Genomic DNA, 49,228 nt, shown 5'->3' with positions numbered 1-49,228 from the left:
CGCACCGCTGGTGTACCAGTTGTTCTGCCAAGGGCATCGCTGGGTAGCTATGTGCGGACGGGATAAGTGCTGAAAGCATCTAAGCATGAAGCCCCCCTCAAGATGAGATTTCCCATTCCGCAAGGAAGTAAGATCCCTGAAAGATGATCAGGTTGATAGGTCTGAGGTGGAAGTGTGGCGACACATGGAGCTGACAGATACTAATCGATCGAGGACTTAACCACATTTTGAATGATGTCATACCTGTTATCTAGTTTTGAGAGAACACTCTCAATTTGTTTGGTGGCGATAGCGAAGAGGTCACACCCGTTCCCATACCGAACACGGAAGTTAAGCTCTTCAGCGCCGATGGTAGTCGGGGGTTTCCCCCTGTGAGAGTAGGACGACGCCAAGCAAGCTTAAACCCAGCTCATCGAGCTGGGTTTTTTGTTTTATATCTGTACCGGTTTGTTTTCGTCGGTATCCATTTTATTGAGCTTTCTGCTTTTTAAGTTCTCTAACATTTTTAATACCAATACAATCCCAAGCATGATCAACATGAGCGTTGTAAATAACCAAAATGCAGTTTGTACGGGAAACTCATCTAGACTCCATCCGACTGCGATTGGCAGGATAGAGCCGCCTAATCCATTGGCAGCGAGCAGCATGCTTGTCGTTTGTTCGGTTTTTCCAGGGTAAAATTGATTAGTGATAATTAAAGCAATGGCGAACATGCCGGCCATAAATAATCCTAAGAAGAAACAAAGAACAAACCCAGCAAAAGCTGTTTTGCTGATTGCCAAAATACAGAGTGAAATGAGGCCGCCGATATTTATCAGCCTAAGATAACGATGATAGGTTAATTTTTCGGAAACCGGCCCGGTCAGTAAACGGCCGATGATCATACCTATCCAATATATTGTTACCGTAATGGTCGCTAAGGAGTTTGAAATATCCCATTTCTCAGCAAAGATAGAAGGGATAAAGTGAACAATTGATACTTCACTGCCTCCATAAAAAAAGAAGTAAGCAGCTGCTAAACAAATAAACAGTAAGCCATGCTTTCGAAAACTTGTAGGTGCTTGGTGCTTTCCATCGGCCGAGGTGTCTGTTTGACGAATGAGTAAATCGTCTAAACTGCCAAAACTCATCCGGCTCCAAACAACCATTAAAAGAAATGAACTTACCCCTAATACAAGAAAAGCCAATGCCCATACATGATTGCTGATTAAAAAACCAGACAGCAATGGCATGAAAAGTGCCCCTAAACCGTATGCTACTTCCATCTTACTCATGGCGATTGCTTGTTTTTCTTTAATTGCTGTTAGGATGATTGTTCCTACACAGGATTCTACCAGCCCTGCTCCAAGTCCAGCCATACTGACAAGAAGAAAGAGCAGCGGCCATGGAGGAAGGAAATAAATAAACAACTCGCAGCTGATCATGGCTAGCCCAATTACAACGACTTTTCTGCGTCCCATTCTTTTTACAGCATAAGGCATCCCTAATACGCCGATTAAAAACCCCATAAATTGTGAAAAAACTAATACACCGCCATTACTGTAGCTTTGGGCGTAATGGGAAAGTAATTCCGGCAGGACGGCTCCAAGTATAACGAGAGTAAAGGCGATCGATCCATAAGATAAACATCCAATCCACAGTAAACGAGTTTTCATTCATTAATCTCCTTTGATAAAAATAATACTCTCTACAATTTTTATGATAGGACTGGCAGCAAAATAAGCGTTTATGTAGTTTATATTTAGTTTTTTACAATAAATCCATTTATTTCTATCATAACATAAGCTATTTAAATAGGAACCCCCTATGCAAACGTTAACAAATAATTAACAATTTTTACTATTTATCTAGTTGACATTAATTTCTAGAATTTATACGATGATTAACGAGTTTTACATATTTTATTAAATAGGGGTGTTGATAGTGGGGACTAAAGAAATTACGAATCCAGACAGTTTGTATTACAAAGTGGATGATGTTGTCATGGAAAGAGGAGAAGGCATTTATTTATACGACTCAGAGGGCAATGAGTATATTGATTGTGCTTCTGCTACTTTCAACTTGAATTTGGGTTATACCAATAAAGAAGTTATTGATACAGTCAAAGAACAGGCTGACCAGCTGATACATGTCACTTCATCCTACCAAACCAACGCCGTTAATAAACTAGCTGAAAAACTTGTAGAAATCTCCCCCGACAATCTCACGAAAGTTCACCCCAAAGTCAGCAGCGGTTCTGCCGCGAATGAAGGAGCTATCAAAATGGCTCAAAACTATTCAGGGAAAACAGATGTCATTTCTTTATTCCGAAGCCATCTTGGCCAAACGTATATGATGTCTGCGTTATCCGGAAATTCGTTTCGAAGAGAGCCGTTTCCCCCTCAGTTTTCTTTTGGCTTGCAGGTGCCTGACCCCTATTGCAACCGGTGTTTTTACAATCAGAAACCAGATTCATGCGGAATGCTTTGTGTAGAAAGAATTAATGACTTTATCGAATATGCGAGCAACGGAAAAATTGCCGCGATGATTATTGAACCGATCTCCGGTAATGGAGGAAACATCGTTCCGCCTAAGGAATACTTTAAGCAATTAAGAAAGCTCTGTGATGAGCATGATATCGCGCTTATTTTTGATGAAATTCAAACTGGATTCGGCCGTACAGGCAAGATGTTTGCCGCTGATTACTTTGATGTGAAACCGAATATGATGACGGTCGCAAAAGGTTTGGGCGGCACGGGGTTCCAGGTTGCCGCTACACTTACAGAGGATAAGTACATGGGATTAGCCGGCCATAATCACTCATTTACTTATGGTTCAAATGTGATGGCCTCGGCAGCGGCTTGTAAGACCATCGAAATCATGCAGCGTCCTGGCTTCTTAGAAAATGTAACAATTGTCGGGAATTACATTATGGATTCTTTAGAGCACATGAAGAAAGAATTTACCTTTATTGCTGACGTCAGAGGCGTAGGTTTGATGATCGGCGTTGAAATTGTAAAAGAGAATAATGAGCCTGATGTAGAACTGACCAATTATATTGCAAAACGGGCTATGGATTATGGGTTAATTTTACGTACTTCCCGTTACGGATTCGGAAATGTATTTAAAATCCGTCCGCCTCTCACGATTACGCTTAGTGAGGCTGAGGTGCTTTGTTTCAAACTTCGTAAGCTATTGGAGGATATCAAGTGAAAGAATATATTATAGAGCTTGGAAAATTTGTTTATGAGGAAGTAAAGGGACAGAAAGGGACACTGAAAAACCGGTTAGTTAACGGGTATTCCCCAGGCGGAGATGCACAGTTTAACATTGATGCGGCTGCTGAGAATGCAGTGCTGGATTATGTGCAAAGCAAAAAGGAGTCAGTCGCGTTTTATACGGAAGATGGGGGATTGAAGATATTTGGAGACAATCCTCAATATATTTTGATTGTTGATCCGATTGACGGTACGCGTCCGGCAGCTGCAGGTCTTGAAATGTCTTGTATCTCTATCGCATTAGCTGCGTACAAGCCTGCCGCAAAAATTAAGGATATTGAATTTGCTTTTCTGCTAGAGCTGAAAACAGGAGCCTATATGTACGCGGATGTTTATTCTGAGGGGATCTATTATGAAGGCTATCGTGGCACCCTGCCAAATCTGAGCAAGGTGGAAGACATTAAACATATGTTTTGGAGCCTTGAGTTTAATGGGCATCCCTCGCATCTGATGATTGATGCGTACGGTCATTTGATAGATCAGTCAGCGAATAATGGAGGCGTTTTTGTTTTCAATAGCGCTTCATATTCTATCTCCAGAATTATCACAGGGCAGATGGATGCCTATGTGGATATCGGCAATCGTTTATTAAAGGACGATCCTGCGCTGCTAAAAGATTTTCAGGCTGTAGGAAATGGGCAGGTTTTGCATCTGTTTCCTTATGATATTGCCGCAAGTGTGTTTTTGGCGAAAAAAGCGGGTGTTGTCATTACTGACGCGTATGGAAAGTCCTTGGATGACACACTTCTGACGGATCTTAGCTACAATAACCAGCAGTCATGCATCGCCGCGTCAACGAAGGAGCTGCATCAGAAGCTGCTGGATCAAATTCGCTGGGACAGAAAGGAAGAGACATATGAAAGCGTTGGTCTGGACTCCTAATGAACGGCTGGAATTGCAAGAAGTAGAAGAACCTCAAATTAAAAAAATGAACGATGTAAAAGTAAGAATATACGGGACAGGCATCTGCGGAACGGATCTAAATGTTCTAAAAGGGAAGATGCGTGCGACTCACGGTATGATCCTTGGTCATGAATCCGTGGGCGTGGTGACAGAAACAGGACCTGAGGTTAAAAACGTTAAGCCTGGTGATCGTGTTGTGATCGATCCGACTCAGTTTTGCGGGAAGTGTTATTATTGCAGAAAAGGTTTAACTTGTTATTGTGAAACATTTGAAGACTGGCAGCTGGGATTAGGGGCACATGGCACATTTGCCGATTATTATGTGGGCGAGGACCGATTTATGTATAAAATCCCGGACGCTATGGAATGGGAACGAGCCACTTTAATTGAGCCGCTTTCTTGTGTGTTAAATGTGATTGAGCGGGCTGCTATCAAACCTGACGATTCTGTACTGGTATTAGGTTCAGGGCCGATTGGACTACTTGTTCAAATCATGGTAAAAAAACTCGCTAGGCTGACAGTTGCGACGGAGGTTGGTGAGTACCGTTCAGAAGCGGCGCGCCGAATATCTGACTATGTTTATCAGCCTCAAGATTTAACGGTAGATGAGGTCAAACGGATTAACCAAGGGAGAACATTTGACGTGATCTTTGACGCGATCGGTAATCAGCTTGAATGGGCATATCCATTAATTAACAAGGGCGGAAGACTTGTGCCTATGGGATTTGATGATACGTATGAGATGAAAATCAGGCCTTTCCAGCTGCTTTCTAACGGTGTGACGATTGTTGGAACCGGAGAGGCGCGCCAAATTATGGAGGATGCGGTATCATGTGCTGCGGACATGCCTCAGCTTTCTGAATTAATTACGGAGAAAACTCCGCTTGAGAACTACGAGGCTGCCATCCAGGAATTGATGGGTATAGGTGCGTTGCCAAATGAGAGAAAAGATATTACTGCCATTAAAACGATTCTTGTGTCTCATCCGGATATGATATAATCCAGCGAAATGGCTCAGACTATGTTTGAGCCATTTTTTTCTTCAGCATTCATCTTGCGTAATTGATGAAAATTTATTATGATACTTTGTATGACAACTCCTTGCCTCAATACAATATACTCAACGTTTCCCCGTTTTCCCCGGTCGTTTTTCTTTCATTTTTCTCCCGTAAAATAAAAAAAGCTCCCAATACAATAGATATGGTGCGGATTTATTTTTTTATAAGAAGGAGTCGTTATATTTGAATAATAGTTTTACATTACAACAGCAATGGTTCGGGAATATCCGAAAAGACATTCTTGCTGGCATTTTAGTTGCGTTAGCATTAATTCCTGAGGCGATCGGCTTTTCTATTATAGCCGGTGTGGATCCGATGGTCGGTCTATATGCGTCATTTTGTATAGCCATTATTATTTCTATTTTTGGCGGAAGACCTGGCATGATTTCAGCTGCGACTGGTTCAATGGCAGTCGTTATGGTGTCGCTCGTTGCTGATCATGGGCTTCAGTATTTATTTGCGGCAACGATTTTGACAGGCATTATTCAGGTGATTTTAGGTATCAGTAAAATAGCGAGATTAATGAAATTCATCCCGCGTTCTGTCATGATCGGGTTTGTAAATGCGCTGGCGATCCTTATCTTCTCTGCGCAGCTTCCTCAGTTTGAAGGTGCTTCTTGGAGTATGTATGCGATGCTTGCCGGGTCGCTGGTTATTATTTATGTGCTTCCGAGGTTTACGACTGCTGTTCCGTCCCCGCTTGTTGCGATCATTGTGATGACAATTATTGCGGTCACTTTCCATGTGGATGTGCGGACGGTTGGTGATATGGGCAATATTTCTAGTTCATTGCCGCATTTCTTAATTCCCGATGTTCCGTTAACCTTTGACACACTGCAAATTATTTTTCCTTATTCGATTGCTTTAGCGTTTGTAGGGTTGCTTGAATCGTTGCTGACAGCACAGATTATTGATGAAATGACGGATACGGACAGTGATAAAAATAAAGAGAGCCGAGGACAGGGAATTGCGAATATCGTGACCGGATTCTTTGGCGGCATGGCAGGCTGTGCTATGATCGGACAATCTGTCATTAACACAAAAGCGGGCGGGCGCGGACGTTTGTCAGCATTTGTGGCTGGTGCTTTTCTGATGTTTTTAATTGCGGTGTTAAGTCATGTCGTGGTGAAAATCCCAATGGCTGCGTTAGTGGCTGTAATGGTTATGGTGTCTGTCGGCACATTTGATTGGTCTTCTTTGAAAGGACTCAAAAAAGCGCCGCTCACGGACTCGATTGTCATGGTTGTGACTGTGATAACGGTTGTTGTGACGGATGACCTATCTAAGGGTGTATTTGTCGGCGTTCTTTTAAGTGCCGTGTTCTTTGTGGCAAAAATCTCGAAGCTGAAAATCGTTTCTCATGCAGAGGATCAAAAGCTTAGAACCTATCAAGTGAAGGGGCAAATCTTTTTTGCGTCAGTGACGGATCTTGCAAATGCGTTTATTTATCAAGAGGATATTGAGCGGGTCGTGATTGACTTAACTGAAGCTCATGTATGGGATGATTCTGGAGCGGCAGCACTTGATAAGATTGTTGCGAAGTTTAAAGAACAAGGCATTGAAGCCGAGTTAAAAGGTTTGAATAAAGCGAGTAAGTCTCTAATGAAACAGATGGCATAAAATAGGGAAGCCCAGATTAACGAGATCTGGGCTTTTTTATATAACATACGGTTAAGCAGCATTGATATAATAGAGAGAAGAGAAATTTAAAATAGGGGACTTGCATATGATGCTTCAGAAGCTGAACCGTGTATTGGGGAGGGTGATGCCGCTTTTAACCCCGACTAGTGTGGTGTTGGGCGTGCTGCTGTCTCAATTTTTAAATGGATATGAAAGCGCAGTGCCTTGGATCTTTGCTTTTATTACGTTTACAGGCAGTTTAAGCGCGAACTTTCAATCTTTGAGACATGCATTATCTCATCCTCTCCCTATGATTCTTGCACTATTTGTTCTTCATATTTTTATGCCGCTTTTTGCTTGGGGCAGCGGCCATCTTATCTTTAAAGGCGACCCTTTAACGATCACTGGTTTAACGTTGGCTGTCGTAATTCCTACTGGGATTACAAGCTTGATTTGGGCAGCGATGTACAAAGGGAATGTCGGTTTGACGCTTTCGATTATTTTAGTTGATACTGTGCTGTCACCGCTAATCGTACCGCTGAGCCTTTCATTGCTGGTCGGCGCTCAGGTTCATATGGACGTGTGGGGAATGATGAAAGGCCTGATTGTAATGGTCGTGATTCCTTCTTTTCTGGGCATGCTGTTTAATCAGCTGTCATCTCCTGAACGAACTGCATCTGTGAGCAGCGCGCTGTCGCCTTTTTCAAAGCTTTGCTTGATGGCAGTGATTGCGATTAACAGTTCAGCGATTGCTCCTTATTTCAAAGCCATTGATTTGAGATTTGCAGGAATAGCTGTAACGGTCTTCTTTATCGCGTTAACAGGCTATGCCGCTGCTTGGCTGATCGGAAAAATGATGAAAAGGCGCCAAGAGGAAATAGTCTCTCTTATATTTACGGGAGGCATGAGGAATATCAGTGCCGGCGCAGTTCTTGCCGTTACGTTCTTCCCGTCTCAGGTTGCCGTTCCTGTTGTGATCGGCATGCTGTTCCAGCAGATATTGGCTGCTTTGTTTGGCTATATGCTGAATCGTTTTGAATTAAAACCAGTGTTGCAGAAAGCATAAAAAACCGCTCATAGGATTGAGCGGTTTTTTCCATATAGCCATTCAAGCGCGGTAATGAACTGTTTGCAAAAATACTTGCGGTGGTGCACCGCCCCTTTTTCAATTGAAAGACAAAGCTGGTCTTCAGTGAAGCCTTTTTCTTTTAAACTTTGGTGAACTTGCTTTGTTTTTTTCAGCATATGCCGCTGAATGGATTGTTTTCCACGGCCTTCTTCACTGCCGACAGACATGAAAATACGCGCAGTGCCGGGTGTTAAAGAAGAAATATGAATGGTTTCCGCTGCGTTCTCGTACCAGTATGAACCTGAGATAGAACCTATTTTCCCAAACACTGACGGATACTTTAATAAGGCGAACATTGAGATGAGGCCGCCTAATGAGGCACCGATCATTCCTCTTGTTTGCGGTTTCCTGGCGACGTTCCAGTTTTCTTCGATAAACGGAATGAACCGGTTTGTCATGTCAGACAGATAGTCATACCCCATGCCTCCGAAGTCCGGGAATCGATCACTGAGTGATGCAGCCGGCCATGGCGTGTATTCGTCAAGCCGATTTTCAGGTTCGATACCAATTAGTACAAGTTGAGGGAGCCTTTGCTGTTGAAATATGCTTTCTAATAATTCAATTTGGCCGTGAAACAAAGAATGGCCATCTTGCACATAAACAGCAGGGAATTCCCCGCTATCTGCGCTGTAGGAAGGAGGGAGGTACAGCGTGAACCTCCTGTTGCCGGCTTTGTGTTCTGAAAGAGATCCTTTCAAGCATTCTCCCCCTTTTTTTGCTTAAAAAGCAAATATAAGAAATAAGGAACACCGAGGATCGCCAAAATGATGCCTGCGGGCACTTCCGCGGGCTGAAAAAACAGTTTTCCTGCAAAGTCTGCGCTTATCACAAGCAGCATCCCGATTAAACCGCTCAGTGGCAGGATATAGCGATGTTCGACGCCGGACAGCCTCCGTGAAATATGGGGAGCAATTAAGCCGACAAACGCCATGCTGCCCGCTACGGAGACACAGGCACTGATGATTGCGACACAGGCGACGAGCAGAATGGTTTTTTCTTTATTTGATGAAATGCCAAGGCTTCTGACTGTGTCTTCATCAAAACGAATGGTGTCGAGCAAGCGGGATTTGGCAATAAGAATCGGTATAAACAGCAGCATCCACGGAAGAACGGCTGTGATATACGTCCAGTTGGCAGACCAGATGCTTCCGTTTTTCCACACCATGGCCATTTGATAGTCTTGCGGGTCCATTTTTAATGATAAAAACAAAGAAAGGGCGCTGAATCCTGAATTGATCGCGATTCCTACCAGAATAATTCTTCCTGAATCTAAATTGCCTCTGTGCCATGCAAATATGTAAATCAGGAGCGCCGCGATGAGCCCGCCTATCAATCCAAAGAGCGGCATCCCCATCGCTGCAGCTATGGATGTCACTTCCTTCTGGCCTTGGAACCAGAGCATAAACGCCACAATACCGGCTCCTGCCCCTGCGTTGATTCCGAGAATTCCCGGGTCAGCAAGCCCGTTTCTTGTGATGGCCTGGATGACAGCGCCTGCAATGCCAAGACCGAGTCCGATTATAGCAGCCATGACAACCCTCGGAAGTCTTAGATCGAACAGCAAAATTTCATACTGCGGATTCGGATCGATTTGAAAAAGAGTGGAGAGCAGCTCAGCCGGACGAACAGAAAATGATCCGCTCGTTAAGCTGAAATAGCTGACAACGAGAATCAAAACGATGAACAATGCATATTTTTTAGCCATTTTGCTCCCCTCCTTTTCGTTTAATCAAATAAAGGAAGAAAGGTACGCCGATAATGGATGTTACGACCTCAATCGGTGTTTCAAACGGATAGTTGATAAATCGGCTTGCGAGATCACACAGGGTTAAAAAGATTCCGCCCAAAATACAGGAACACGGAATCAGCCTGCTGTAATCAGAGCCGACGAGAAATCTCGTGATATGAGGAACAACCAAACCAACAAACGCAATTTTTCCGGCCAGCGCTACGGCACTGCCGGTTAAAATAATGACGGAAAGCATCGCCATGATTTTTATTGTTTTTTTCTTTTGGCCCAGACTTTTAGAAATGTCATCGCCTAAGGATACGGCAGTCACCTTTTTGCTGAGAGACATGGCCATTATGATGCCAATCAGGAAAAACGGAGCGGCAAGCTTCAGGAAATCCGGACTCATTTGATGAAGTCTGGCACTGTACCAGAAACTGAGATCCTGAGAAATTTGAAAATAAATCGACATGGCCGCTGATAAACTGCTGAGCAGCATGCTTGTGACTGTGCCGATGATGGCGAGCTGCACGGGGGTAAATCCGTTCGGCATCATGGCGGCAAGGCCGAATACTAACACAGCCCCTAACGCTGAGCCGATAAAAGAATAAATGATCATTTCAATCGACGATGATTGCGGGAGCAGAACCATACAGAGCGTGATGATAAACGCGGAACCATCTGAAACGCCCATAATGGAGGGCGAAGCTAAATAATTGCGCGTAATGCCTTGCATAAGCGCTCCAGAAACAGCAAGGGCTGCCCCTATGAGCAGAGCGCCGGCAGCCCTTGGAATCCGAGAATGCCATATAATTTGATGGTCTGTGTTTCCCGGATCGAAATGAATAAGAGATGTAAAAACAATATCTGTGCTAAGATGCTTTGCCCCATAAAGGATTGAAAGCAAAAGCGACAGTGCTATAGCAAATGGAGAAGTAATCAATATGATACGTGTCCACTGTTTTGAATACATACAAAAACCTACTCTGAATTAGTTTTGTGTCAATTTTTCAGCAGCCGCTTTCAGGAAACGGACTTTGCTCCAAGCTGTGCCGCCTTGTGCGAGAGGGTCCACTGAGTTGACATACACATGATCTTCTTTGACTGCTTTCAGGCTTTTCCAGATTGGATTTTTCTCCAGATCTTTTAAGGCATCAGGTTTGTCTGCATTTTCATCATCAGAAAATTGGACGAAGATATGATCTGGGTTCATTTCACTTAATTTTTCTAATGAAATCAGCTCTTGCGCTTTTGCAGCTTTTACTTCGCTCGGCGCCTTAAGGCCTAAATCACCGTATAGCGTGGAGTTGAAATACACCTGTTCAGGGTAAATGTAAATGTTGCCTTGTCTGATTCTGATGACAAGCGCTTTTGAATCTTTCGCTTTATTATTGATTTTAGTTTTTGTTTCTTTTAGATCCTGTTCATAATCTGCAATGATTTTTTTCGCTTTTTTCTCTTTTCCAGTCAGCTGGGCAAGCAGCATCATGTTTTCTTTCCAGTTTGAAGAGATATGAGAAACTGGGATCGTTGTGCCGGCTGTGCTTATTTTTTGCAGTGTTTTTTCTGGGAATTTTGTTGAAGCAAGGATGACGTCTGGCTTCATTTCTAAAATCTTTTCAATGTTTGGCTCCATTTTTTCTCCGGTTGATTGGGCTTTATCAGTAATATCTTTGAACATATCAGGGAATTTGCCTGAGAATGAAATCGCGCCTTGCGGGTGAACATCAAGCAGTTTGGCATCTTCCATTGATTCAACGCTTCCCGTAATGGCAATTTTGTCTGTCGGTACAGTTACTTCATATGTTTTATCCAGGTATTCAATTTTCTTCTTCTCCGATGCTGTGCCGCTTGCCTTGCTGTCGGTCGATTCGTTTTTGCTGCCGCAGGCTGCTGCCGTCAGCGCGAGAAGCAAGATTAATAAGGTTAGAGATATTTTTTTCATCTATAGGGCCTCCTGTCAATTGATAACTATTATCAATTAGAATTATAGAGAATGAATAGATATAACACCATGGACAAATTTCTGATTTATCATGGACAATCTCCGGATAGTAAAGAAATAGTTTGCTGAACGATGCGTTCGTGCCCGCAAGCTGAGTATTCATTCCATGGGTCAAGGGATAGAAGATAAACACGGTTATTCTTTACGGCGCTTAGGTTCTGCCATGCTTCTGTCAGCTGTAATTGCTGATAATAGGCTATGGTCTCTGGTTCTTTAAAAAGAAAAAGCATCATGCAGTCAGCTTGGTAATTTGCGATATTTTCTAACGGAATCGCTTGCTCTGAAGGTGTGTCAGCTGTTTTTGCCGAGCTGAATCCTAAATCTCCAAAGAAAACTTCGCGGACGCTTCGGTTATGTGCCAGATAGAAGTTTTGCTTATGCAGCCTCAAAAAGAGAAAACGCAGCCCTTGAACGTGCTGAAGTGTTTTTTTGGCGGCTGTTGTCTGCCGGTCATAAGCCGCGAGCCACTTTTCTGCTTCGGATTCTTCCTTTAAAAATGAGGCCGTTTGCAGAAAGTGGGTTCTCCAGCTTTCTTCTGAAGGAAGGTACATGACTTCTGCGATGCGATTCAGGTGATATTGTTCTTCCGGAGAAATAGAATCCATGCTGACAATCACATCTGGTTCTGCCTGCGATAATGTGTACAGGTTTTCTTCCCACTTTTCATTAAAGCGGTATGCACTGAGCTGGACGGGTATATCTGTCGAATAATGCTGATAGTAGTAAGACGTCCATTTCGGATGCAGAGCAGCGGCAAAGGGTATGTGATGAAGAGGAATGAGATGGCCCATTGTCCCCCTTCCATAAGCGGCGATCTTTTTTCGTCGTTTTTTCATATAGCTTGTAGGTGAACACCCTGTATATTTTTTAAAGATTCTGCTGAAATAAAATTCATCTTGATAACCGGATTGGTGAGCGATTTCTTTCAATTTGCAGTTTGATTTTGCCATGAGCTGTTTCGCTTTGGTGATTCTTGTGTTCGTAATAAATTCTGTTACGCTCTGTCCAGTCCATTTTTTAAAGCTTTCGCTGTAGTGTTTGGCGCTGATTCCTGCGATTTGTGACAGCTTGGCAAGGGTGATTTTTGAATGGGCATGGGTTTCGATATAGTGTTTTGTTTTTTCGATTGCTGAATGTGTATCCGTTTGCTCAGATAAACTGGCAGTAAAGAGGTCATAAATCAGGCTTTGTACTTCAATCACGCATTTAAGCTGAGAAAGCTGAGACGATTCATTCCATAGTGTTGCAAGCTCTTGAAGCCGGACTGCAAGGTTTTCGATATGCGAAACATTCACAAGCTTCAGTTTGGCTAATTCTGATTCTGCGCATGGTGTGAACATATCTTGGCCGTTTTCCTTGATATAGCTTTGAAGCCTGATCAGACAGGCATCTATATGTCCATTGGCTGCTGGTGTAAAGCCAAAGGTCTCGTTAGGCGGGCAAACATAAAGTGTCTTTTTTTGCAGAGGATTGGTGTTTGTTCCGATCGAAATATGGCCGTTTCCTTTTAAATGAAAGATCAGAACGAATGAATCGGCTAATTGCTGTTCTGAGAAGAGATCACTTGTTTTTTTTAGATATTCAATTTGTATGGGTTGATAAATCACTGCGTTTGGCAAGAGTAGACCACCTTTTCAGAAACTTTCAATTGATAATCATTTTCAATAAAGATTGTACCAAATAAATGAAAGTTTTCCTATATAAAGCGGGTGGGTTTTTAGCACGAAAAAAACCCTTACTCGTGTGTGAAAGTAAGGGTCTTTCGTTCAGTAAGAATATGTTACACGTGTAACATACGATGCTTACGCCTTAATAAATGAGATATTTTTTTCTTGTTTTGCTGAATTGTTGGAGTGTTTTTTCATAGCTGTCTATGATGTCTTCAATAGAAGTTCCATTTTCGATTTTTGTCCTGATCCAGCCGTTGCCTGCCAGTTTATCGAATGAACCTGTTGAGAGGAATTCAAAATCCTCAGGATAGAGATCGTGTATGGTTTTAATGACTGAGAGACCTGTTTTAACGGCTTCAAACTTATCTCTGTCTGTCACATAGAGCTGCACACCGTGGCAAAGCGTTCCTTGATGTTTAGAAAACGTTGGGGTAAAGGATGCTGCCCTAAATGTCACGCCCGGCAAATGGAGGCTGTTTAATGTTTCTTCAAGCTCTGTGCTTTTGATAAAGGGAGCTCCGATCAATTCGAATGGTTTTGTTGTCCCTCGCCCTTCAGATATATTTGTTCCTTCAATCAGCCCGGTTGCAGGATAAACAAATGTGCTTTCCACTGTCGGCATGTTAGGCGAAGGGAGGACAAAAGGCAATCGGGTATCGTCAAAATCCATTTTTCGTTTCCAGTGTTTCATTTTTACCACTGTTAGATCGGCATCAATGTCAAACTCTTTGTTGAACAATATAGCCAATTCGCCTATCGTCATCCCATGCTTTAACGGAATGGGATACAATCCGACAAATGAGGCGTATTCAGGTTCTAAGATTGGTCCTTCAATATGATTTCCGCCTTGAGGATTCGGGCGGTCCAGCACCATAAACGGAATGCCGTTTTCTTTAGCGGCTTCCATTGCGTATGCCATTGTATAAATGTACGTGTAGAAACGGGTCCCGACATCCTGAATATCAAATAGTAGAATATCAACATTTTTCAGCATCTCTGGTGTCGGTTTCTTCGTTTTTCCGTAGAGACTGTATACAGGAACCCCGGTTTTTTCGTCAATGTAAGAGCCTACTTCGTCTCCAGCCTGGGCGTCACCGCGGACGCCGTGTTCAGGGCCGAATAAAGCTGTCAGTTTGATTTCTGGATTCTCGAAAAGTATATCGACACTGCTTTTCAGAGATGCATTTACTCCGGTTGGGTTGGTGATCAGTCCGATTCGTTTTCCCTTGAGCTGTTTTTTATAATCTGGCAAAAGCGTGTCTATACCGGTCTGGACTTTAGGTTTTTTAGCCGTTTGATTCTTTGAATCGGGTGAAGCAGAGGCAGCGGTTATCGTTCCGAACATCATGAGCCCTGTGAGAAAAGCGAATATTGTTTTTCTCATATGTTCCTCCTCATTAAAGCGGTTTTCCCGTTTTGATATTTAAACCGTAGCCAAATGGGTAAAGGGTGTTCCCTGGTTTCGTGACTGACGGAATGTCAACTGGAAGTGTGCCTTTAGGTTTTGTCTGGCCGAATATAGCCATCACTCCGGCCGGAATATTAGGTTGAAGATAACGGCCATTTGTGTATCCTTTAAAGCCATAGACAGCAATCAGTGCCTTTGCTTCTTCAAAATTGGCGGCATCATAGGGATTGCGCAGACTCATTAAGACAAAAGGTTTATTGTGCTGCAGTGCGGCTTTCATGACAGCTCTCGGAAACACGGTAGCCCATTTGCTTGAATCAGATATGGTGTCGTCGATGACACCGTCGTTGACGACAGGGTCATTTTTGACGACATAGGAACCGGTAATGATATAATCAGCCTCTTTTACTTGTTTTTCATGCTCGGCCTTAAATACTTGGTTGGCAAAATTCATTTTGTCGAGAGATACGGGTTTGATTTTCTTACGATTGACGAGATCGCGAATGGTTTGTTCGATTGAAGCAGTTTGTTCTTCGTAAGGTGCCACAATTAAGATTCGGCTGCCTTTTTTGGGCTTGAACGGCAAAGTGTGCTGTTCATTTTTTAATACAGTTACTGCTTTTTCAGCTATTTTTTTCTCTGCTTTCAGGTGCTGCTTGCTTCCTACGATTTTTTGGGCTTTGGCTATTTTTTCTTTTGTACTGTCGTCGTTCCGTGCTGGATACATGCCGCGTTTTATTTTCAGGGAAATGATTCTTTCAACTGATTTGTTGATTTGATGTTCAGGAATGTCTCCGTTTTTCACGGCTTCTTTCAAAGCTTGAATAACACGTGAGAATTTCTGTTCTTCTTTCAATGAAGTAACTGAGGCTGGCATTAATGCCATATCGACACCAGCTTTTACGGCCATGACCACAGCCTCTTCCTGTCCGAAATGATCTGCGATTGCCTTCATATTGAGCGCATCGGTAACGATGACCCCATTAAAGCCCATTTCCTGACGAAGAAGGCCTGTCATCACTTTTTTCGAAAGTGTAGCTGGAACCAAAATGTCCGATCCATCGAGTTTGCTTTTGTATGTGGTGTCGTCAAAGGCAGGGAATTGAACATGGGCTGTCATCACCATATCAGCACCGGCATCAATTGCTTTTTGAAAAGGATAGAGCTCGACCTCTCGAAGCCGTTCTTGATCATGGGAAACGAGCGGCAGTCCATAATGGCTGTCAACGTCCGTGTCTCCATGTCCCGGGAAATGTTTGAGGGCAGAGGCGATATCCTGCCGCTGCAACCCTTTCATCGTGTATAAACCGAGTCGTGATGTCAGTTCTCGATTGGAGCTGAATGACCGTACGCCGATTACAGGATTATCAGGATTATTGTTAATGTCTACGACAGGGCTGAAATCTGTATTGATGCCTAAGGCCGAGAGCTCTTTTCCAATGATGCTGCCGGTCTGATACGCATTGATTCTGCTTCTGGCTGCGCCCAGCGCCATATTCCCTGGGAAATTAGTGCCCTCCCCTAGCCTCGTTACAATGCCGCCTTCCTGATCAATACTAAGCATGAGCGGGATTTTGGGACTTGCCTTTTGGTAAGCGTCTGTCAGCTGGACCGTTTGCTTTGTTGTTTTTACATTTTCTGCAAAAAGAATGACGCCTCCGAATTGATATTTCTTGACGAGGCTGGCGACTTCCTCATTCATTTCCGTAAGGGCTTGCGGTGAGGACTCGCCTTTCTTTTGCCAATTTCTAAAATCAGGCATCAGCATCTGACCGAGTTTTTCATCTAATGACATACGATTGACAATCTGATTGGCATCGATTGAACTTTTAGATGCAGTGGCTTCTTTCTGGTTAGCCACGAGAAAACATGAAAGAAAAAGAACGGCTGAAAGGATAAGCGGAAAGACAGGTTTCATAGAAACTTCCTCCTATCGTCTAATCATTCATTCCATTGCTTCATAAATCGCGGTTATAACGCTTCCATAACTGCCTGTTGGAAATTGATCACCCTCAAAGACGTTGGGATTTTCTTCTGGATCAACAACTGGGGTATGCTTTTTATTTGTTAACAATGCGATGCCTAAATTGTATGCCGGATCAATGATTGTAACTGTCCCCGTCCAGCCTGTATGCCCGTAAGCATTTGCGCTGGCGTAAGGGCCAAACATCCATTCCATGCTTTTGCTTCCGTTCCGTCGCCAGCCAAGAGCGAATGTTGGATCTGTTGCTGAAGGTGCTGTAAACAAGTCAGCTGTTTTCTGATCAAATAAAGAAATGTTTCGGTATGATCCTTTGTTTAACATGACTTGCAGCAGAATGGCCATATCATCTGCATTTGAGAACAATCCGGCATGGCCAGACACGCCATCCATTGAGTAAAACGCTTTTTCATCATGCACTTCTCCTTGCAGCGTGTTTGTGCGTATGTTAGGGAATTGAATAACGCCGTCACGTGTATTGCCCATGCGTTCAGTAGCTGCGAACTGCTTTGGTTTAAAGCCTTTTTGCAGCGGATTGTACAAGGTGTGCTTCAGCTTCAACGGCTTGTAGAGCTCTTGCTCCGCGTAGCCATCAAGCTGTTTTCCGGTGAGTTTTTCGACAATACAGCCGAGGAGCATATACCCAATGTCACTGTATACGTGTTTTGTCCCGGTTTGATAATCGAGCGGAATTTTCGTCAAATATTCAATCGTTTTGTCACGTTCCTGGGAATAGTATTTGCCGGCTTTTTCCGGCGTGTAAAAGTAAAAGCTTGATGGAAGCCCTGATTCGTGCTGAAGAACATCAATGACACGTATCTTGTTTTTTCCTTTTATGGGGTCTCCAGGCTGATCCTTGAAACCAGGCAAATATGCAGAAACTTTTTCATAGACGTCAAGTTTTCCTTGGCTGACTAAGCGCTGCAATGCAAAATTTGTGGCGTACATTTTTGTATTTGAGGCTAAGTCAAACATCGTGCGGGTTTTCATTTTTGCCGGATGGCGCAGCAGCTCTGATCCTTCGTACTTTTTACTGTAGCCGTATGCTTCTTTTTTTATGATGCGTCCATCCTTCACGACGACAAGAACGGCGCCTGGAAATCCTGCTGCAATATCCCGTTCTATCATCTGATCTACCTTCCTTAGCTTCTTCGTCGAGAATTGTGCAGTTGCTGCATTTATGGTTTTCGGCTCAACCAAGCTGTCTGCTGTTTGCGCGAAGGTTTCATTTGGCGCCAATATCGATAGGGTTAAAATGGCACTGAATAACAACAGTGTCTTTGTTTTCACAGGTTATCCCCTTTCTGTGCTTCTATCCCGTTTACTATCCCTAAAACAGAAACAATTTAATCGAACTGAGAAGCCATTTCATCTTTATATCCGAATGCATAGGTCAATAAAAAGCCGGCCGCGTAGGAAATGAAGAGCCCGACGATATACAGGATGATTTGCGAAGGCAGGACTAGAAAGGAAAGCGGCAGTCCGGAGACACCAATCGCAAAGGTGGCTACTTGAAAATAAGCTTGAAAGGCGCCGCCGATTCCAGCACCTAAGCATGCCGTTAAAAACGGACGGCCAAGCGGCAGCGTGACTCCGAAAATGAGTGGTTCCCCAATGCCGAGCAGGCCTGACGGAAGCCCGCCGGCGATTGCTTTTCTCAGTGTTGTTTTTTTCGTTTTCACGAAGACGGCAAAGGCCGCGCCTACCTGTCCTGCACCTCCCATAGCCAAAATAGGGAGCAGAGGATCATTGCCAATTGAATTGATCAGTTCCATGTGCACAGGCGTCAAGCCTTGATGCAATCCGGTTACGACGAGAGGAAGGAAGGTTGCGCCCAGAATAAAGCCCGCAGCGATGCCGCCGATGTCCAGGATGGACAGAAGGCCGGATGTAATGGCGTCAGAAATGAATCCGCCTAAAGGCATGAATACGACATACGTTACGATTCCGGTGATTAACAGTGAAACGGTGGGTGTGACAATGATATCGAGTGATTGAGGAATAAAGCGGCGAATAAATTGTTCGGTGTAAGCAATGAATATAGCAGCGAAAAGGACTCCGATCAGGCCTCCCCTGCCCGGAAGAAGCTCTTCTCCAAATAAACTGATCTTTGCGATCTCCGGATTGATAATCAAGATCCCGGCCAAAGCCCCAAGAGCGGGTGTCCCGCCAAATTCTTTTGAAGCGTTGATACCCACAAGAATGCCGAGATAAGTGAACAGCCCTGATCCGATGATTGTCAGGATAACAGCAATTTGTGATTCTGCAGAGAGCCAGCCGGCTTGAATACTTGCTTTGGTAATCCCGGTAATTAAACCGGAAGCGACAAGAGCCGGAATAAGAGGGATAAAAATGCTGGCGATTTTACGTAAGAAAAGTTTAAAAGGAGTGGCGTTCTTTCGATTGATATCGGCTTTCTTTTTGGCGGCTGCTTCATTCACATCGACACCTTCTTCAGCTGAGACGAGCTTGGAGAAAGCCGTTGTGACATGATTGACGACTCCTGTACCGAGGATGATTTGTAAGGTTTCAGCCTCAACGACCCCCAATACTCCGTCAAGCGCTCTTAAAGCCTGAGCATCTGCTTTGTTTTCATCGTAAGGTGTAATGCGCAGCCTTGTCATGCAATGCGTAAATGAGGATATATTGGATTTCCCCCCGCATAACTCGAGGATTTTCTTTGCGAGTTGATGGTAGTTATTTTCTTTGCTCATTAAAAACCCCTCCCCTTCAAGATGCTTTATTTTTTTCTCATAGATTGTATGGCTTCTCTTGTTTTATCGATATAGCTGGTTGTTTCTTCATATTGCTCAGCCGCCATGCCTAAAAACAATACATCTATCATAAAAAGCTGGGCGAGACGGGAGGAAGTGGCTGCACTTCGAATCAAGGCTTCGTTGGAATGGGCTGTATACAATGGGACGTCAGCCAGTGCGGAGACGGATGTCTGACTGAATTGTGTGAGGCTGATCGTTGTGATGCCTTTTTTCTTAGCCATGGCAAGCAGTTCAATGATTTCCTGCGTCTCTCCTGAGAACGAAATGGCGAATACGATGTCGTCTTTATCTGCATTTGCGATTAAAGATGCCACAAGATGAGTGTCTGTAAACGCGGTTGCTTGTTTATGAATGCGAAGCCACTTTTGCTGAGCGTCCTTGGCGACAATGCCGGAAGCCCCGACGCCGATAAAATGCACAGTGTGAGCTTTGAGAAGCAGAGAAACCGCTTGTTCCAGTTCTTTGTAGTCCATCAGGTCTGAAGTATCCTGAATGGCTTGAATGGCATTGCCGGCCGCTTTTTCGGAAATAGAGGGCAGCGGCTCGTGGGGAACAATATCACGGTAGCCCTGAAACGTAGGCTTTGCCAGATCGCCCGCTACTCTCATTTTTAAATCTTGAAATCCCTTTAATCCGAGTGATTTGCAGAGCCTGATGACGGCAGCGTCACTTGAATTGGCTAAGGTGCTGATTTCGCTGACGGTGCTTTCGATTGCTTTGTGTGGATGGGTTAGGATATAATCTGCAAGTTTACGCTCGGATGGAGGGAGTTTATGCTTCATTGATTGGATGATCGCTAAACCGCCTGTTGCCATTCTAGTTCTCTCCTTATCATGAATGGTAATTTTCGATTGCTTTATCAATGAAACCGTTTGCTTCATCGAGTAATGTCTTTGCTTGTTTCTGATCTGTGCTGGTTTTGAGCATAACGATTGCTGTTTTGACGTGATGATCGGCTTGTTCCAGGGTTTTCCTGGCTGTTTCGTATGAAACGTTTGTAAGGATTTGGATGATGCTGATGGCGCGTTCTTTTAGTTTTTTGTTGCTGACGTTGACGTCTACCATCAAGTTTTCGTAGACCTTGCCGATTTTTACCATTACAGCGGTAGATATCATGTTTAGAATCATTTTATGAGCGGTTGCAGCTTTCATACGTGTTGATCCTGTAATGGCCTCAGGTCCGACGACAACCTCAATGCTGTGGTCCGCATCCTTGCTGATGACGGAATTTTCATTGCAAGTAAGGGCGATGGTGTGCGCTCCGACTTCGCGGGCGTATCTTAGGGCGCCTGCGGCGTAAGGTGTACGGCCGCTTGCTGCGATGGCAATGACGGTGTCATTTGACGTGAGCTGTATGTTTCTTAAATCCTCAGCTCCTGCTTTTTCACTGTCTTCAATGCCCTCTGCTGCCTGTAAAAAGGCTTCGGGGCCTCCAGCCATGATTCCGATGACCTGATCAGGACTTACGCTGTAAGTGGGAGGACATTCAACAGCATCCATGATGCCGAGTCTGCCGCTTGTGCCTGCGCCTGTATATATGAGCCGGCCTCCATGTTGAAATGAATCATACGCGCAGTCTACAGCTGTTTTGATGTCGGGGAGAACCTCCTGAACGGCTGCAGCGACTTTCATATCTTCGTTGTTGATCATTTTGAGGATGCCGAGAGTGTTTGCTTTGTGGATTTCAACCGTTTGGCTATTGCGTGATTCCGTTGTAAGATGATGAAGGTTTAGTGATTCTGACATGAGGATGCCCCCTGTTTTAAAATGATATATCTCAATATTCAGTATATTCATTTCTGTTATGATATTTCAACTATGTTTTTACATTTTTGAAATTTTATTTCACTCAAGACTATAAGAAATGATGAAGGATCAACTGTTCTCCAAGCGGCCCGATTCTTCGCCGTCCTTTATCAAGGAACCCGCATTTCATATAAAGGTGTTTTGCGCGTATGTTCAGATGATTGACGGCCAAGATGATTTCGTCGCACCATGGAAAGTATCCGCTCACAAAAGAGGGAAGCAAAAGCATGGCTTTTTTCGCGTACCCTTTTCCGTGATGCACAGCGTTTAAAGACAGGGAGCTGAGCAGTAAAGCAAATGGATTGTTAGAATAGCAAGCTAGCGTTTCTTTTGATGCATGTAAAATGAAAAAACCGACTGGAAGGTCGTCTTTTAAGATGACAACCGGGTAGCGGTCCTGTATGCCCAGAGCCTGAGACAGCACCTCTTTTGGAAGGGAGGTGAAGCGTTTGTCATCGTTGGTGAGCGTGAATGATTGAAGCTCGGGCAAGTGTTCAGGCTTATAGAAGGATAAAGAAATGTCTTGAGTCATGGGGTGGCCTCCTTACAATATGTCGTCTAGCTGATTTTCTGAAATGACGCGGTAGCCCGCTTGTTTTAGCAGTGCGGCGGTTACTCCGCTGCCGGGGATTTTTTTGCCAGAGAATGTGCCGTTATAGATAAAGCCGCTTCCGCAAGATGGACTGTTTTCTTTTAATATGACGGCAGTGGCGTTGATTTCTTTTGCGTAAGCCAATGTTTTCGCGGCACCTTCCATATATAGCTCTGTGACATCTTCTCCTGAAGCTGTCACGATTTTTGCGGTTCCATTGAGGACATCCTCGCCGGTGCCTCCTATGATTTCTGCGGGTTCACGGGGGGTTGAAAAGCCGCCAAGAAGTTCAGGGCAAGCCATGACTGCTCTATTTTTAGCGACGAGTTTTCTGATTTTCTCAGACGCTGCGTGAGAGCCGTTATATCTGCACTCAATGCCTCCAAGGCAGGAACTGACTAGAATCATATTGGTTTCTCCTCTCTTGCTTTGCTTGTCTCTATCATAAAATAAATGACTTTAGTTGGGAGGCTTTTTCAGTTAAAAAAGGAGTTAAAAAGTTTGAAAATAAAAAATTTAATTTTTCTCTTTACAAACAGGGGGTGACCTGTATATAATAACTTTTGTCAGCTCGACGAGAACACAACGGCCCGTTGGTCAAGCGGTTAAGACACCGCCCTTTCACGGCGGTAACACGGGTTCGAATCCCGTACGGGTCACCATTTGGAGGATTAGCTCAGCTGGGAGAGCATCTGCCTTACAAGCAGAGGGTCGGCGGTTCGAGCCCGTCATCCTCCACCATCTTGCCGGTGTAGCTCAATTGGTAGAGCAACTGACTTGTAATCAGTAGGTTGGGGGTTCAAGTCCTCTTGCCGGCACTGTTTTTCTAAATTTAATGTGGAGGGGTAGCGAAGTGGCTAAACGCGGCGGACTGTAAATCCGCTCCCTCAGGGTTCGGCAGTTCGAATCTGCCCCCCTCCACCATTATTGGGCTATAGCCAAGCGGTAAGGCAACGGACTTTGACTCCGTCATGCGTTGGTTCGAATCCAGCTAGCCCAGTCACAGACACCTTTGACCAAAAGGTGTCTTTTTTCTTTTTTAAAATTCATTCCAACTTCTAACTGTTCAGTCTGTATAATAATTTTAAAAATATGTTAAGGTAGTTTATTCACGAATTACCATCTACACCCTGCCAAAAATTTGATAAACTTATTTTATAAAAAAATTGAAACCTTTTGAAACGAAGCTCGTATACATACAGACCGGTGAAGGCAGAGGTTAGATAAATATGGAAATGATGATTAAAAAAAGAATTAAACAAGTCAAAAAAGGCGACCAGGATGCATTTGCGGACATCGTAGATATTTACAAAGATAAAATTTATCAGCTTTGCTACCGTATGCTTGGCAATGTGCATGAGGCGGAGGATATTGCACAGGAGGCTTTCATCAGAGCGTACGTTAATATCGACAGTTTTGATATTAACCGGAAATTTTCAACTTGGCTTTATCGAATCGCGACCAATTTGACCATTGACCGCATTCGCAAAAAGAAGCCGGATTATTACCTCGATGCAGAGGTGGCTGGTACGGAAGGCTTGACCATGTATTCTCAAATCGCCGCAGATGGTGTTTTGCCTGAAGATGCAGTTGTGTCGCTGGAGCTCTCAAACACGATTCAGCAGAAAATTTTAAAGCTTCCTGACAAATACAGAACAGTCATCGTATTAAAGTATATTGACGAACTCTCATTAATTGAAATCGGGGAGATTCTAAACATTCCTGTGGGGACTGTGAAAACGCGGATTCACAGAGGCAGAGAGGCTCTTAGAAAACAATTAAGGGATCTTTAAGTGGGGTGATGAAATGAGCTGTCCTGAACAAATTGTGCAGCTTATGCATATGCATCTTGATGGAGATATCCTTCCAAAAGATGAACACGTATTAAATGAACATCTGGAGACATGCGAGACATGCAGAAAGCATTTTTACGAGATGGAGAAATCTATAGCGCTCGTACGGAGCACATCGCATGTCGAAGCCCCCGCGGATTTTACCGCTAATGTCATGGCAAAATTGCCTAAGGAGAAGAAAAGAGCTTCTGTGAAAAGATGGTTCAGAAGCCATCCCGTTATCGCAGCTGCTGCGGTATTCATCATTTTGATGGGCGGAGGTTTTTTTAACAGCTGGCATAATGACCACAATTTCAGCGTGTCCAAGCAGCCGAATCTTGTGGTTCATAACCATACTGTGACCGTGCCGGAAGGTGAGACGGTTAAAGGTGATGTCACTGTCAAAAACGGCAAGCTGATTATTAAAGGCAAAATAGACGGGGATGTAACCGTCGTGAACGGCGAAAAGTATATGGCCTCTGCTGGACAAGTCACCGGTCAAATTGAAGAAATCAATCAATTATTCGACTGGACATGGTACAAGATGAAGTCTGCGGGGAAAAGTGTACTCAATGCATTCAATCCGAACGGAGAAGAGTAAAGCGCGTTAGCCGCTTTGCTCTTTTTTTGCGGGCTGAGCGGCTGGCTCATTTCACTTGCTAAATCGATATGTGGTATAATGGGCTCGCTATGTAAAGTACATATGCGTAACACGTAAAACACAAAATACGAAATGACTGAAATCTTGGAGGACGAGGAAATGGCTTTTGAGGATATCCCTTTTTTGCAGTACCTCGGCAATGCCGTTGATATTCTCCTTGTTTGGTATGTGATATATAAATTGATTATGGTGATACGCGGCACGAAAGCGGTTCAGCTGTTAAAAGGAATTGTAGTCATCGTGCTTGTTCGTATGGCCAGCCAATATTTGGGCCTCAGCACACTTCAGTGGCTGATGGACCAAGCGATAACATGGGGATTTTTAGCAATTATTATTATCTTTCAGCCTGAGCTGAGAAGAGCGCTTGAACAGCTAGGCCGCGGCCGCTTTTTTTCAAGGAGCGGCACGCCTGTAGAAGAAGCGCAGCAGAAAACGATTGAGGCCATCACAAAAGCGATCAATTATATGGCGAAACGCCGTATAGGCGCCCTGCTGACCATTGAGCGGGATACTGGAATGGGGGATTATATTGAGACCGGCATACCACTGAATGCCAAAGTCAGCTCTGAGCTGCTGATTAATATTTTTATCCCAAACACCCCGCTTCATGACGGTGCGGTGATTATGAAGAATAATGAAATTGCCGCGGCCGCCTGTTATTTGCCGCTTTCTGAAAGCCCGTTTATTTCAAAAGAATTGGGCACGCGGCACAGAGCGGCTGTCGGCATCAGTGAGGTAACAGACAGTTTGACGATTATTGTGTCTGAAGAGACCGGCGGCGTCAGTGTGGCAAAGAACGGCGACCTTCACAGAGAGCTGACAGAAGAAGCGCTGAAAGAAATGCTTGAAGCCGAGTTTAAGAAAAACACCAGAGACACTTCTTCTATCCGCTGGTATTGGAGGGGCAAGAAAAATGGATAAATTCTTAAACAACCGCTGGGCTGTGAAAATCATTGCTCTGCTTTTCGCGCTCTTGCTTTATGTGGCGGTTAACAGCAACCAAGCACCGACTCCGAAAAAACCGGGTGAATCTTTCTTTCCGACATCAACAACTGATGAAGCAACTCTGACCGATATTCCGGTTAAAGCGTATTATGATGATGAAAATTACGTCGTGACAGGTGTTCCGCAAACGGTTAATGTCACGATAAAAGGCTCGACAAGTGCCGTGAAAAAGGCTAGGCAGACCAAGAACTTTGAAATATACGCCGATATGGAACATTTGAAAACCGGCACACATAAGGTTGAGCTTAAGGCCAAAAATGTGTCGGATGGGCTGACAATCTCAATTAATCCGTCTGTTACGACAGTGACCATACAGGAACGGACGACCAAAAGCTTTCCTGTAGAGGTGGAGTACTACAATAAAAGCAAGATGAAAAAAGGCTATTCTCCGGAGCAGCCGATTGTCAGTCCGAAAAATGTGCAGATTACCGGATCTAAAAATGTGATCGATAATATTTCTCTTGTCAAAGCTTCAGTGAATTTGGAAAACGCAGATGAGACGATTGAAAAGGAAGCGAAAGTGACTGTCTATGATAAAGACGGAAACGCGCTTCCTGTCGACGTTGAGCCCTCGGTCATCAAGATTACCGTTCCGGTGACAAGCCCAAGTAAAAAAGTGCCCTTTAAAATTGAACGGACAGGAAGCCTTCCTGACGGTGTCAGCATAGCGAAAATTGAATCCAGCCCCAGTGAGGTAACGGTTTACGGCTCACAGGATGTGTTGGATTCTCTTGAATTTATTGATGGCGTCAGCTTAGATTTAAGCAAAATTAACAAGGATTCCGATATCGAGGCAGATATTCCGCTTCCTGACGGCGTCAAAAAAATCTCGCCGTCAAAGGTGACTTTGCATATAGAAGTCGATAGTGAAGCGGATCAGAAGTTTGAGAATGTCTCTATCAAGACTGTAGGGCTGAGCAGTTCACAAAACATTGAATTTCTTGATCCTGAATCACAAGCGATAGACATAACGGCTAAAGGCTCTCCTGCGAATATAAAAAAACTGAAAAAATCGGATATCGAATTGTATGTGAATGTTTCAGATTTAGAGGACGGGGAGCATAGCGTGAAGCTTGAAGTAAACGGACCTCAGAATGTAACCTGGTCCTTGGGGCAGAAAAACGCCAAAATCAAGCTGACATCCAAAAAAAGCAATACATCAACGAATGATAACAGCAGCAATACATCAGGAAATCAGGATGACACAGACAAACAAACAAATGATCAAAAGAACAATCAGCAAGAAGATACAAAGAACACTGATAAAAACAGCAACGATCAAAACCAAGACGAAAACCAAGATCAGGATGAGGATGAATCCACTGCGGATTCACAATCCTCATCGGAATAAAAAAGGAGCGATTACAAAATGGGCAAGTATTTTGGAACAGACGGTGTAAGAGGTGTCGCCAATAGTGAGCTTACACCTGAGCTGGCCTTTAAAGTCGGACGTTTCGGCGGTTATGTGCTGACAAAAGACAAACAACGTCCAAAAGTGCTGATAGGCCGCGATACACGCATCTCCGGCCATATGCTGGAGGGAGCCCTTGTCGCCGGACTTTTATCCATTGGCGCAGAAGTCATGCGTCTGGGTGTCATTTCTACACCGGGTGTATCCTATTTGACAAAAGCGATGGATGCAGAGGCGGGCGTCATGATTTCCGCTTCTCATAACCCAGTGCAGGATAACGGCATCAAGTTCTTTGGGGGAGACGGATTCAAGCTTTCTGATGAACAGGAGGCTGAAATTGAGCGCCTGATGGACGAACCTGAGGATAAGCTGCCAAGACCGGTCGGAGCCGATCTTGGGCTTGTTAACGATTATTTTGAAGGCGGACAAAAATATCTGCAATTCTTAAAACAGACAGCCGATGAAGATTTCACAGGCATTCATGTGGCACTTGACTGTGCTCATGGCGCAACGTCATCCTTGGCGACACACCTGTTTGCTGATTTAGATGCCGATGTTTCAACAATGGGGACTTCCCCGAACGGATTAAACATTAATGACGGCGTCGGATCGACTCATCCTGAAGCGCTCAGCGCGTTTGTCAAAGAGAAAAACGCCGATCTCGGCCTTGCGTTCGATGGTGATGGCGACCGCCTGATTGCTGTTGATGAAAAAGGAAATATCGTTGATGGCGACCAAATCATGTACATATGCTCAAAACACCTGAAATCAGAGGGTCGCTTAAAGGATGATACAGTGGTTTCAACCGTGATGAGCAACCTCGGCTTCTATAAGGCGCTCGAGAAAGAAGGCATCAAAAGCGTGCAGACAGCTGTCGGAGACCGCTATGTAGTAGAAGCAATGAAAAAAGATGGCTATAATGTCGGCGGAGAGCAGTCAGGACATCTTATTTTCCTTGATTACAACACGACAGGGGACGGATTATTGTCTGCTATTATGCTGATGAACACTTTGAAAGCAACAGGCAAGCCTCTGTCAGAGCTTGCAGCTGAAATGCAAAAGTTCCCGCAGCTGTTAGTCAATGTGAGAGTGACTGATAAATATAAAGTTGAAGAAAATGAAAAAGTAAAAGCAGTTATTTCTGAAGTTGAAAAAGAAATGAACGGCGACGGCCGGATTTTGGTGCGCCCTTCAGGAACTGAACCGCTCGTCCGTGTCATGGCTGAAGCGAAGACGAAAGAGCTGTGCGATGAGTATGTCAATCGCATTGTTGAAGTCGTCCGGTCAGAAATGGGATTAGAGTAACGAAGTCTCTAATCAGAGAGCGAACAAGACAAGCGACGTTTACATATGATAATTGTGAGACATACGGCAAAGTTGTTTAAAAAACAATTGACCGTTTATGCCACATGCTGTAAAATCAAGCTTGTCTTGTTCTTACTTTCTTAATAGGAAAAGTAGACGGGATTATGGATTTACCTATAATTATAGCGCCCGAACTAAGCGCCCGGAAAAAGGCTTAGTTGACGAGGATGGAGGTTATCGAATTTTCGGCGGATGCCTCCCGGCTGAGTATACAGATCACAGCCGTAAGGATTTCTTCAAACCAAGGGGGTGACTCCTTGAACAAAGAGAAATCACATGATCTTCCAAAAAACATGTAGGAGGGGACGATTGAAAGTCCCCTTGAAATTTGACTTTCTTCGTCTCCTTTTACCATCTTAGGAGGAAGAAAAATATGTGTGGAATCGTAGGTTATATCGGTCAGCTTGATGCGAAGGAAATTTTATTAAAAGGGTTAGAAAAGCTTGAGTATCGCGGATATGACTCTGCTGGTATTGCTGTTGCCAATGAACAGGGAATCCATGTGTTCAAAGAAAAAGGACGCATTGCAGATCTTCGTGAAGTTGTGGATGCCAATGTAGAAGCGAAAGCCGGAATTGGGCATACTCGCTGGGCAACACACGGCGAACCAAGCTATCTGAACGCTCACCCGCATCAAAGCGCACTGGGCCGCTTTACACTTGTTCATAACGGCGTGATCGAGAACTATGTTCAGCTGAAGCAAGAGTATTTGCAAGATGTAGAGCTTAAAAGTGACACCGATACAGAAGTGGTCGTTCAAGTAATCGAGCAATTCGTCAATGGAGGACTTGAGACAGAAGAAGCGTTCCGCAAAACACTTACACTGTTAAAAGGCTCTTATGCAATTGCTTTATTCGATAACGACAACAGAGAAACGATTTTTGTAGCGAAAAACAAAAGCCCTCTATTAGTAGGCCTTGGAGACACATTCAACGTCGTAGCATCTGATGCGATGGCGATGCTTCAAGTAACCAACGAATATGTTGAGCTGATGGATAAAGAAATGGTTATCGTCACTGATGACCAAGTTGTCATCAAAAACCTTGATGGTGACGTGATTACACGTGCGTCTTATATTGCTGAGCTTGATGCCAGTGATATCGAAAAAGGCACGTACCCTCACTACATGTTGAAAGAAACGGATGAGCAGCCAGTTGTTATGCGCAAAATCATCCAAACGTATCAAGATGAAAACGGCAAGCTGTCTGTGCCTGGCGATATCGCTTCCGCTGTAGCGGAAGCGGACCGCATCTATATCATTGGCTGCGGAACAAGCTACCATGCAGGACTTGTCGGTAAACAATATATTGAAATGTGGGCAAACGTGCCGGTTGAAGTGCATGTAGCGAGTGAATTCTCCTACAACATGCCGCTTCTGTCTAAGAAACCGCTCTTCATTTTCCTTTCTCAAAGTGGAGAAACAGCAGACAGCCGCGCGGTTCTCGTTCAAGTCAAAGCGCTCGGACACAAAGCCCTGACAATCACAAACGTACCTGGATCAACGCTTTCTCGTGAAGCTGACTATACATTGCTGCTTCATGCAGGCCCTGAAATCGCTGTTGCGTCAACGAAGGCATACACTGCACAAATCGCAGTTCTTGCGGTTCTTGCTTCTGTGGCTGCTGACAAAAACGGCATCGATATCGGATTTGACCTCGTCAAAGAACTCGGTATCGCGGCAAACGCAATGGAAGCTTTATGCGACCAGAAAGACGAAATGGAAATGATCGCCCGTGAATATCTGACTGTATCCAGAAACGCTTTCTTCATCGGACGCGGTCTTGACTACTTCGTATGTGTCGAAGGCGCACTGAAGCTGAAAGAGATTTCTTACATCCAGGCAGAAGGCTTTGCCGGCGGAGAGCTGAAGCACGGCACGATTGCCCTGATCGAACAAGGCACACCAGTATTCGCACTGGCAACACAAGAGCACGTAAACTTAAGCATCCGCGGAAACGTCAAAGAAGTTGCCGCTCGCGGAGCAAACACATGCATCTTCTCACTAAAAGGCCTAGACGATGCGGATGACAGATTCGTACTGCCGGAAGTAAACCCAGCGCTTGCTCCGTTGGTATCTGTTGTTCCATTGCAGCTGATCGCTTACTATGCTGCGCTGCATCGCGGCTGTGATGTTGATAAGCCTCGTAACCTTGCGAAGAGTGTTACTGTGGAGTAAAATGTTTAACCCCTTTGGTTGTTTTTGTAGCTTTAAAATAAAGTTACGACGTTTATAAAAATGTTGCGATGCTTTTTCCCTTAGACAATTTTTGTCTAAGGGTATTTTTCTATTTTAACTAAAGAGGCAGGTAACTAAAAATTATAAGGGGATTCCAATTGATTTTGGGTCCCCTTTTTACATAAATGATGTGACACCAATCTTACAAAAATGTAACTGTAATCTCAAATAATGTAATTTGATTCGATGGCAGGTCATCTAATTTTCTTTTATTATGTTCTAAAAAGAGATTGGATGGTGTTGGGTTTGGATATTTCAGAAGTTAATATATCACTGTTTAGACTAGTTAATGACTTAGGAAAAGAATATCCCTTTTTGAATCCTGTATTTAGTTTTATTGCTGAATATATGGTTTTTTTACTTGCACTAAGTGTTCTTTTTATTTGGTTTACAAGAGATACGGATAATAGAATTATGATTCTTTGTGCATCTATCGCTTTCATTTGTGCCTTTACGATAGGGAAGGTTTCAGGGGTATTTCACTCGAATTATCAACCTTTTGTTGAATTGGGAGAGGTTAATAAACTGATACATAAAGAAAAAGACAATTCTTTTCCAAGTGACCATACAATTTTATTCTTCTCATATTGTATTTCATTCTGGCTCTTTAAGAGAGGCTGGTCAATTTTATGGGTATTGTTAGCTGTTCTTGTGGGAGTCTCACGTATATGGGTTGGGGTTCATTATCCTTTTGATGTTTTAGCAGGAGTATTAATAAGCCTAGCAGTTTCAACTTTTATATATTTAACATTACCTAAACTAAATATTACTCAAACTACCATGAAAATTTATGAAAAATGTGAAAACATACTTCTTTATCGCTTCAAAAGAAAGGAAAACAAGTCAAAAAACCTTTAGATTTATTCAACAATCGGGTGCTAATGTTCAAAAAATCGTAACCTAAAATGATAAACTTTTTTATAAAGATTCCTATTCAAAGCTTTAGAATCCATATATTAAAGAAGGTATTTTTAAGGAAAGTGACATCTACGGAGAAATTGGAGAATTCTAGCTATAACAATATCCATAACAGCTAGTTCAATTTCTTGGTCGTTAAGGCTGTTGAAAATAAAGTAGGAACCAGTATTCATTTATAGTTCCTAATTGAACTCAGTTATTTACTAAACAAGAAAATAGAAAAATGATTATAAAATTCATCTTGTATTTCTACAAAAAAAAAAGTGATAGATATCATAAGCCTCGGATAAAGATTTAGGATGTATATTTAAAGGGGAAGAAGGATTTGATACTTCATTCTCCGTATTCCGACATCTTGACAATGTTTAAAATTTAGCATATCTTATACTTAACTTAAAAATCGCAACCAGATGTTTATTTTCGTTTGTGAATAGGACTTTAGCATTCTTTCAACTAATCTTGACAGGATGAAAAAGTATCCTAATTTAAATGAAAGAGAAACATAAGTCGATTTATTTATAATCAAGCACTAAATTAAAGTGTAGCGGTGATTTCATTCCTTTAGAATGAACTTAAAATATTGTATAAAATAAAATGACCAATAATAAGGTAGCTCTTCAAAAAACTTCGCTGAAGTTAGTTGAAGTGAAGCCGACAATTTTCAAGATTCAATGATCTGCAATCATCATTGAAATTTTGAGGTTGTCGGTTTTTTTGTTGGAAAAATTAGAGATACATAAAATTTGTATCCATTATTGAAAAATATGATCTGATTTAAAGGTCGTATGAGCAATAACGACATTTAAAAAGGGAGAATTTGAAATGTTAGTTTCGCTGAGTTTGTCATCATTATTAACATTATTTTTTATTATGCTGATTGCTTCTGGGATAAGTGGACTTTTGTTTTTACATCCGCGAGTGCCCTTGAGTTTTGTTCGCATTCATATTGGGATTTTGGCTTTACCACTTTTGGTTGCCTTACTGATCCTTGCCAATAGCAGTGTGAGTGGAAATGTTGGCCCTTGGCACTTAGATACCTTAGCTTGTTTAATGACTTTCTTTGTTCTTGCAATTGGATTCGTTATTCAGCGTTTTTCTGTACGTTACTTAATGGGGGATCGATCTTATCGCAAATACTTTGTGCTTTTTACTTTTACAACAGGTGCTGCTTCAATGACGTGGTTAAGTGGCGATCTCCGTTTGATGGTTTTATTTTGGGGAGCAACTCTTGTTGGTTTAACTTTACTGATAAGGTTAAACAGTGCTTGGCAAGTGGCTAGTGAAGCAGCCAAAATTTCTGGCCGGTTATTTTTGTTAAGTTGGTTTTCTTTGTTTTTTGCAATGATGTGGCTTTTTCATGCCACAGGTCAATGGCAGTTATCATTGGTTGTAACAAATGAAAGTTTAGCTGGGCTGGGAGAATGGGAGAGAACAGGGATTCAGCTATTGATTGTACTAGCGGTAATTATTCCTGCAGGTCAATGGCCATTCCAAAGATGGTTAGTTGAGTCTATTGTTGCTCCAACCCCTGTTTCTGCAATTATGCATGCAGGTTTAGTAAATGCAGGAGGAATAATACTAACTCGATTTTCACCTCTATTTCATGGCGGTATCGCTTCGATTATCTTACTTCTGCTTGCTGGCATTTCTGTATTGATTGGAACTGGTATTAGTTTAGTCCAAGTTGATTATAAACGCCAATTAGTAGGCTCCACGATTGGACAAATGGGATTTATGCTCATTCAGTGTGCACTAGGGGCCTATATAGCAGCCATTATTCATCTTATTTTACATGGTTTATTTAAAGCTACGTTGTTTTTACAGGCTGGTTCAGCCGTACAGCGTCATGAAGTATCGACTCGTGTTAAAGAGAGATCATCCTATTTATGGCTCGTGGCTGGTCGTACGTTAGCCTTAGTTATAGGTGTTGCTTTTTGGCTCACTGCTCCTGGAGACGGATATCAATTAATGAGTGCGCTGATCTTAGGGTGGTCATTGTCCGTTTCCTGGACTCAGCTTGTAGCTTTTGGAGAGGGGCGAATTGGCCGAATTGCCGGCTTAATCGTTTTAGGAGGAGCAGCCTTTATATATTTTATCATTCATAACCTTTTCTATGATTGGCTGCATGCAGCCGTTTCTCAAACTGCTCAGCCTCCAATGCCAGCTGTCATCATTGTCGTATGCCTCTTCCTATTTGGCAGTGCTTTAGGTTCGTGGGTTGCTCGTCATCGTTCTTCCGTTTTCTTCACGATACTCTATCTTTGGCTAGTTCGGTTAGGTGAAGCAAAACCAAAGTCAGTGGAGAGTCACCCAGACTACCTTAAACAATATTTATCATAAGGAGCTAATCTGAGATGGGCATTACATCCGTATTAACGAAAGAAAATGTAAAAAAGATAGATACAGATATTGATGTTCAAGAAAGGGATCTTAACGTTTTGATTACATCTGCCAGCCGAGTGATTGCGCCACTTTGGCCTATTTCTACATTTGCTGCACGCAATCCGTGGATGGGACTTGAAAACCAGACTTTTGATCAGGTTGCAAGCTGGTTGAAAAATACGCGTGATGTTGATATATACCCAAGTGTGTCTATGATCCGTTCAGCAAAGAATAAAGGTGAGATTGATGAAGTTTTTGTGGAAATGGGGCTGCAGCGTTGGCTTGATTCACATTCCTTTCACATCCCACGGGACGTGGCAGAACGGTTTTGTCATGCGGGATTACAATTGGATCCATTACCTTCCGATCTTTTATCATCACACGAGATGGAGAAATTAGTAAGTGGATGTAGTGGATTGGATCCTATCGATAATGTTTTTATGGAACCACTAAGTTCATATATAGAGAATCAAGATGGTGAAAGGTTAGTCACTATACTAGATCATCATGTCATTAAGTGGAGTAAATTATATCTTGATGACTCTCAAGCCGGTTGGACAATGCCCAATCGTGAGGAAGGTTTCTATCGTGCCTGGCAGCAGCTCATTCAATATGATCCAGCACTTAGCAAAAAGCAGCGTGAAAGGTTAAAAGGTTTGCCGCAAGAGGCGCATTTGGCTTTACAAGAAGCCTTATTCGCACTAGGAATCCCTGAATCAGAAATCCAGGCTTATCTTGAAGCTCACTTACTTTCCTTACCTGGATGGGCAGGGATGATGCTTTGGCGCTCCCAACAATCGAGCCATGAACATGCACTCTTAACAGAATATTTAGCGGTTCGATTATCCATGGAGTGGGCTCTGATAAAGCCATATTTGCCTTTGACTAATGAACGAGCTGAGAAAAAAATTTCGATTGCTCCCCTTATAGCAGCTTGGATTCATTGGGGTGGGCTTACATTAGAGGAATGGTCACAGATGCCGGCCAGTGAACAAAATGAATATTTATCATTTGCCTACAGCTTTGATGAGAAACTTCGCAGGAAACTTTGGTTAGAAGCTTGGGAACAAACTTACACTGATCGATTGAGCCAGAAGATCATCTCGATACAACGTGAAACCGGTAAAAAATCTGCATTAGCTCAATTAGCATTCTGCATTGATGTACGATCAGAACCTTTTCGCCGTCATCTAGAAAAAGAAGGTCCGTTTGAAACGATTGGCATCGCAGGTTTCTTCGGGGTGCCGATTGCAACTTGTGAACTTGGCAGTAAACACAGTCATGCCTCCTTGCCGATCATACAAAAACCGCAAAATAGAATAAAAGAGTTCGCGGATGAGGATGCATTCAACAAATACAATCAACGGAAGCAAGCAGTTCATTCGTTAAGCTATACATTTAAAACGATGAAACAGAATGTGCTTTCAAGCTTACTACTGCCTGAGCTAAGCGGACCTTGGCTTACTCTGCAAATGGCAGCACGTAGCTTTGTGCCAAGAAAAGCGGGTCGTTTCATTCGTAATCTCCGTGAGGCTTGGCTGCGCAAACCTGATACAAAACTCTCGCTTCATCATGATGCTACAGAGGCGGAAATACCTGTGGGTTTTACTGATGAAGAAAAAGTGAACTATGCTCGCCAAGCATTAAAAATGATGGGGTTAACAGAGAATATCGCACCATTGGTTGTGATATGCGGGCACGGCAGTCAAAGTACCAATAATCCTTATTCCGCAGCACTTGACTGTGGCGCCTGCGGTGGAGCGGCCGGTGGATTCAATGCAAGAGTTTTAGCTGCTTTATGTAATCTTTCAGAGGTGAGAGAAGCACTTTTAACTGAAGGAATTAAAATCCCTGAGGATACGGTGTTTGCAGCAGCTGAACATAATACAACGGTGGATGAATTACATTGGCTTTATGTACCGGAGCTTTCTGAAGCTGCACAAGAAGCATTTGAACAAATTGAAGCTGTTATGCCGAAAGTGAGACACCATGTAAACGCAGAACGTCTAGCCCAATTACCGAATTTCCAATCAAAACTTAAAAATCCGAAGGCTGAGGCAGACCGATTGGCGGAGGATTGGAGTGAGATACGTCCGGAATGGGGGCTGGCTCGTAATGCTTCTTTTATTATCGGCCAACGTGAATTAACCCAGGATTGTGATTTGGAAGGAAGAGCCTTTCTCCATAATTATGATTGGAAACAGGATGAAAGCGGCGAAATCCTAGCAAATATTATTGCAGGACCTGGAACTGTGGCCCAATGGATTAATTTACAATATTACGCATCAACGGTAGCACCTCATTATTATGGCAGCGGAAATAAAGCAACTCAAACCGTTACAGCAGGTCTCGGCGTTATGCAGGGGAATGCAAGTGACTTGTTAGCCGGACTGCCTTGGCAATCCGTCATGAAATCAGATCACGAAGCCTATCATTCTCCGCTTCGTTTGTTGATACTCATTCAAGCACCTAAAGAATATGTAGAACGGTTATTAAACAATGACTCAGCATTTATGCAAAAAGTTCAAAATGGATGGGTCCGACTGGCTAGTATTGATCCAGAAGGATGTTGGGAAAGCTGGTAATTATGAATCTAAACATTTATTAAATGGATTTGTTACTCAATACTAAACATAAGGAAGAGGTGTGCTATATGAATGGAAATCAAAATAAAAAAGTATTATTTTTGACGGACATTGAAAACGGCTTGGAGCCTATTTTACAAGAAGTGACTAACACTCCTGCAGAAAGTATGTTGACTATACAAAGCTATGGTGCCAGTATTTCACATCCTTATGGAGAAATCATGAGGTCTGTTATTTTTGCGATTTTCCAGGAAGATGTTGAGGAGATTTTTGTAGTAGGAACAAAAGATAAGAAAACTTCCACAGGTCATAGACTTACTCAACTTGAAGCAATGAAAGATAAAATACAAACATTGGATTATCTCTTTAAGAATTGCAAACCTGAATTTTTAGGTGGTACGGTCGATGAATGGCTACATGAAAATAGCAGTGACACCATTGAAAAAAGTGTTGATCTCATTCGTCATCATCCATTAGTGCCGTCATATGTTAAAGTTCGAGGCTTAATCATTAATCAAGAGGATGGAACATCATCAATGGTGGAGGTTCCTGCTATGAAAACAGGTCAACCTGATCATTGCTTGTCATGATGAAATGGAAGAACTTCTATGCACCTATATATGAAAAAAACAGCTCTAAGGAGAAGATATGGACTCTAATTTAACTGATTTTGTCACGAAAACAATAGAGGACATGAACTCGTTTGATCGTGAAAATATGGAATGTATGAAAAAAGTAATAAGAAAAGCAATTGATTTTTATCATCTACAATCTTATGAAGAAGTTGAGGAAACCCATTTAGGAAGCATTCGATTTTTGCATATACACTCTATGATGGAGGAAAATATGTTATCCAAAATGATAGTGGTCACAAGAAACGGTAATACTGATTTGGATATTGAAGGTGTATATGAAGGACATGTTGTAAGAGAATATTAATGAGACGAAATCACAAATAGAATATGCCAATTTTTTTGCTCAGGAGATGTATGATATATGAAAAAATCGAAAGGTTCTATTGAATCAGAGATCAGTAAGTCCATTACTCAATGGGAGAAAGATTATCTTGGGCGCGGGTCTGTATCTGTTAAAACTGATATACTCCGGGATATGGTCATCGTCAATTTAAAAGGGATTTTAACACCAGCTGAATATGTAGTGTGTGGATCAAAAGAGGGTATGTTATCTATTAAACAAACTCGCTCGGAGTTAGTCGAATCAGGTATAGAAGGTCTTAAGGATATTATCCTAAAAATCACCGGAGAAAAAGTGATAAGTTTTCATACTGATTTAAGCTCCCGGACAGGTGAACGAGTAATGGTATTTAAATTATGTAATGATCTAGAGAAAAATCTTTAATATAAATGTTTGATGATCCCTGCTATTCAAGCCAGGGAGAGGGCATTCAAAATATTACCTGCCGCTTCTTTTGCTTTACAGTTATGTCATCATTACTATTTTTTATTCATAACCCACGAGCGGACTTGTTATTCCTGCTGAAAGATCTAACATCCGCTTTTGTTACGAGCGGATGTTTTTTCACATCTAATTTAAATTCATGAATTTGGTGCTGGTGCTTAGTCAATGCCAAATTCATTAAAAACATCCAAAATACCCGAACCCAAACATCTGTGAAACGTAAGCCTCTAGCGAATAGTGTTGTTTACTCCCTTAGCCAAATTCAAAATGTTTTATTGATTTAAATTAGAAGCTTTGCTTCGGTTAACAAAGTCACCGCCGAGTTCCCCCAAGAATAACATGATAATGAGACCCATTCGAAAGTGTAGGGTTTTTGATATGCTGTCTTCAGTTTCATTCCTCGAAATGAGTACCAAAAAACGAATTGACATATCGAAATATAACGATATAATAATTGGTATGGAGCCAATTGAAGTATTCAAAGCTTTATCAAATGAATCAAGGCTGCAAATTTTACAATGGCTGAAGGAGCCCGATCGTCATTTTGCACCCCATGAAGGGATTGATATGAACACAATCGGGGTATGTGTCAGTCAAATAACAGACAAATTGAAAATGACGCAATCGACAGCTTCTCAATATCTTACCATCCTTTTAAGAGCCGGTTTGATTAAGGCGGAGCGTATTGGAAAGTACACATACTACAAAAGAGATGAAGAAGCCATTGGGAAACTTGCTGACTTTCTTAAAACAGAGATATAAAAATAAACATCAAAAGATGTTTATTTTTGCACCATACATATCGACATATTACGATGTGTTTATTTTTTGTAATAACATATCGATATATCGTGATATGTTTATTAATAATTAAGGAGTGAATGTTTTATGTCTAATACTTGGAAAATTTATATTTTAGCCATTGTCAGCTTTTTAGTTGGAACCTCAGAGTACATCATTTCGGGAATTTTGGATCAAATTGCTCATACTCTCGGGATCACTTTGGCTGCCGCGGGCCAGCTTATTACCATTTTTTCACTTGTATATGCTCTTTCCACACCCGTACTTATGGCATTGACAGCAAGTATGGATAGACGCAAATTGATGATGTATGCCCTCGGTTTGTTTGTGTTCGGTAATGTCCTGGCTTTTGTACTGCCTGGTTATGGATGGTTTATTGCAGCGCGGATCATTATGGCGATGGGAGCAGGTGTGGTTGTTGTTACCGCTTTAACCATTGCCGCTAAGATTGCATCGGAAGGAAAGCAGGGCAGTGCCATCGCTACTGTCGTGATGGGATTTACCGCTTCTTTAATCATAGGTGTTCCGCTTGGAAGAATGATAGCAGTTGCACTAGGCTGGAAGTCTGTATTTGGAGCCATTGCTTTGTTGGGATTGATCGCAATGGCCGTTATTTTCTTTACTCTCCCGCATACTAAAGGGGATAAGCCTGTGCCTTTACTTCAACAGCTTGCTCTTTTCAAAAAACGGAAAGTGGCTATGGGATTATCAATCACTTTCTTTTGGCTCGGGGGATATTCTGTTGCTTACACTTATTTGTCACCGTATCTCTTGAACATCTCAGGTATAAACGGCAAGCTGCTTAGCGGTGTTTTGCTTATATTTGGAATTGCCAGTTTGGTTGGGTCGAAGTTTGGGGGATATAGCACCGACAAATGGGGAGTGCCCTTTACACTTGTTGGAGGGATGACATTGCATATCGTCACACTGATTCTGCTGTCACTTGTTACTCATTCCTATATCGGCGTGTTGGTGATTCTCATATTATGGTCGTTTGCCGCATGGTCTACCGGTCCGACACAGCAATTTCACTTGGCTACAATAGAACCGGAAATGTCAGGTGTTTTGCTCAGCATGAATCAGTCCATGATGCAACTCGCCATGGCAGTCGGCGCAGGAATAGGAGGGGTTTTTGTAGAAAACGTATCATTGGCCTCGATTACCTGGGTTGGTGCGTTAGGGGTTATGATTGCCATTATTGCATCATTGATGATTTTCAATTCGCAACCGAAACAAGCGCTAAAAGATATTAATCAATAATTTCGAAAGATCTAACATCCGCTCGTTATACAAGCGGGTGTTTTTTATAAGCCCAAGTAGAAGGCACACTGAAGCTGAAAGAGATTTTTGCCGACGGAGATCTGAGGTACAGCAATTTATAATATACTAGGAATGGAAATAACGATATGGCGGAAGGATTCTAATGCTTCTCGCCTGTAATCACTACTTTGAGGATGTGTCATCATGAATCAAAAGACGTACATTGAAATGAGCAGGACATCGCAGTACATCAACAAATTGAGAGAGTTTTCAGTGTTAATTGATGGGGCTGAGATGGGAAATATCAAAGATGGAGGGAGGCTGCGAATTGATGTGCCGCCTGGTGAGCATGTTATTCAAGTGAAGATTGCTTGGTGTACAAGCCCAACTTTGAGGTTTACTTTAACGGAAGGGGAAGTGTTGAAGTTTAGATGCGGAAGTCCGCTTCGAGGATGGAAGTTGCTTTTGGCTCTTTTTTCTGTTTTGGGCCGTCCTGAAAATCATCTGTTTATCGAGCAGGAAGAAGAGAAAAAGGCTTTGTGGTGACTTTGTTGTGTGAATAAATAGGAATAAATAGATTAAATACCCCTGAATTATGTTTTGTGAAAGATTGATATAAGCGGTAGCCTTCTCAATGTCGTTCTCCTTGGAGAAGGCTGCGTATAAGAAATTCTCGGACTTTGCGGATAGACCCTCCGATATCCATTTTCAGGATTAATATCTTCGGGGTGAATGAGTTCGATTTCATCATAGTATCGCAGTGTTTTTGTTGATACTTTGCATATCTTTGAAAATTCTCCGATCGATAGCAAGCGATCACCTCCTTGCTCCAAATGTACACCTTTCCGTAAGGACAAAGTCAAATGTGGAAATAAAATCTCTCCAAAGTTAATCAGAAATTTATTTTCATATCGTATCCTTTCCGTATCACGTGAAAGGAGCATCTTATGAAAACATTATGGAAAGTCGTAAAAATCTTTTTTTGCAGCTTAGCTGCTTTGGTTTTGCTTGTATCCGTCTCGGTATTTATTTATCACCATTGCCAACTAAATAAGGAAGCAGCACTTCTTAAAGAAAAAGGCACATTGGTCGATATTGACGGTAAAAAGATGAATGTGTATCAAGAGGGAAGCGGGAAGGATACGTTTGTGTTTATGTCCGGCTCGGGGATTGCTGCGCCTGCTTATGAGATGAAAGGTTTGTACAGTAAGTTTTCAAAGGAAAACAAGATTGCTGTTGTTGATCGGGCAGGTTATGGATACAGTGATGTGTCTAACGATGACAGAGATATTGATACGATACTGGAACAGACAAGGAAAGCGCTTATGAAAAGCGGAAATAAGCCTCCTTATATTTTAATGCCTCATTCGATATCCGGGATTGAAGCGATGTATTGGGCACAGAAATATCCTAAGGAAATCAAGGCCATTATTGCGATGGATATTGGATTGCCCCAGCAGTACGTCACGTATAAATTGAGCGGAGTTGACCGATTGAAAGTGAGAGGGTTCCACCTGTTAACCTCGATTGGTTTTCATCGGTTTATACCTTCCGCTGTATATAATCCTGAGGTGATTCGGCAGTCGTTTTTAACTGATGAAGAAAAAGAAATCTATAAAGCCATTAACTTTAAGCAATTTTTTAATGCAGATATGGAGCATGAGCTTTTGCAGTCTTACCAAAACGGCAGCAAATCTGTGAATCTGCCGGCGCCAAAGGAAACTCCCGTCTTGATTTTAGATGCGGTCTCTGACCAAAATAGACATTCAAAGTATGCTATACAAAACCGAAAAGACTATGAAGCGTTTGCGGCTCAATTCAATACTGCCGATATAAAGGAACTGAGGGGAACACACAGTATTTATTTATATCAGCCTGATCAAATATATAAACTGTCCATGGAGTTTATGAGAAAGGTTCGCTAGGATGAAGGGTTATCATATTTTAATCGTTGAAGACGATGTGATGATTGGTGATTTGCTGCAAAAGATTTTGCAGCGTGAGGGATATCGTGTGATATGGAAAACAGATGGGGCGGATGTGCTTTCGGTGATTCAGAAGGTGGATTTGGTCATTATGGATGTGATGCTGCCGGGTGAAGACGGGTATCAAATGTCTGCAAAAATCAAAGAGCTGGGGCTGGGCATTCCGGTTATTTTTCTCTCAGCCCGCAATGACATGGACAGCAAGCTTCAAGGTTTGCAGATCGGCGAGGATTATATGGTAAAGCCCTTTGATCCGAGAGAGCTGCTATTAAGAATGCGGAATATGCTTGAGCATCATTATGGCACCTTTACGCAAATCAAACATTTGTATATTGATGCAGTAACGAAAAAAGTGTTCAATGAAAGCCTGCATGATGAGGTATTGTTTACTGCGATTGAGCGGAAAATTTTCTTTTATTTATATGAAAATAGGGACAGCACCCTGACAAAGGATCATTTCTTTGAATATCTGTGGCAGCTCGAAGACAGAAACCCGAATATCGTCAATGTGCACATTAAAAAAATAAGAGCCAAAATCAACGATCAAGCGGGTGAGATTATTGAAAATATATATGGAGAAGGGTATCGGCTGAATACCGTTGTGAAGAAATGAAGTTAAAGACAAAATATATGTTGTTATTATGTACGGCTGTCATTAGTGTCCCGGTGCTATTGCTGGCGGTTAGTATTTTGATGTCTGTCATTTATGAAAACATGTTTAAATCAATGAATCACGGTACGCCTTTTCATAGGTCGTTTGCATATCCTGCAATGCTCATTGTATTTTTGTTATCACTCTTATTGTTAGCTTTTTTATTTTCGAAGTCGATTCATTCTCTGCTGCATAAAATCAATCTATTACATCATACCATTCGGCATCTGGCGAGTGATCAAAAGGTGCCGGATAAAATAGAAGTGAAACGCGCTGATGAAATCGGGGAGCTGATCAAGTCGGTCAATTTGTTAATTGAACGGACGACATATCGTGAACTGGAATTGAAACAGCAGGAGGAAATCAAAAAGGAGCTTTTGCAAAAACTGCGTCATGACATTAACACACCTTTAACAGCTCTCAGGCTGCAGTTGTTTTATTTGGAAGGCCAATGTCATGATCAGGCCGTATTCGAATCGTTGTATCAGCAAATCGATTATATCTCGGAATTAACCAATGAATTCAATCTATATTCCGCCGAAACGCTAGAAAGTTCTTATATCGTAAATGAAGAAGTGCGTCTAAATGAGCTGTTAGAAACAGCGGTGAAAAAGTGGGATTATTTATATAGTATGAATGGGATTGAATTGCACTTTAAGCCGGCAGATCAAGATGTGATATGGGTGAGCAACGTGTTATGGATGCAAAGGCTGTTTGATAATATTTTTCAAAATACGTTAAAGCATTCAAAAGCTGAAAAGATGGAAGTCAGGATCGAAAATGGCACTGTTTCTATCCGCGATGATGGTATTGGATTTGATCGGAATGAGAACAGTGAGGGGCTTGGGTTGAAGATTATTGAGGATATATGCAGACTGCTCGCGATGACTTATGAGTTGGAGACAAATGAGTATGGAACGCGGTTTTTGTTTTCAAAAGAGTGACCCCGCTGATGTTTTTCTTTCTCCCATAAACTATATATAATAGGAAGAAAGAAATGAGGTGATCAGTATATGTTTAAAAAATTCATCAAAACGATCAAAAACCTCTCAAGCAGTTCTAGTGACCGATATCGCAGACACCGGCATTACAGCAGCAGCCGGCGCAGACATTATCGCAGCTATAGCAGCAGCTCGGGCAAAAGAAGACACTACGACCGTTATGGCGGGAGTCATCGTTACAAACGCCGGAGCTACAGCAGCAGTTAATCCGAAAAAAGTTCTTGTTCCGCTTTTGGGACAAGGGTTTTTTTATGTGACCGATTGAATGGCCCGGTTTAGATCCTCGCGAATGGAAGCGGTGTGCTGATACTCTTCATCAATGCCCAATAATTTTTTCAGCAGCAGGGTTACTTCTTTTGTCAGCGTTAATTCCTCCAGCCAAGTGCCGTTTTTCTTCTTTTTTCCTTTATATTGAGAGTACAGCAGAAATAACAGCGTTTCTCCGAGATCGAAGAAGTCATCCTGTTTTCGCACCTTTATTTCCTTCGTTTCTTCAGGAGTCAATTGCTTTGCAAGGCCGAAATCAATGAGGCAGAGCCTGCCGTTATTGATGATGATATTAGGCGTTCTGATGTCGCTGTGAAAGATAAGGCGATCATGCAGGTATTCTATAATCTCAAGCAGCTGCGAAATCATCTGTAATGCCATAAGCTCTGTGAACGGCTGCTTTCGAAAAAATAATAATTCTTCTATATTCTCTCCCTCAACGAGCTGCATGACATAATAAGCCTGTCCGTCTATGATGAACTCATCTATGAAGCCCGGGATTTGCGGGTGATGAATGCTTTTGAGCAGTTTTATTTCCTGCTGGAACCGGACTTTCTCTTTTTCCTTTTTCGCTTTTGTCGACCGAAGCTGTTTTAAGACATAAGGTGTTTGAGTTAAAATATCGGTGCACAAATAAACCAAACCGTAGCCGCCCATGCCGAGGCATTCTTCGATTTTGTATTGATGATTTAATATAACGCCGTTCTTTAGAGGGCGGTCAAAAAGCAGTTTTTTTAGAAGTTTTAATGCCATGTCTGCACTTCCCTTGGTTGTACTGACTATAGTTTACCTTCTAGACTGAGAATAAAAAAGAGCCGGATAATCGGCTCGGTATAAGTTAAAACTGCTTGGTGACATCGTATTCATAATCTATTTTTGCTTTGACATTGCTCATCGTCGATCTGGCAGTCGCTAATGTATTATATTTAAAACTCCATACCTTTGCGACACTGAGTTGATCCGACAAAGAGATATCATAAGACCCTGAAGTCGAGCTGTTTACAAGGGCACGGCGCCATTCGTTATTTTCGTTTGTCATGATCAGATGGCGTGTATTTCCTTGGCTTGGTGTTTGAGTGGCGGTTGTTTGCACTCTGGTTACAATGGCATCACGCGGTATCCCGGATTGGTTTGTTAAATCAGCCTTGATCACGCTGGAATCAGAACCTGAGGAGCTAAGGCTTGTATTTCCTTTATTTTCAGCAATGCCGCTGAATTGGAACGTTCCGCTGCCTGATTTGATTCGGTCTTCAATTGAAAGTGTAAAATACATGTTTCCGGTATAGGTGCCTCGTGACACTTTCACATAGAAGGTATCCGTCGTGTTTTGGGCGTCTGCATTTGCATAAATAAAAGAGGAGAACGTATTGGGGTTAATGACTTCTGTGCCTTGAGAAACAGGTATTCTGTTCTTATCGTAAATTTCAATTTTCATCCCTGTATATGCGCTCTGGTATGTACTCCTCACGTATACCTTTTCTCCCTTATTAGCCGTAAAAGTGAAATAGGCTTCATCTTGACCAGCTTCCAGTATTGTTGTATCGATATTTTTATATTTCCAATAACCGATCGGCATTGCGGTATCAAATGAATTGTTTCCTGTGATCGCAGTGACTCCGGCAGCTGATGCCGAATACGTAAAGGTGAATAAGACAGACAGCACAATAGCAAATGGAATAAGCCATCTTTTCGCCATGCAAACAACCCCCTTTTATTTCCATCATGCATAATGACAGTACGAGTGTAAATAAATGTTTTTAGAGGTTAATATATACATTGTCATTGCCGATAAAAAAGAGTAAGAGAGAATACTCGGGAGGGAATTCAATGCGTCTGAATCGGCAATTTATCCGCACTCAGCTGATAGCACAGAATATATTAAGCAAGAATGCGCCTGCCAAACGAGAGAATTTGACTGAAAGTACAGCGGCAGTTCTGGAAAAGGCATACAGCAGGCTTGAGCCGCGATCTTCAAGTGTGGGAATCGATCAGTTCAACTATTCTAAAACCAGCGTGTCGAGAAACAGCGGGACGTTCAGCAAAGTGTATCAATCAGCGAATGACCGAACAGTGACAGATACACGGAAAGAAACAGTGATCGAATCCAATAACCCCTATGACTCTGAGAGTGATATCAGAATCAAAATACTAGATGAAAAATACAGCAGGATGAATGCCATAAACAAAGCAAAGTCTGATCCCTTAGGCTATATTAAGGATAAGTATCAAAATTCAAAGTCTCCTTATTTCAGAAGTGATCTGTCTGCCGCAGAAAGACAGGCTGCTTACGATAATGAAACAGAATGGCTATTCAAAGGCAAGGCACAAAACTATAACCTCCAGGATGCTGCGTTTCGCAATGTTACATTTAATGGGGAAGTGGAAGCTGAGAATGAAAAGGTGTATCAGCGGAGCCAAGTGAACCAGCAGCTGCAAGTGCTTTTGAATCGGAACCATATTCACATTCCAGAGGGGACGGAGCTGACGTTTACGATTACGCCGATTGACTATCAGGTGCGGGTGAGCGGGACAGACGATCAGGATCTGATCAAGCAAATTGAGCAAGTGCTGCAATCTGGAGACAACAGCAAAGAACTATTTTTACACATCATGAAAAGCCAAAGCAGTGATTCAACACAATTTTCCGAAGAGGCCTATAAAAAATATCAGGCAGCTCGTGAGATGTACGAAGTCACAGGCTACCATTTGAAGGATTTAGAAGTGATTGACGGGCGGTATGTAACGCCTGATGGACGTGACTTGTTAGACGTCTATCAAGAAGAGCTTGAAAAAAATCCTGTGCAAAAAGAGACGGCCTCTTATGCTATATCTCACTATCGTTCAGAGCTTAGTGAAATTGCGGAAGCTGGGTATGATGCCATTCTGGATTTCATCCTATCAATTGATTATAGCAATGGATCTCTGAGAGATGTGGGACAAAGCAAGAGCTATGGAACCGGAGATACCGGGTGGCTTGAAGCATTAAAGCGTCAAACGGGCGTAAATTATTAGGTAAGCTGTTCATGTAGAACAGCTTATTTTTTATGAAAATCTAAAAAATATAGTTTTAATATTCAAATAATTTTATTATTTTTATATAGAAGATTTTAAATGAAGCAAATGATTCAAAACTTAGCACAAAGGTGTTTACCTGAAAAAAACAATTGTATTTTCCAGAGAAATTTATTATGATGAAATAAGTAATTTAGGAGATTATATAACAATTTTGAGTTTGAATTTTCTGATTGTTATCACTGAGTGATGTGAGGGCAAGCAGGTCTGCTGTTTTCTCATTTGTGAGTATTTTTGTTAGGAGGAGGAAGAGGAGTGGCAAATAAAGAATTAAAGAGGGGCCTGGGCGCGCGTCATATTCAGATGATCGCCTTGGGCGGCACGATCGGTGTTGGCTTGTTTATGGGGTCTGCCAGCACAATTTCATGGACTGGCCCATCTGTCCTTCTGGCTTATGCAATATGCGGAATTTTTATCTTTTTTATTATGCGTGCGATGGGTGAAATGCTGTATGTCGAGCCGAGCACAGGTTCTTTTGCGACATTCGGCCATCAATATATTCATCCGATGGCAGGTTATATAACAGCATGGAGCAACTGGTTCCAGTGGATTATCGTCGGCATGTCAGAAATCATCGCTGTCGGTACTTATATGAAGTATTGGTTCCCGGACTTGCCTGCTTGGATACCTGGTATCGTGGCAATGGTGATTCTTGGCGCGGCGAATTTAATTTCTGTTAAGTCGTTTGGTGAATTTGAATTTTGGTTTGCGATGATTAAAATCGTGACGATTATCTTGATGATTATTGCGGGGATCGGAATTATTTTCTTCGGTTTTGGCAACGGCGGAGATGCGATCGGATTGTCGAACCTGTGGTCTCACGGGGGCTTCTTTGCAGGAGGTTTCTCAGGTTTCTTCTTTGCGCTGTCGCTTGTCATTGCGGCTTATCAAGGAGTTGAGCTGATCGGGATTACAGCGGGCGAAGCGAAGGACCCGCAAAATACGCTAAGAAGTGCGATTCAAAGTATTATTTGGCGTATTTTGATTTTCTACATTGGCGCTATTTTTGTGATTGTGACGGTGTATCCTTGGGATGAGCTCAATTCACTCGGAAGTCCGTTCGTGTCCACGTTCTCGAAAATCGGAATCACGGCAGCGGCCGGCATTATTAACTTTGTCGTAATTACAGCGGCAATGTCGGGCTGTAACAGCGGCATTTTCAGCGCGGGCCGCATGCTGTATACACTGGGTGTAAATGGACAAGCACCGAAGTTCTTTACGAAGATTTCACGCAACGGTGTGCCGCTGTATGGCACAATTGCGGTGCTGATCGGTTTGGCTGTCGGTGTTGTACTAAACTATATCGCGCCGCCGAAGATCTTTGTCTATGTATACAGCGCAAGCGTGCTTCCTGGGATGATTCCTTGGTTTATCATTTTGATCAGCCATATTGGATTCAGAAAAGCGAAGGGCGCCGCATTAGATAAACATCCATTCAAAATGCCATTTGCTCCTTTTACAAACTATTTGACGATTGCTTTCTTGCTGATGGTTCTGGTCGGCATGTGGTTTAACGATGATACTCGTATCTCTCTGATTGTAGGCGTGATTTTCTTAGCGCTTGTGGTCATTAGTTATTATGTGTTTGGGATAGGCAAACGCACACAAGCCAATTTGACCAAAAGCCAACAAGCAGCTGAATAACGATAAAAAAGAGACATTTACGGATGTCTCTTTTTTTATTTTTCGCGTATGGATTTTCCCTGTTTTAGCAAGCTATAGGGTAAAGATAGCAGAAGGAAAGGTGTTCATAAAATGGATGTTACACTCGGTTATTTGCGTGAATCACTTTCGAATCATCTTGAAAATGAAGTCTGCCAGCGGATTTGCAAGAAAATGCTAGCGAAGCGGTATGCGAATGAAGAGGAATTTGTAAAAGACTTAGATGATAATGAAATGTCTTTTTTGAACCATGTATTAGAAAAGGAAATTAAGTATGCGCAGAATGAACAGGATCAAAAGCGGGCTAAGGAATTAAATGAGGTGTATGAATTACTGCTTTGAGAAAGGCGGGAAAAAGGAATGGGAGCAATTGAACGAAGCGGATATACTTTTCAGCCGGAGTTTAGCGTTGTCCGTCAAAATGGAGCCATCCATGTGTACCATCAAGGAGAATTTGTGGAAGAAATCGAATTTGAATTTAACGGGGAATATCCTGATCATGATTTGATTGAAGAGCTTGTGAATCATTATTGTTTTGAGCATGAGATTTAGAGCCCTGCCATGCAGGGCTCTTTCATTTATGATGTGATCAAGCCATACTTTTTCAGGATATTCACGGTGATGTTTTTGGCTTTTGTGCCGGAATCATCGACATTGGTGACAAAGACATAAGAGCCGTGCTCTGTTTTGATGAATCCGACAAACCAGCCTAATCCCATATCGGTCAGGCGGGTTCCGGTTTTCCCGTAAAGCGTGTAATGATCGCCTTCCTCTTGAAT

45 protein-coding genes, 5 tRNA genes, 2 rRNA genes and 1 pseudogene (2 of these 53 only partly in view) are annotated in these 49,228 nt (G+C 42.5%); 35 read left to right on the top strand and 18 right to left on the bottom strand.

Annotation, left to right across the window (positions count from 1 at the left end; translation table 11 throughout):
• Both QA442_RS21585 and rrf read left to right on the top strand, forming a co-directional pair.
• Positions 1 to 224 (top strand): 23S ribosomal RNA (locus tag QA442_RS21585); it begins 2,705 nt to the left of the window's first position.
• A gap of 54 nt (positions 225 to 278) precedes the next feature.
• A 5S ribosomal RNA gene (rrf, locus tag QA442_RS21580) occupies positions 279 to 394 on the top strand.
• A 37-nt stretch (positions 395 to 431) separates the two neighbouring features.
• Here rrf and QA442_RS21575 read toward each other — a convergent pair.
• Positions 432 to 1,655, bottom strand: a complete 1,224-nt coding sequence (locus tag QA442_RS21575) for an MFS transporter (RefSeq protein WP_095431147.1) — start codon at positions 1,653 to 1,655, stop codon at positions 432 to 434.
• Positions 1,656 to 1,923: 268 nt separating this feature from the next.
• On the opposite strand from QA442_RS21575, the gene QA442_RS21570 reads away from it, so the two are divergent.
• From QA442_RS21570 to QA442_RS21550, 5 genes are all read left to right on the top strand, one after another.
• Entirely contained in the window at positions 1,924 to 3,192 is a 1,269-nt protein-coding gene (locus QA442_RS21570; RefSeq protein ID WP_040084377.1) for an aspartate aminotransferase family protein, read from the top strand.
• A complete protein-coding gene (locus QA442_RS21565; protein WP_095431148.1) occupies positions 3,189 to 4,139 on the top strand; it encodes an inositol monophosphatase family protein in 951 nt (316 codons plus the stop codon). The genes QA442_RS21570 and QA442_RS21565 overlap by 4 nt, the downstream gene beginning before the upstream one ends.
• Positions 4,114 to 5,160, top strand: a complete 1,047-nt coding sequence (locus QA442_RS21560; RefSeq protein WP_095431149.1) for a zinc-dependent alcohol dehydrogenase — start codon at positions 4,114 to 4,116, stop codon at positions 5,158 to 5,160. Before QA442_RS21565 ends, QA442_RS21560 begins: the two co-directional genes overlap by 26 nt.
• A gap of 241 nt (positions 5,161 to 5,401) precedes the next feature.
• Positions 5,402 to 6,838 carry a SulP family inorganic anion transporter gene (locus QA442_RS21555; protein WP_103749861.1) on the top strand — a complete coding sequence of 479 codons (1,437 nt, stop codon included), beginning with the start codon at positions 5,402 to 5,404 and terminating at the stop codon, positions 6,836 to 6,838.
• Positions 6,839 to 6,983: 145 nt separating this feature from the next.
• Entirely contained in the window at positions 6,984 to 7,904 is a 921-nt protein-coding gene (locus QA442_RS21550) for a bile acid:sodium symporter family protein (protein WP_279474528.1), read from the top strand.
• Between the two features lie 8 nt (positions 7,905 to 7,912).
• Here the strand turns inward: QA442_RS21550 and QA442_RS21545 are convergent, their stop codons facing one another.
• The 13 genes from QA442_RS21545 to QA442_RS21485 form a co-directional block, all read right to left on the bottom strand.
• Positions 7,913 to 8,665 (bottom strand): alpha/beta hydrolase, encoded by a 753-nt coding sequence (locus tag QA442_RS21545; RefSeq protein WP_069839720.1) that lies wholly within the window; start codon positions 8,663 to 8,665, stop codon positions 7,913 to 7,915.
• Positions 8,662 to 9,672 (bottom strand): iron ABC transporter permease FeuC, encoded by a 1,011-nt coding sequence (gene feuC, locus QA442_RS21540; protein ID WP_095431151.1) that lies wholly within the window; start codon positions 9,670 to 9,672, stop codon positions 8,662 to 8,664. Before feuC ends, QA442_RS21545 begins: the two co-directional genes overlap by 4 nt.
• On the bottom strand, positions 9,665 to 10,669 hold the full coding sequence (locus QA442_RS21535) for a FecCD family ABC transporter permease (protein WP_014662557.1): 1,005 nt from the start codon (positions 10,667 to 10,669) through the stop codon (positions 9,665 to 9,667). Before QA442_RS21535 ends, feuC begins: the two co-directional genes overlap by 8 nt.
• Before the next feature lie 18 nt (positions 10,670 to 10,687).
• A complete protein-coding gene (feuA, locus tag QA442_RS21530) occupies positions 10,688 to 11,641 on the bottom strand; it encodes an iron ABC transporter substrate-binding protein FeuA (protein ID WP_095431152.1) in 954 nt (317 codons plus the stop codon).
• Between the two features lie 89 nt (positions 11,642 to 11,730).
• A complete protein-coding gene (btr, locus tag QA442_RS21525; protein ID WP_095431153.1) occupies positions 11,731 to 13,320 on the bottom strand; it encodes a bacillibactin transport transcriptional regulator Btr in 1,590 nt (529 codons plus the stop codon).
• 190 nt (positions 13,321 to 13,510) lie between these two features.
• A complete protein-coding gene (locus QA442_RS21520; RefSeq protein ID WP_095431154.1) occupies positions 13,511 to 14,755 on the bottom strand; it encodes an exo-beta-N-acetylmuramidase NamZ family protein in 1,245 nt (414 codons plus the stop codon).
• Between the two features lie 13 nt (positions 14,756 to 14,768).
• The gene (gene nagZ, locus QA442_RS21515) at positions 14,769 to 16,697 is read right to left on the bottom strand and encodes a beta-N-acetylhexosaminidase (protein ID WP_069839724.1); all 1,929 of its coding nucleotides are present in this window, start codon (positions 16,695 to 16,697) and stop codon (positions 14,769 to 14,771) included.
• A 27-nt stretch (positions 16,698 to 16,724) separates the two neighbouring features.
• Entirely contained in the window at positions 16,725 to 18,050 is a 1,326-nt protein-coding gene (amiE, locus tag QA442_RS21510) for an N-acetylmuramoyl-L-alanine amidase (RefSeq protein ID WP_069839725.1), read from the bottom strand.
• Between the two features lie 56 nt (positions 18,051 to 18,106).
• Positions 18,107 to 19,474, bottom strand: a complete 1,368-nt coding sequence (locus QA442_RS21505) for a PTS transporter subunit EIIC (protein ID WP_040084365.1) — start codon at positions 19,472 to 19,474, stop codon at positions 18,107 to 18,109.
• A 26-nt stretch (positions 19,475 to 19,500) separates the two neighbouring features.
• Positions 19,501 to 20,352 (bottom strand): MurR/RpiR family transcriptional regulator, encoded by an 852-nt coding sequence (locus tag QA442_RS21500; RefSeq protein WP_069839727.1) that lies wholly within the window; start codon positions 20,350 to 20,352, stop codon positions 19,501 to 19,503.
• Between the two features lie 16 nt (positions 20,353 to 20,368).
• Positions 20,369 to 21,283, bottom strand: a complete 915-nt coding sequence (murQ, locus tag QA442_RS21495) for an N-acetylmuramic acid 6-phosphate etherase (protein WP_069839728.1) — start codon at positions 21,281 to 21,283, stop codon at positions 20,369 to 20,371.
• A 109-nt stretch (positions 21,284 to 21,392) separates the two neighbouring features.
• Positions 21,393 to 21,875: a GNAT family N-acetyltransferase gene (locus QA442_RS21490; protein WP_095431155.1), complete on the bottom strand. Its 483-nt coding sequence runs from the start codon at positions 21,873 to 21,875 to the stop codon at positions 21,393 to 21,395.
• A 12-nt stretch (positions 21,876 to 21,887) separates the two neighbouring features.
• The gene (locus QA442_RS21485) at positions 21,888 to 22,343 is read right to left on the bottom strand and encodes a 2-thiouracil desulfurase family protein (RefSeq protein WP_069839730.1); all 456 of its coding nucleotides are present in this window, start codon (positions 22,341 to 22,343) and stop codon (positions 21,888 to 21,890) included.
• A 179-nt stretch (positions 22,344 to 22,522) separates the two neighbouring features.
• Here QA442_RS21485 and QA442_RS21480 point away from each other — a divergent pair.
• The 20 genes from QA442_RS21480 (at position 22,523) to QA442_RS21385 (ending at position 40,356) form a co-directional block, all read left to right on the top strand.
• Positions 22,523 to 22,597: transfer RNA gene (locus QA442_RS21480), tRNA-Glu, on the top strand.
• A 3-nt stretch (positions 22,598 to 22,600) separates the two neighbouring features.
• A tRNA-Val gene (locus tag QA442_RS21475) sits at positions 22,601 to 22,676 on the top strand.
• Between the two features lie 4 nt (positions 22,677 to 22,680).
• Positions 22,681 to 22,753, top strand: a tRNA-Thr gene (locus QA442_RS21470).
• Between the two features lie 21 nt (positions 22,754 to 22,774).
• A tRNA-Tyr gene (locus QA442_RS21465) sits at positions 22,775 to 22,859 on the top strand.
• Between the two features lie 4 nt (positions 22,860 to 22,863).
• A tRNA-Gln gene (locus QA442_RS21460) sits at positions 22,864 to 22,935 on the top strand.
• Positions 22,936 to 23,164: 229 nt separating this feature from the next.
• Entirely contained in the window at positions 23,165 to 23,728 is a 564-nt protein-coding gene (gene sigW / locus QA442_RS21455) for an RNA polymerase sigma factor SigW (RefSeq protein ID WP_003223646.1), read from the top strand.
• A 13-nt stretch (positions 23,729 to 23,741) separates the two neighbouring features.
• Positions 23,742 to 24,368 carry an anti-sigma-W factor RsiW gene (gene rsiW, locus QA442_RS21450; RefSeq protein ID WP_040084357.1) on the top strand — a complete coding sequence of 209 codons (627 nt, stop codon included), beginning with the start codon at positions 23,742 to 23,744 and terminating at the stop codon, positions 24,366 to 24,368.
• A gap of 159 nt (positions 24,369 to 24,527) precedes the next feature.
• Positions 24,528 to 25,349 carry a diadenylate cyclase CdaA gene (gene cdaA, locus QA442_RS21445; protein ID WP_014662568.1) on the top strand — a complete coding sequence of 274 codons (822 nt, stop codon included), beginning with the start codon at positions 24,528 to 24,530 and terminating at the stop codon, positions 25,347 to 25,349.
• A complete protein-coding gene (cdaR, locus tag QA442_RS21440) occupies positions 25,342 to 26,784 on the top strand; it encodes a CdaA regulatory protein CdaR (protein ID WP_069839731.1) in 1,443 nt (480 codons plus the stop codon). The genes cdaA and cdaR overlap by 8 nt, the downstream gene beginning before the upstream one ends.
• 18 nt (positions 26,785 to 26,802) lie before the next feature.
• Positions 26,803 to 28,149, top strand: coding sequence for a phosphoglucosamine mutase (gene glmM / locus QA442_RS21435; protein WP_014112449.1), 1,347 nt, complete (start codon positions 26,803 to 26,805; stop codon positions 28,147 to 28,149).
• Between the two features lie 433 nt (positions 28,150 to 28,582).
• Positions 28,583 to 30,385, top strand: a complete 1,803-nt coding sequence (glmS, locus tag QA442_RS21430; protein WP_069839732.1) for a glutamine--fructose-6-phosphate transaminase (isomerizing) — start codon at positions 28,583 to 28,585, stop codon at positions 30,383 to 30,385.
• A 294-nt stretch (positions 30,386 to 30,679) separates the two neighbouring features.
• On the top strand, positions 30,680 to 31,303 hold the full coding sequence (locus tag QA442_RS21425) for an undecaprenyl-diphosphatase (protein ID WP_080488010.1): 624 nt from the start codon (positions 30,680 to 30,682) through the stop codon (positions 31,301 to 31,303).
• A gap of 882 nt (positions 31,304 to 32,185) precedes the next feature.
• The gene (locus tag QA442_RS21420) at positions 32,186 to 33,703 is read left to right on the top strand and encodes an NADH dehydrogenase subunit 5 (RefSeq protein WP_069839733.1); all 1,518 of its coding nucleotides are present in this window, start codon (positions 32,186 to 32,188) and stop codon (positions 33,701 to 33,703) included.
• 14 nt (positions 33,704 to 33,717) lie between these two features.
• The gene (locus tag QA442_RS21415; protein ID WP_069839734.1) at positions 33,718 to 36,330 is read left to right on the top strand and encodes a DUF2309 domain-containing protein; all 2,613 of its coding nucleotides are present in this window, start codon (positions 33,718 to 33,720) and stop codon (positions 36,328 to 36,330) included.
• A gap of 68 nt (positions 36,331 to 36,398) precedes the next feature.
• Positions 36,399 to 36,920, top strand: a complete 522-nt coding sequence (locus tag QA442_RS21410) for a carbonic anhydrase (RefSeq protein ID WP_069839735.1) — start codon at positions 36,399 to 36,401, stop codon at positions 36,918 to 36,920.
• A 58-nt stretch (positions 36,921 to 36,978) separates the two neighbouring features.
• Positions 36,979 to 37,269 (top strand): DUF6407 family protein, encoded by a 291-nt coding sequence (locus tag QA442_RS21405; protein WP_014662580.1) that lies wholly within the window; start codon positions 36,979 to 36,981, stop codon positions 37,267 to 37,269.
• Between the two features lie 57 nt (positions 37,270 to 37,326).
• Positions 37,327 to 37,689, top strand: a complete 363-nt coding sequence (locus QA442_RS21400) for a Na-translocating system protein MpsC family protein (protein ID WP_040084346.1) — start codon at positions 37,327 to 37,329, stop codon at positions 37,687 to 37,689.
• Between the two features lie 519 nt (positions 37,690 to 38,208).
• Positions 38,209 to 38,511, top strand: a complete 303-nt coding sequence (locus QA442_RS21395) for an ArsR/SmtB family transcription factor (RefSeq protein WP_003234907.1) — start codon at positions 38,209 to 38,211, stop codon at positions 38,509 to 38,511.
• A 126-nt stretch (positions 38,512 to 38,637) separates the two neighbouring features.
• Complete coding sequence (locus QA442_RS21390) at positions 38,638 to 39,810, top strand: MFS transporter (protein ID WP_069839737.1); 1,173 nt, start codon at positions 38,638 to 38,640, stop codon at positions 39,808 to 39,810.
• A 204-nt stretch (positions 39,811 to 40,014) separates the two neighbouring features.
• On the top strand, positions 40,015 to 40,356 hold the full coding sequence (locus QA442_RS21385) for a hypothetical protein (RefSeq protein WP_014662584.1): 342 nt from the start codon (positions 40,015 to 40,017) through the stop codon (positions 40,354 to 40,356).
• 149 nt (positions 40,357 to 40,505) lie between these two features.
• Here the strand turns inward: QA442_RS21385 and QA442_RS21380 are convergent.
• Positions 40,506 to 40,622: pseudogene (locus QA442_RS21380) on the bottom strand (MerR family DNA-binding transcriptional regulator); the annotation flags it as partial.
• 135 nt (positions 40,623 to 40,757) lie between these two features.
• Here QA442_RS21380 and QA442_RS21375 point away from each other — a divergent pair.
• The 4 genes from QA442_RS21375 to QA442_RS21360 are packed head-to-tail and all read left to right on the top strand — an operon-like array spanning position 40,758 to position 43,713.
• Positions 40,758 to 41,735, top strand: coding sequence for an alpha/beta hydrolase (locus QA442_RS21375; RefSeq protein ID WP_095431156.1), 978 nt, complete (start codon positions 40,758 to 40,760; stop codon positions 41,733 to 41,735).
• A gap of 1 nt (position 41,736) precedes the next feature.
• A complete protein-coding gene (gene ybdJ / locus QA442_RS21370; protein ID WP_095431157.1) occupies positions 41,737 to 42,408 on the top strand; it encodes a two-component system response regulator YbdJ in 672 nt (223 codons plus the stop codon).
• Positions 42,405 to 43,391: a two-component system sensor histidine kinase YbdK gene (gene ybdK / locus QA442_RS21365; protein ID WP_069148866.1), complete on the top strand. Its 987-nt coding sequence runs from the start codon at positions 42,405 to 42,407 to the stop codon at positions 43,389 to 43,391. The genes ybdJ and ybdK overlap by 4 nt, the downstream gene beginning before the upstream one ends.
• A gap of 58 nt (positions 43,392 to 43,449) precedes the next feature.
• On the top strand, positions 43,450 to 43,713 hold the full coding sequence (locus QA442_RS21360; protein ID WP_081483590.1) for a hypothetical protein: 264 nt from the start codon (positions 43,450 to 43,452) through the stop codon (positions 43,711 to 43,713).
• On the opposite strand, the gene QA442_RS21355 is transcribed toward QA442_RS21360, so the two are convergent.
• Positions 43,698 to 44,468 carry a serine/threonine protein kinase gene (locus tag QA442_RS21355; RefSeq protein ID WP_095431158.1) on the bottom strand — a complete coding sequence of 257 codons (771 nt, stop codon included), beginning with the start codon at positions 44,466 to 44,468 and terminating at the stop codon, positions 43,698 to 43,700. The genes QA442_RS21360 and QA442_RS21355 overlap by 16 nt on opposite strands.
• A gap of 85 nt (positions 44,469 to 44,553) precedes the next feature.
• Positions 44,554 to 45,411 (bottom strand): hypothetical protein, encoded by an 858-nt coding sequence (locus tag QA442_RS21350; protein WP_095431159.1) that lies wholly within the window; start codon positions 45,409 to 45,411, stop codon positions 44,554 to 44,556.
• A gap of 131 nt (positions 45,412 to 45,542) precedes the next feature.
• On the opposite strand from QA442_RS21350, the gene QA442_RS21345 reads away from it, so the two are divergent.
• From QA442_RS21345 to QA442_RS21330, 4 genes are all read left to right on the top strand, one after another.
• Positions 45,543 to 46,727 (top strand): DUF4885 domain-containing protein, encoded by a 1,185-nt coding sequence (locus QA442_RS21345; protein WP_095431160.1) that lies wholly within the window; start codon positions 45,543 to 45,545, stop codon positions 46,725 to 46,727.
• A gap of 315 nt (positions 46,728 to 47,042) precedes the next feature.
• Positions 47,043 to 48,431 (top strand): amino acid permease, encoded by a 1,389-nt coding sequence (locus tag QA442_RS21340; protein ID WP_071580984.1) that lies wholly within the window; start codon positions 47,043 to 47,045, stop codon positions 48,429 to 48,431.
• Positions 48,432 to 48,542: 111 nt separating this feature from the next.
• On the top strand, positions 48,543 to 48,791 hold the full coding sequence (gene csgA / locus QA442_RS21335; protein WP_003234887.1) for a sigma-G-dependent sporulation-specific acid-soluble spore protein CsgA: 249 nt from the start codon (positions 48,543 to 48,545) through the stop codon (positions 48,789 to 48,791).
• A gap of 18 nt (positions 48,792 to 48,809) precedes the next feature.
• Positions 48,810 to 49,001, top strand: a complete 192-nt coding sequence (locus QA442_RS21330) for a DUF5370 family protein (protein ID WP_003234886.1) — start codon at positions 48,810 to 48,812, stop codon at positions 48,999 to 49,001.
• A gap of 26 nt (positions 49,002 to 49,027) precedes the next feature.
• On the opposite strand, the gene blaOXA is transcribed toward QA442_RS21330, so the two are convergent.
• On the bottom strand, positions 49,028 to 49,228 hold the final stretch of the coding sequence (gene blaOXA, locus QA442_RS21325; protein ID WP_071580983.1) for a class D beta-lactamase. 603 nt of this gene lie beyond the right edge of the window; the window shows 201 of its 804 coding nt (coding positions 604–804); its start codon lies off the right edge, out of view; the stop codon is at positions 49,028 to 49,030.

Origin of the sequence: Bacillus stercoris (assembly GCF_029772985.1) — a bacterium.
Classification (GTDB): Bacteria; Bacillota; Bacilli; order Bacillales; family Bacillaceae; genus Bacillus; species Bacillus stercoris.
This window is presented reverse-complemented; position numbering and strand designations above follow the sequence as displayed.

Coding starts and splice junctions, on each gene's coding strand:
- QA442_RS21395 (WP_003234907.1), top strand. CDS start 38,209: ATGGAGCCAATTGAAGTATTCAAAGCTTTATCAAATGAATCAAGGCTG.
- cdaA (WP_014662568.1), top strand. CDS start 24,528: ATGGCTTTTGAGGATATCCCTTTTTTGCAGTACCTCGGCAATGCCGTT.
- QA442_RS21425 (WP_080488010.1), top strand. CDS start 30,680: ATGGTGTTGGGTTTGGATATTTCAGAAGTTAATATATCACTGTTTAGA.
- QA442_RS21350 (WP_095431159.1), bottom strand. CDS start 45,411: ATGGCGAAAAGATGGCTTATTCCATTTGCTATTGTGCTGTCTGTCTTA.
- QA442_RS21560 (WP_095431149.1), top strand. CDS start 4,114: ATGAAAGCGTTGGTCTGGACTCCTAATGAACGGCTGGAATTGCAAGAA.
- sigW (WP_003223646.1), top strand. CDS start 23,165: ATGGAAATGATGATTAAAAAAAGAATTAAACAAGTCAAAAAAGGCGAC.
- ybdK (WP_069148866.1), top strand. CDS start 42,405: ATGAAGTTAAAGACAAAATATATGTTGTTATTATGTACGGCTGTCATT.
- glmM (WP_014112449.1), top strand. CDS start 26,803: ATGGGCAAGTATTTTGGAACAGACGGTGTAAGAGGTGTCGCCAATAGT.
- glmS (WP_069839732.1), top strand. CDS start 28,583: ATGTGTGGAATCGTAGGTTATATCGGTCAGCTTGATGCGAAGGAAATT.
- QA442_RS21490 (WP_095431155.1), bottom strand. CDS start 21,875: ATGACTCAAGACATTTCTTTATCCTTCTATAAGCCTGAACACTTGCCC.
- QA442_RS21400 (WP_040084346.1), top strand. CDS start 37,327: ATGAAAAAATCGAAAGGTTCTATTGAATCAGAGATCAGTAAGTCCATT.
- rsiW (WP_040084357.1), top strand. CDS start 23,742: ATGAGCTGTCCTGAACAAATTGTGCAGCTTATGCATATGCATCTTGAT.
- QA442_RS21390 (WP_069839737.1), top strand. CDS start 38,638: ATGTCTAATACTTGGAAAATTTATATTTTAGCCATTGTCAGCTTTTTA.
- QA442_RS21345 (WP_095431160.1), top strand. CDS start 45,543: ATGCGTCTGAATCGGCAATTTATCCGCACTCAGCTGATAGCACAGAAT.
- QA442_RS21415 (WP_069839734.1), top strand. CDS start 33,718: ATGGGCATTACATCCGTATTAACGAAAGAAAATGTAAAAAAGATAGAT.
- QA442_RS21405 (WP_014662580.1), top strand. CDS start 36,979: ATGGACTCTAATTTAACTGATTTTGTCACGAAAACAATAGAGGACATG.
- feuC (WP_095431151.1), bottom strand. CDS start 9,672: ATGGCTAAAAAATATGCATTGTTCATCGTTTTGATTCTCGTTGTCAGC.
- QA442_RS21410 (WP_069839735.1), top strand. CDS start 36,399: ATGAATGGAAATCAAAATAAAAAAGTATTATTTTTGACGGACATTGAA.
- ybdJ (WP_095431157.1), top strand. CDS start 41,737: ATGAAGGGTTATCATATTTTAATCGTTGAAGACGATGTGATGATTGGT.
- QA442_RS21505 (WP_040084365.1), bottom strand. CDS start 19,474: ATGAGCAAAGAAAATAACTACCATCAACTCGCAAAGAAAATCCTCGAG.
- QA442_RS21500 (WP_069839727.1), bottom strand. CDS start 20,352: ATGGCAACAGGCGGTTTAGCGATCATCCAATCAATGAAGCATAAACTC.
- feuA (WP_095431152.1), bottom strand. CDS start 11,641: ATGAAAAAAATATCTCTAACCTTATTAATCTTGCTTCTCGCGCTGACG.
- QA442_RS21385 (WP_014662584.1), top strand. CDS start 40,015: ATGAATCAAAAGACGTACATTGAAATGAGCAGGACATCGCAGTACATC.
- QA442_RS21375 (WP_095431156.1), top strand. CDS start 40,758: ATGAAAACATTATGGAAAGTCGTAAAAATCTTTTTTTGCAGCTTAGCT.
- QA442_RS21330 (WP_003234886.1), top strand. CDS start 48,810: ATGGGAGCAATTGAACGAAGCGGATATACTTTTCAGCCGGAGTTTAGC.
- QA442_RS21575 (WP_095431147.1), bottom strand. CDS start 1,655: ATGAAAACTCGTTTACTGTGGATTGGATGTTTATCTTATGGATCGATC.
- QA442_RS21520 (WP_095431154.1), bottom strand. CDS start 14,755: ATGAGAAAAACAATATTCGCTTTTCTCACAGGGCTCATGATGTTCGGA.
- QA442_RS21550 (WP_279474528.1), top strand. CDS start 6,984: ATGCCGCTTTTAACCCCGACTAGTGTGGTGTTGGGCGTGCTGCTGTCT.
- QA442_RS21355 (WP_095431158.1), bottom strand. CDS start 44,468: ATGGCATTAAAACTTCTAAAAAAACTGCTTTTTGACCGCCCTCTAAAG.
- QA442_RS21420 (WP_069839733.1), top strand. CDS start 32,186: ATGTTAGTTTCGCTGAGTTTGTCATCATTATTAACATTATTTTTTATT.
- QA442_RS21535 (WP_014662557.1), bottom strand. CDS start 10,669: ATGTATTCAAAACAGTGGACACGTATCATATTGATTACTTCTCCATTT.
- cdaR (WP_069839731.1), top strand. CDS start 25,342: ATGGATAAATTCTTAAACAACCGCTGGGCTGTGAAAATCATTGCTCTG.
- murQ (WP_069839728.1), bottom strand. CDS start 21,283: ATGTCAGAATCACTAAACCTTCATCATCTTACAACGGAATCACGCAAT.
- nagZ (WP_069839724.1), bottom strand. CDS start 16,697: ATGAAACCTGTCTTTCCGCTTATCCTTTCAGCCGTTCTTTTTCTTTCA.
- QA442_RS21485 (WP_069839730.1), bottom strand. CDS start 22,343: ATGATTCTAGTCAGTTCCTGCCTTGGAGGCATTGAGTGCAGATATAAC.
- csgA (WP_003234887.1), top strand. CDS start 48,543: ATGGATGTTACACTCGGTTATTTGCGTGAATCACTTTCGAATCATCTT.